This window comes from Nonomuraea sp. NPDC051941, assembly GCF_044593615.1.
This window is the reverse complement of the sequence record NZ_JBIUCF010000040.1, coordinates 55,540-110,105: the sequence shown is the minus strand read 5'-3', so window position 1 is coordinate 110,105 and position 54,566 is coordinate 55,540. Positions and strand designations below refer to the sequence as shown.

Below are 54,566 nucleotides of genomic sequence, written 5' to 3'. Positions count from 1 at the left end.
TAGAGCTCCTCGTAGCGGCCCTCGGCGGCGAGCAGGTCGGCGTGCGTGCCCCGCTCGACCACGAGCCCGTCCTCGATCACGAGGATGAGGTCGGCGGCGCGGATCGTGGAGAGCCGGTGGGCGATCACCACGGCGGTCCTGCCTTCGAGGGCCTCCCCGAGCGCCGCCTGCACGGCCGCCTCGGAGGTGGAGTCGAGCGCCGCCGTGGCCTCGTCCAGGATGACCACCCGGGGCCTGGCCAGCAGCAGCCGGGCGATCGTCAGCCGCTGGCGCTCGCCGCCCGACAGGCGGTAACCGCGCTCCCCCACGACCGTGTCGAGCCCGTCGGGCAGCGACTCGATCAGGGTGGCCAGCCTGGCCCTGGTGAGGGCGTCCCAGATGTCGTCCTCGCTCGCCTCGGGCCTGGCCAGCAGCAGGTTCGCCCTGATCGTGTCGTGGAAGAGGTGGCCGTCCTGGGTGACCATGCCGAGCGTGTCGCGGAGCGAGTCGGCGGTCAGGTCGCGCACGTCCACGCCGCCGAGCCGTACGGCGCCGGAGTCGACGTCGTACAGCCTGGGCAGGAGCTGGGCGATCGTGGACTTGCCTGCGCCGGACGAGCCGACCAGCGCCACCATCTGGCCGGGCTCGGCCCGGAACGAGACGCCGTGCAGCACCTCGACGCCGCCGCGCGAGTCGAGCGTGGCGACCTCCTCCAGCGAGGCGAGCGAGACCTTGTCGGCCGAGGGGTAGGCGAAGCGGACGTCGTCGAACTCGACGGAGACCGGGCCCTCCGGGACCTCGCGGGCGTCCGGCTTCTCCTTGATGAGCGGTTCGAGGTCGAGCACCTCGAAGACGCGCTCGAAGCTGACGACCGCGCTCATGACGTCCACGCGGGCGCTGGCGAGCGCGGTCAGGGGCGCGTACAGGCGGGTGAGCAGCATGGCCATCGACACGAGCGCGCCGGGCGCGAGCTGGTCGCGCAGGGCGTAGAAGCCGCCGAGGCCGTACACGAGCGCCAGGGCCAGCGCCGAGACCAGCGTCAGCGCGGTGACGAAGGCCGACTGGGTCATGGCGGAGCGCACGCCGATGTCGCGCACCCGCCTGGCCCGGTGGGCGAACTCGGCCGATTCGTGCGCGGGCCGGCCGAACAGCTTGACCAGCGTCGCGCCGGGCGCCGAGAAGCGCTCGGTCATCTGCGTGCCCATGGCCGCGTTGTGGTCGGCCGCCTCGCGCCGCAGCCTGGCGATCCGGGAGCCCATCCGCCGGGCGGGCAGCACGAAGACCGGGAGCAGCAGGAGCGCGAGCAGCGTGATCTGCCAGGAGATGCCGATCATGGCGATGAGCGTCAGCACGAGCGTCACGACGTTGCCCGCCACGCCGGACAGGGTGTCGGTGAACGCCCGCTGCGCCCCGATCACGTCGTTGTTCAGGCGGCTGACCAGCGCGCCGGTGCGCGTCCTCATGAAGAACGCGACGGGCATCTTCTGCACGTGGTCGAAGACGGCCGTACGCAGGTCGAGGATCAGGTCCTCGCCCAGGCCCGCCGACAACCACCGGTTGAGCAGCCCGAGCCCCGCCTCCGCGAGGGCCAGGCCCGCGATCGCGAGCGCCACCACCACGACCACGTCGAGCGGCTCGCTGTTGAAGATGGCGTCCACCACCCGGCCCGCGAGCAGCGGGGACCCCACCGCCAAGCCCGCCATCACCACGCTGAGCACGAGGAACAGCGTCAACTTCCGCCGGTGCGGGCGCGCGAACCCGCCGATACGCCGGAGCGTCGCCCTGGAGACAGGGCGACGCTCCTTCTGGTTGTTCATCGAATACAGCTGGTGCCAGGCGGTCATCTCCATGCTCATGGCATGGAACGGTATTGCCTCAAGTTAAGTTGAGGTCAAGCGCCGATCTTCTTGCCCTGGCCGTGCCAGACCACCGCGACCGACGGACGCGGCTGGTCGCCGTCGGGCCAGTGGCTGCTGGGGTTGTCGGGGTTCGCGCCGTCGGTCTCGCCGGGGTGCTGCACCGCGACGAAGACGCTGCGCTGGTCGGCGGTCACCAGCGGGCCGCAGGTCTCCGCGCCGAACGGGACGGTGAGGAACTGGCGCAGGTGGCCGCGCTCCTTGCCGCGCACGGGCATCACGAACATGCCGTCGTTGCTGCCGAGCTGGTTGCCGTCCGTGGAGATCCACAGGTTGCCGTCACGGTCGAACGCCACGTTGTCCGGGCACGAGATCGGCGAGACCTTGGTCTTGTCGTAGCCGGCGAAGTAGGTGTTGGGGTCGTTCGGGTCGCCGCAGACCAGCGGGAGCGACCACGCGAACGTCTTCTCGCCCGCGTCGTCGCGCCGCTCGACGATCTCCAGGACGTGGCCGTGCTTGTTCGAGGGGCGCGGGTTGGCCTCGTCCACCTGGGCCGCGGTGCGGTTGGTGTTGTTGGTGAGCGCCACGTAAACGGCGCCGGTGACCGGGTTGCGCTCCATGTCCTCCGGGCGGTCCATCTTGGTCGCGCCCACCTTGTCGGCGGCCAGGCGGGTGTAGACCAGGACCTCGACGGCGGTCATGCCATCCACGTACGACTTGTCGCCCGAGACCAGCGGGATCCACTCGCCCGAGCCGTCGAACTCGCCGTCGGAGGGCAGCTTGCCGCTCCCGTCGATCTCGGAGGCGGGGCTGTCGCCGGTGAACTTGGCCACGTACAGGGTGCCCTCGTCCAGCAGCGTCCGGTTGTGCCGGTCGAAGCCGGGGATGTAGCGGTTCTTGGAGACGAACTTGTAGATGTACTCGGAGCGCGAGTCGTCACCCATGTACACGACCAGGCGGCCGTCGCGGGCCAGCGTGGTGTTGGCGGCCTCGTGCTTGAAGCGCCCGAGCGCGGTCCGCTTGATCGGCGTGGAGTCGGGGTCGAACGGGTCGATCTCCACGATCCAGCCGAACCGGTTGGCCTCCTGCGGGTGCTTGGCCAGGTCGAAGCGCTCCTCCACCCGGTCCAACCGGCGGTTGCCCGACGGGGTGCCGGTGGTGATGGTGTAGCGGGTGATGTACGGCTTCTGCGCCTCGGGCACCTTGTCGCCGTTGACGAAGTACTGGTCGAAGTTCTCCTCGGCGGTCAGCACGGTGCCCCAGGGGGTGGTGCCGCCCGAGCAGTTGTTCAGCATGCCGACGGGGGTGCGGCCCGCAGGGTCGGCGGCCGTCTTGAGCAGGTCGCTGCCGGCCGCGGGGCCGGAGAACTTCATCTTGGTCTGGGCGGTGATGCGGCGGTTGTAGCGGCGGCGGCCCTTGGTGACCAGCTTCCACTCGCCCGCGCCGGCCCGCTCGATCTCCACGACCGAGCCGCCGTGCGCGGCCAGCGCGATCTTGATCTGCTCCTCGGTCGCGGCGGCGCCGCCGGTGTAACCGCGGAACATCAGGGCCTCGTTGGTGTACTCGTGGTTCACCCACAGCAGGGCGCGGTCACGGCCCATCGGCAGGAGCGTGACGTAGTCGCAGTTGTAGCCGAACTGCTTGGCCTGCGCGTCGGCGCTCTGGTTGTCGAAGTCGAAAGCGGGGGCGTCGGGCAGCACGGGGTCGCCCCAGCGCACGACCACGGACGAGCGGTAGCCATCGGGGATGGTCAGCTTGTCGTCCTTGTTCGGCGCGACCGGGGTGAACCGGAGGTCGCCGGAATTCCCGCCCCGGGCGAGCTCAGCGGCCTGCGCCTCGGGGTCGTCGGCCATGGCCGGCACGGCCCCCGCGATCCCCGCGCCCGCCACGAGGGCGCCGAGCGCGCCGGCGCGCAGCACGCCGCGGCGCGACAGCGCCTCCTTGACCACATCGCCGAAATAAGCGTTGCCACTGGTGTTCGCCACGTCATGCGCGCACGCGTTCCCGCAGCGGAACTGACACGTCATCGCGGAGCGACCGCCCTTGTGCGGGGTGGAAATCAGCGGCAGCAGCCGCCCGCCCGCGTTCCGGTTCGCCACAGATCCTCCATATTTGTGCGCGGTTGTACGGCGGGGAGGTTACGGCCGCTGTCAAAACCGGAGGTGAACGATGACCTCCGTCTCGATGAACGCTGCCAGGGAGACAATGGTGAGGTGCCACCACGCAAACTGGATCAAGAGAAGCTGAGAGCGGCGCTCGACGCCCAGCTCGTCGCCCTCGACGAGCCCGCCTACGACGGTCCCGCGTCGTCGTTGCCCGACGCGCTCGTGGCCGCCGTGCTGGCCGCCTACGACCGGGGGCTCGAGCCCGAGCGCGCCGCGGCCAGGCAGGCGGTGCGCTACCTGCTCGACCGGCTGGCGACCGCCGCGCCGGGCAGGACCGTGGAGGTACGCGTGCCGCCGTACGCCGCCGTCCAGGCCGTCGAGGGCCCCCGCCACACCCGGGGCACGCCGCCGAACGTGGTCGAGATGGACGGCCGCACCTGGATGGAGCTGGCCCTGGGCCGTCTCACCTGGGCGGAGGCGATGGCGAAGAACCTGGTGTCCGCCAGCGGGTCGCGGGCGGACCTGTCAGAGCACCTGCCGCTCCAGCCTTCCTAGCCGCGGGTGCCGCCCATCCAGGGAAACTTGTCCTGGACGCACTTGTCCACGAGCGGGCTGGGCAGGTGCGCGCACTCCTGCACCACGTGCCAGAACCAGATCGCCACGATCGCGAAGAGCACCAGCGAGAGCCCGCTGATCACGATGCCGGCGATCGCGCGGCCCTTGCCGGCGCGCTTGGCGAGCGCCACGCAGCCGAAGACGATCGACAGGATGGCGGTGATCAGGCCCGTGAAGCAGACGAAGACCAGAAAGGGGCTGGCCACGCCCAGCACCAGCGACGCCGTGGCCAGGCCGCTGCCGGGCTGGGCCTGCTGGTAGGGGACGCCGTAGGGCGGCGGGCCGTAGCCGGGCGGGCCGCCGTACGGGCTGGACGGCGTCGTGCCGGGGACGGTCGGCTCCTGTCCCGGTGGCGGGGCGGCGTACCCGCCCGGGGTGCCGCCGCCGGGCGGCCCCCGGTCCGGCGGCGGGGGCGGGTAGGGCCGCTGGTCGTCCTGTTCGTAGCGGGACGGCGCCGGCCTGGCCGACGGTTCCCCCTGGGCGGCTCCCCAGCCCGGGTAGGTCGGGGTGGCCCCGGGGATCTGGTACGCCTGGGTCGCCTCGGCGTCGCCCTCCGCCGGCGGCAGGACCTGGGTCGCCTCGGCGTCGCCTCCCGTGGGCGGCGGGGTCTCGGGTGAGGTGGGCAGGTCGGGATGGGTCGGCTCACCACCCGGCCTGGGCTCGTGCGTGGGCGGCACGTCGGGCGGGGGCACCACAGGCGGCACGGGGGCGATCGGCTCCTCGCCCTCCTGAGCGGGCTCCCGCCGTTCCTCCTCCGGCTCGCCGTCGCGCCACCACTCGGGCGCGTGCCGGCCGGGCTCTTCCTCTTCCGGACGGCCTTCGCGCGGGCCCTGGCCCGGGCGGGGCTCGTTCGGGTCCTCAGGTGTGGTCATGCGTCTCCCCGACGGCTCAATTGCCGGACACTTCACCCTTTCGCGGAGGGGGTCGGCTAAACCACGCGACACGGTAAAAGGCTTCCGATACTTGGGTCACCATGCGCCAAAACCGCAGGCGGCGGGCAAGATGGGTGCATGCTGGAGGAGACCCTGACGTACGCGCTGATCAAGGTCATGAAGGCGCACCGCAACCAGTTGGCCGCCGAGCTGGGCCCGCTCGGGCTGCACGCCGGGCAGGAGTTGCTGCTCAACCAGCTGTGGCGGCAGGACGGCCTCTGCCAGGGCGAGCTCATCACCAGGCTCGGCGTCGAGCCGCCCACCGTCACGAAGACCCTCCAGCGCCTGGAGCGCGCCGGGCTCGTCCGCCGCGCGCCCGACCCCGGCCGGGCGCGGGTGACCCGCGTCTACCTCACGGACGCGGGCAAGGCGCTGCAGCAGCCGGTGGAGGACATCTGGAACCGGCTGGACGAGGAGCTCCTGCGCGGCTTCGACGCCGAGGAGCGCACCCTGCTGGCCCGGCTCGTACGCGCCATCACCCATTAGTCGTTTCACTCCCAGCGAAATCCCCTTGCGACCAGGGCACCTTCTCCAGTTAGCTGGCTAATTAGTCGGCTAACTAGAAGGGATCATCTCCATGCACGTACTGATCACGGGTGGCTCGTCGGGCATCGGCGCCGCCACCGCGCTCGCGTACGCCAAGGCAGGGGCGCGCGTCACGATCACCTACAACACGGGCGCGGACCGGGCGGCCGGGGTCGTCAAGCGGATCGAGGAGGAGGGCGGCCAGGCCGCGGCCGTACACCTGGACCTGGAGGACCACGCGACCATCGCGCCCGCGGTCGCCCAGGCCGGCGAGGTGGACGCCCTGGTGGCCAACGCCGTCCGCTGGGGCACCATCATGCCCAACAGCGTGCCTTTCGAGGGCCTGCCCGCGGCCGAGTGGTCGGCGGTCATGCACGCCAACGTGGTGGCCAACGCCCTGCTCGTGCAGGCCGTGCTGCCGGGGATGCGGCACAGGGGGTTCGGGCGGATCGTGTTCGTCTCGTCGGGCGCGGGCGAGGAGGGGCTGCCGGGGCCGGGCGCGTACGGCACCGCCAAGATGGCCCTGCACGGCATGGCCCGCGCGCTGGCCTGGGACGCCGGCAAGGACGGCATCCTGGTGAACGTGGCCGTCGCCGGGCTCACGCTGACCGAGCGGGAGCGCCCGGTGTCGCAGGAGGCGCTGGACGCCATCGCGGCCCGCACGCCCACCCGCAGGCTGTCCACCGCGGACGACCTGGCCGCGCTGATCCTCTTCCTCGGATCCGCGGCGAACCGAAACCTCACCGGAGAGATCATCCGGGACGGTTCAAATGCGGGCAGATCCAGCCACGTCGCCTGATATCGCCCCCGAGTGTGCGAGCACCGAAGCGGCCGACCTAAACTGAGGCATGTGCTGAAGGGCGACGGCCGGCTCGGCCATGACCTGGACCTCGATGACCGCGCGCCTAAAGACGCCTGTGGCGTCTTCGGCGTCTGGGCTCCAGGCGAGGAAGTTTCCAAACTCACCTACTACGGGCTGTACGCGTTGCAGCACCGCGGGCAGGAGTCCGCGGGCATCGCGGTCAGCGAGGGTAGCCGCATTCTCATCTACAAGGACATGGGCCTGGTCGCCCAGGTCTTCGACGAGTCGGTGCTCAGCACCCTGCGCGGGCACCTGGCCATCGGCCACTGCCGCTACTCCACCACCGGATCGAGCGTGTGGGAGAACGCGCAGCCCACGCTGAGCTCCACCGACGTCGGCGGCCTCGCGCTCGCCCACAACGGCAACCTGATCAACACCCCGGAGCTGGCCCAGCGCCTGGCTCCGGGGTCCACCCGCGCGACGACCGACACCGAGGTCCTGACCACGCTGCTCGCGCAGGACCGCACGCGTTCCATCGAGGACTCGGCGGCGGAGCTGCTCCCGCAGGTCAAGGGCGCCTACTCGCTGGTGTTCATGGACGAGAAGACGCTCTACGCGGCCCGCGACCCGCAGGGCATCCGCCCGCTGGTCCTGGGGCGGCTGGAGCGCGGCTGGGTGGTGGCCTCCGAGACGGCCGCGCTCGACATCGTGGGCGCCACGTTCGTCCGCGAGATCGAGCCGGGCGAGCTGCTGACCATCGACGAGAACGGCGTCAGGTCGCGCCGCTTCGCGCTGGCCGAGCCCAAGGGCTGCCTCTTCGAGTACGTCTATCTCGCCCGCCCCGACACCACCATCGCCGGGCGCGGCGTCCAGGTCACCAGGGTCGAGGTGGGCCGCGTGCTGGCCCGCGAGCACCCCGTGGAGGCCGACCTGGTCATCCCCACGCCCGAGTCCGGCACCCCGGCGGCCGTCGGCTACGCCGAGGAGAGCGGGATCCCCTACGGGCAGGGCCTGGTCAAGAACTCCTACGTGGGCCGCACGTTCATCCAGCCCTCGCAGACCATCCGCCAGCTCGGCATCCGGCTGAAGCTCAACCCGCTGCGCGAGGTGGTCGCGGGCAAGCGGCTGGTGGTCGTGGACGACTCGATCGTGCGCGGCAACACCCAGCGGGCCATCGTCAAGATGCTGCGCGAGGCCGGGGCCAAGGAGGTGCACGTACGCATCTCCTCGCCGCCCGTGGCCTGGCCGTGCTTCTACGGCATCGACTTCGCCACCAGGGCCGAGCTGATCGCGGGATCGCTGTCGGTCGAGGAGATCCGCGCCTCGCTCGGGGCCGACTCGCTCGGCTACATCTCCCTGGAGGGCCTGACCAAGGCCACCACCATCCCCGCCGACCGCCTGTGCAGGGCCTGCTTCGACGGCTCCTACCCGATCCCCATCGACCAGGACAACGTGGGCAAGTTCGTGTTGGAGAGCAAAGCGTGAGCAGTTATGAGGCCGCGGGCGTCGACATCGCGGCGGGCGAGCGTGCCGTCGACCTGATGAAGAGCAAGGTGGCCCGCTCGCGGCGGCCCGAGGTGGTCGACGACGCCAGCGGGTTCGCCGGGCTGTTCGACGCCTCGGCCCTCCTGCGTTACGAGCGGCCGCTGCTCGCCACCTCCACCGACGGCGTGGGCACCAAGGTCATGATCGCCCAGCGGTACGGCAAGCACGACACCATCGGCATCGACCTGGTCGGCATGGTCCTCGACGACCTGGTGGTGTGCGGGGCCGAGCCGCTGTTCATGACCGACTACATCGCCTGCGGGAAGGTGGTGCCCGAGCGCGTCGCCGAGATCGTCGGCGGCGTGGCCGAGGGCTGCCGCCTGGCCGGGGCCGCGCTGGTGGGCGGCGAGACGGCCGAGCACCCCGGGGCCATGGGGCCGGACGAGTACGACCTGGCGGGCGCCGGGACGGGCGTCGTCGAGGCCTCCGCCATGCTGGGGTCCTCCCGGGTCGTGGCGGGTGACGTGGTGCTGGGGCTGGCCTCCTCCGGGATCCACTCCAACGGCTACTCCCTGGTACGCCACGTGCTCCGCGAGGCCTCCCTGTCGCTCGACGCCGTCCTGCCCGAGCTGGGGCGGCCGCTGGGCGAGGAGCTGCTGGAGCCGACCCGGATCTACTCCCTCGACTGCCTGGAGCTGGCCCGGACCGTCGACGTGCACGCCTACGCGCACATCACCGGCGGCGGCGTCGAGGGCAACCTGTCACGGTCGCTGCCGGGCCATCTCGACGCCGTGCTGGACCGGGCCTCCTGGACGCCGCCCGCCGTTTTCGGGGTGCTCGCCGGGCACGGGCAGATCGCCCAGAAGGACATGGACCGCACGTTCAACCTCGGGGTCGGGATGGCGGCCATCGTGGCCGCCGACTCGGCGGACGAGGCCGTCAGGGTGCTGGGGGCACGCGGGCTGGACGCCTGGGTGCTCGGGGAAGTGGTGCCGGGCGAGGGCCGCGCCCGCTACCGGTAGCCGTTCCTCAGATCCCCAGCTTGGCGGCGATGCCGTCGAGGACGTACTCGAGGCCGGTCTCGAACCGCCAGAGCACGTCGTCCTTGCGGGTGGCCGTCATCAGATAGCCCTCGAAGGTGGGATAGCGCCCGGTCTGGATGTGCCAGGTCATCTGCGGGGCGAGCTCACTGCGCAGCTCGCCCCCGTCGGCCCAGCCCTGCTGGTCCATGAAGCTCTGCACGGCGATCTCGTACGCCATGGCGCCGTTGGCGTAGGCGTCCACGGCGCGGAACACGCTCATCGTCGTGTCGGGGTCGAGGCCCGATCCGGCCAGGGCCGACAGGGAGCGCTCGGTGACGGCCATGCGGCGCGGGGTGAGCGCGAGCATGGCCTGCGGGGACAGCTGAGCCAGCCACGGGTGCCGCAGCGTCATCTCGCGTGTGCCGTACCCCAGGGCGCGCATCGTCTCCCGCCAGCCGAGTCCCTCGGGCAGCCGCAGCTCCTCGTAGACGTGGTCGACCATCAGTTCCAGCAGTTCGTCCTTGCCTGACACGTACCGGTAGGGCGCCATGGGCGCGACGCCCAGCTCGGTGGCCAGGCGGCGCATGGTGACCGCGTCCAGGCCTTCGGCGTCGGCGATCCCCACCGCGGCCGTGGCGATGCGCTGCGGCGAGAGGGTCTGCCGCGGGGCGGGGGCCGGACGTTCCAGGCGCGCCCAGAGCGGTTCGCGCGGTTTGTCTTTCTCGACGGCCATGTGGGCTCCTCTTCCGTGTCCGATACAGCGTATCCGAAGTAGACAACGTACATCCTCGTGTGTACGTTGTATCTCACTGAATACGACGTACACAGACACGGAGCCCCAATGAACGACAGCCCGCTCAAGATTGCGGTCATCCTCGGCAGCACCCGCGACGGCCGCCTCGGCACGGTCGTGAGCAACTGGATCGTCGGCCTGCTCGACCAGCGCGGCGACATGGAAGCCGACCTCATCGACCTGGTCGAGACGCCGCTGCCGACCGTCTTCCCGGTCCTCGGCGAGCCACCGGCCTCCCAGGAGGCCAGAGACCTGCTGGCCGCGGTGTCACCGCGGATGGCGGCGGCCGACGCCTTCGTGATCGTCACGCCGGAGTACAACCACAGCTTCCCGGCCGCGCTGAAGAACGCCATCGACTGGCACGGCCCCGAGTGGCACGCCAAGCCGGTCGCCTTCGTCTCCTACGGCGCCTTCTCCGCCGGTTTGCGCGCGGTCGAACAGCTGCGCCTGGTCCTGGCCGAGCTGCACGCGGTCACCATCCGCGACGGGGTTGGCTTCCAGCGCGTCTGGGAGCAGTTCGACGGCGAGGGCAGGACGGTCGACCCGGCCGTCGAGCCCGCCGCCAAGGTGATGCTGGATCGGCTCGCCTGGTGGGCGCAGGCCCTGCGCGAGGCCAAGGCCGTCCGGCCGTACGCGGCGTGACGCGCCATGACCCGATCCCTTTACGTCGGCGTGTTCGGCCTGCTGCTCGGCATGTTCCTGGCCATGCTGGACGGCCTGATCGTGGGCACCGCGCTGCCCACGATCGCGGGCGACCTCGGCGGGCTGGACCGCCTCCCTTGGGTCGTGACCGCCTACCTGCTCGCCGCCGCGGCCACCACCCCGATCTGGGGCAAGGTCGGCGACCTGTTCGGCCGCAAGGCGACCTTCATCAGCGCGATCGCACTCTTCCTGGCCGGGTCGGGCCTGGCCGGACTGTCGCAGGACATGGGCCAGCTCATCGCCTTCCGCGCCGTGCAGGGGCTCGGCGCGGGCGGGCTCATGGTCGGGGCGCTGGCCATCATCGGCGTGCTCGTACCGCCCCGCGAGAGCGGCCGGCTGCAGTCGATGATCGGCGTCATCATGCCGATCGCGTACGTCGGCGGGCCGCTCCTCGGCGGCCTGCTCACCGACTACCTGAGCTGGCGCTGGACCTTCTACGTCAACCTGCCCGTCGGCGCCGTGGCGCTGCTGATCATCTCCACCCGGATCCACCTCCCGCCTGCCGAACGCGTCAAGCCCCGCATCGACTACGGCGGCGCGGCCCTGCTCACCACCGCCATCGTGGCCCTGACCCTGCTGGCCGGCTGGGCGGGCACCGCGTACGCCTGGACCTCACCCCAGGTCCTCGGTCTGGGCGCGCTCTCCGTGCTCGCGCTGGCCGGATTCGTCGCCGTCGAGCGCCGGGCCGCCGAACCGGTCATCCCGCCCCGGCTGTTCGCCGACCGCGGCTTCACCCTGGCGCAGGTCCTCAGCTTCCTCGTCGGCGCCGCCATGGTCAGCGTGACCAACTACCTGCCCCAGTACATGCAGTTCGTCCAGGGCGCCTCGCCCGCGGCGGCCGGCATGCTGCTGCTGCCGCTGATGTTCGGCATGCTCGCCGCGCAACTGCTCACCGGCCGGCTCATCAGCCGCGACGGCCGCTACCGCCGCTATCCGATCCTCGGCGGCGCGCTCATGACCGCAGGTGCCCTGGCCCTGCTCCTGCTCGACGCCTCCACCCCCGCACCGGCCGCCTCGGCGCTCACCCTCGTCATCGGGACGGGGATCGGCCTGGTGATGCAGAGCACCACGCTCATCACGATCAACGGCGCCGACCCGCGCGACATGGGCGCCGCCAGCGGCACCGTCACCCTGCTGCGCACCGTCGGCGGATCGCTGGGCATCGCCGTGCTCGGCACCCTGTACGCGGCCCGGATGCGCACCCACCTGGCCGCCCACCTCGGCCCCGGCCAGGCCGGACAACTGGAGCGGAGCGGCGAGCTGACACCCGGCTCGCTGCCCCGCCTGCCCGCCCCCGTGGCCGACGCCGTCCGCGAGGCCGTCACCAGCGGCCTGCACGCCCTCCTCATGGGCGCCGCGGCCCTCGCGGCGATCTCGTTCGCGATCGCCTGGCTCATCCGCGAGATCCCGCTCCGCACCGAAACCCCACCCCGGCCCAATTCCGAACCCGCACCCCAGCCAGACCCCGAAGCGGTCCCCCAGCCGAACCACCAACCGGCGCCCCAGCCAGACCCCGAAGCGGCGCGCCTGCCCCGGAAAGGCTGAGTCAAAATTCATCCGGAAGCGGGATCCGCGCCCGGGAAAAGGGAATCGCGCCGATAGCGGGCACTGCGATCCCAGAGGGGGCCATGAACGGATTCTATTGGGGATTCGCCACGGCGGGACTCGCGGCCATGGTCCTGACGATGGCCGGCAACTCCGGCATGCGTGCGGCCCTCCGCGCCATATTCAGGCGCCCGCTCGGCGAGCTGACCCTGATCGTGAAAGCCGGGACCACGCTCGAGTCCCCGCAGGGGGCCCGCCCGGCCACGGAGGAAGAGGTCATCCCCATAGATGGGCTGATCATCAAGGTCGATGCGGACCGGAACGGCCCACCCGCGCCGAGCCCGGCGGCGCGGTCCCGCCGCTACGCAGGAGGGCCGGAATGAGCCCGGGCGGCGGCGCGACGACCGTGGACCGGAATTTCAGACTCGTGTTCTTCGTGGTGCTCGGCTTCACGGTCCTCTTCGTGGGCGGCGCTATTTATTCGGGTTTCTTCATCGCCAATCCCACTCCGTCGCAGATATCGACGACGGAATGGCTGCAAAGAGCGGCGTGGGCGGGTCTGGGCGTGATTTTCGGCCTGCTCGGCGGCAAAACAGTTTGATCCCGGAACGGCGCCACCTGTCACCGCCGGCACGCCGGTGGCGTACCATCCCGCCATGGCATTGCAGGAGATCAGTTACCTAGAGGCATGGTCGCTCTGGTCAGCGGGCACGGACATCAAGTCCCGCATCCTATGGGGGCTGGAGATCTATAAATGGGCACGTCTGGCCAAGGTCGCGGCGCTCCTGGCAGGTTTGGCCATCCTCATCGACATTGTCGGGCCCGTGCGCTTACGGGAGTGGTTGTCCCCGCTGAAGAGGCCGGTCGAAACCACGGTCATGGCAGCGGTCGGCATCCTGTGCCTGGTCCTGCCCTTCGCCTTTCTCTGGTTTGTCGCTTCGACGCTACCCGGCCCTATTGCGTTGGGGGCCCTCATACTGCTGCCGATAGGATTGGGAATCGGCGCCTACATACTCGAAAGCTTCGTCAAGGGAAAAGGACACCCGGTTGCGGCGGTCGCCGGGCTCGTCAAGATAACCGAGCACACCGTGTTCATCCAGTTCGTAAGAACCGCGAGCCTGATCCTGCTCGTGGCGGCGTTCCACTTCGACTTCCTCGCCAGCTAGTCTCCTGGTGCGCTCCTCACAGCGCGCCCCTGTCCAGGAGCCCTGAGCAGGCGGATTGCCCCAATCGTCGTTCTGGTTCTTTCCGTTGTCGCTCAGGGTGGACACCGGGGTCCTCGCAGTGACCAGCAGACAAGGGTTATTGCGATGAAAGCCTCACAGAACTCCGCCAGGATGAGGAGCATGACCACCGACAAGGTGCTGGACAGCGCGGTGCTCGCCGTTCAATGCGACATGGAGGCGACCGGTGTCGCCGGACGACTCGGCTTCGATACCCCGGAGTGGGACGACCTGGGCTACCTGCGCGTCGAGTACAAGGGTCGATACTCCAGCCTCGGGCTGCGTGAGAACGAAGCGCATGAGCCAGTCGCCACCCTCGTGCTGATCGCCGATCTCGCCCAGGCAGTGATCGCCGAGCAGGAGGGGAAGATCTGGCCGACCTGTCCAGCGCACGCCCTTGGGCTGCATCCGAAGCAGGTGGGCGGGGCAGCGCTCTGGACATGCAAGGGCGGAGGTGGGCACGCCGTGGCTGCGATCGGAAAACTGGAGAATGGGGCCTGACACCGGGACCAGCGACGTTCACTGAGTCCTTTCGTTCTGCGTGCCTGGGCGGCCTGACCATAGCCACTATCTAAGCGTGTCTTTGAAGCAGGACATCGTTGATCTGTGTGTACCTCGCCGCGGCGCCGGAGCGGGTCAGACAGATAGCAAAAATTCGTCGTTCTACGATGTCGATTTGGGTGGTGGGCGCTCGTGTAGGGGGTGATCGGGCCGTCACTGGGGCGGTTCGCAGGAGCGGAGGAGGTATTCCGGTGCGTTCGATCACCGTCACCATGAACATCAGCCTGGATGGCGTCGTGCAGGGCCCGGGTCGTCCTGATGAGGACACCCGCGGAGACTTCACGCACGGCGGCTGGGGGGCCTGGCATCAGGATGAGGTCTTGGCCCAGGAGATGGCCAAGGGCATGAGTGGTCCCGGCGACATGCTGCTCGGCCGTCACACCTGGCAGGACTTCATCACCGCGTGGGCGCACCGCGAGGACGGCAATCCGTACACCGCCCGTATGAACGCCGTCACCAAGTACGTCGCCTCGGCCACGCTTGACGACGCGAGTGCTTGGCAGAACTCGGTGCTGCTGCGCGGCGACGCGACGCACACGGTCGCGGAGTTGAAGGCGCAGGACGGCAACGACCTGGGCATTGTCGGCAGCTCCGCACTGGTGCGCAGCCTGCATGTGGCCGATCTGATCGACCATTACACGTTGGTGGTTCACCCGCTCACCCTGGGCTCGGGTACACGGATGTTCGAGGGGCCGGCGCCGTTGACCCAGTACCGCCTCACCAGCAGTGTCACAACCACGAAGGGTGTCATCGTCGCCCACTACGATCGCCGCTGACAGTTCCTGGGCAGCTGTCTCTGGGTTCCAACCTCTCAGCGCTGAAAGCGCTATAAGCCCGTAGAAGCGGCGACGGCCACCGCTGTGATCATTCAGGTGTGATGGATCTGAAGATCATGCGGTGGCCGTGTTGGCCAGAGTAGAACGTCTCAGCGCCGCTCGTCTGCAAGCGGGATTGGATGCCGTGTTCGCGTTGGTGGCGGGACGATTTAAACGTCCCGAAGTCCGGCAGCGAGCCCGTGCCTGCGTCGAGGGCATGCTGTCCGGGCTGGAGCGTAAGAACGGCTGGCGCTGGCCGAGTACGCCGGGGAGAGCACGCCTGATGGGATGCAACGACTGTTCAACGCCGCCAAATGGGACGTCGACGGCGTGCGCGACGACATTCGCGGCTACCTGATGGAGCACCTGAGCGAGACCGACGGCGTGCCGGTCAGTGATGACACCGAGGACTCTGGCACCCGGCTACGTAGCGGCCAGCTCACATAGCCGGGGCGTCTACGATGCCCGTTTCGCCCCTGCCCGAGGCGCTGCAACATCGCGTAGGAATTCCACCCATATCGCAGTTGCACGCGCGTGCGCCTTGGCTCGTGCCTGCTCCATGGAGGTCCTGTCATTCACCTCGAATGTCTCACTGCCCATCGGGAGACCGTCACGCCCGGGGAGCCGATGATGCAGCGTCAGCTTGTAGCGCTCATGGATGATCGAGAACAGCAGTCGAGCGCCGACCCAGCCTTTCTCACAAGTCAGGGAGCCCGGGGACGGCCTCCATTGGATCTCGGGCGCTCCGGTCTTCCGCTCTTTCCTGACCTCAGGCCGAGCGCTCATTGCGTCGCCTCCTGTGCGCCCAGCTTCTCGACCAGCTCACCAGCGGTGGTCATGGCGTCTCCGAAAGGAACCCAGGAATCAATGCGGCGGCTTTCGCGGGGTAGCCCGGGGGGATCACGTAACGCTCGTCCGGCTTTATCTCGTTGTTCTCGCCGACTTGCGCGATATCTACGATGTACGCCTTCGACCGTGCGGCTATACGGATCGTGGCGACTCGCCGGCCTTGAGGGCCGAACACCAGGAGCTCTGGCGCATACCGGTCCAAGTTCCATCCCGAGGAACGGTGAAGACCTCCGGATTGCAGCGTGAGCTTGAACCATTCGACCGCACGGGCGTGCATGCCGCGCTTGACCAGTAAACCCCGCAACTTGGCCAGGATCTTGTGATGCTCGGCCGCCGTCCTGTCGGAGACGCGCTCACGCGTCAGGTCGACACCAGTCGTTCCGGTCATCCGATCCAGCAGTTTGTGAGTTTGCATGTCACCAACCCTGATCGCTCTGGACGACGGTTCGCGTCGCAACATGAATCGTGTTGCCCTGTTATGCGCTACTGAGCCGACGTCGTCTGTGCCCCGAGGGGTATTCCAAGAATGCTATTGACCAGCTACCTTCGGGACTGGAGACCGACAACATATGCGAACAACTCTGTTGTGGCGACTGTTGTTGCTCAGCACAACCTCTGTTATCCCCGTTGAAGGAGCTTTCGCGATGCCAGCAAAGCCGGATACACCTCCCGCAATATCCCCAGAGGTTGCTTTCGGCCGCGAGCTGCGCAAACTACGCGAAGCTGAAGGGTGGTCTCTCGATGCCTTTGGGGCAAGGGCCGGCTATTCGGGCACCATGATCGGCTACTTCGAGCGGGCGAAACGCTCCGTACCCGAAACATTTGCCATAAGGGCCGAGGAGATACTAGGGCTCAACGGCGAACTGGTGGCTCTCTGGAAGGAGATCAACCCGAAGGCCGCACCGAAATGGTTCCGGCAGTGGCCGAAGATCGAGTCACAGGCCCTGTTGATACGGACGTGGGAACCTCTTGTGATGCCGGGCTTGCTCCAGACAGAGGAGTACGCGCGGGCTTTGCTCCACGCCGAGCCGGGAGCGTCAGACGAGCAGGTCGAGGAAATGGTGCGTGCGCGGATGACGCGCCAGACCATCTTCGGGCGAGCCGATCCGCCGATGTATGTGGCCGTCATTGACGAGGGGGTCTTGCACCGGCCGACAGGCGGTAAGGCCGTGATGCGAGCGCAGCTCGAACATCTGATGGCCTTGATGGACCACCCGAAGATCACCATACAGGTTGTCCCCCTGGAGGTCGGCGCGACTCCAGGGCTGTTGGGCGGCTTCGCCATCGCCCAACCTCTCTCAGGGCCGGACACGGCTTACCTGGAGTCAGCATCGAACGGGCAGGTAACCGATCGCGTGGACGAGGTGAGGGCCATTAACGTGAGGTTTGACGCGATCCGTGCATGGGCTCATCCCGTGCATGTCACCAGAGACGTGGTCCGCGAGTTGATAGAGAGGTATGGGCAATGAGTGACGAGCTGGCGGACGAGTTGGCCCGCGCCGCATGGCGCAAGGCCACGAAGTCCGGCTCGAACGGCGGCAACTGCATCGAGGTTGCGCCCCTGCCCGGGGGGCGCGTGGGCCTCCGAGACACGGAGAGGCCGGACCTGCCGGCCTACGTCGTTAGCGGCTCCGTCTGGGCGGCCTTCATTGACGGTGCAAAAAAAGGCGAATTCGACTTCTAACACCACACAAGCCCCTGATATACGTCAGGGTCTTTGCTATTTCCGCGTTCCTGTTCACCCTGTTTGTTGCGGCACAAACAAGCGCCACCCATGACCTCGCCTGCCGGATGAACCTCATGTCAATGGCGGCGACGATCCCCTACCCAGAGGCTCAAATGACCTGCACAAAATCCGCCCCTACGGCCGTGTGCATGAGCCGAAGGACCCCACTGCCGCCTGCGAGCCCACCAATTTACGTGGAGGAATGGTTCGCGTGAACCTGGGTGCCAAGCTCCGTCATGAACTGGCCGCCGCTGTCGACTCTCCGAGCTGGCGTGCGGCGCTTGAAGCGGTGCCACGCGAACTCTTCGTGGGCGATGCCGTCTACCGCCACCAGACAGGACAAGGCCGGGTGTCCGTGCGTCGCTCCGAGATGAGCCCGGAGGACTGGCTCGCTCTGATCTACACCGATGAGACGTGGGTGACCCAGGTCAATGGCGTCATGGCCGATGATGCAACCGGGCCCATGGGCATCTTGCTGCCCACATCGTCGTCAACGCTCCCGAGCTTGGTCATCCGGATGCTCGAAGCTGCCGAGATCGGCCAAGGCGAAAAGGTGTTGGAGATCGGGACCGGAACGGGCTACTCCACAGCTTTGCTGTGCCATCGGTTGGGCGACCGCGCCGTCACATCGATCGAGTTCGACCCCGTTGTAGCCGAGCGCGCGAAAGTCGCGCTGAACGTGGCCGGGTACCTGCCGACGCTCGTGCGGGGTGACGGACTGATCGGGTACGAGGCGAACGCTCCTTACGACAGGCTGATCGCCACCTGTGCGGTGCGTACGATCCCGCCCCCGTGGGTGCGGCAGATGCGTCCAGGCGGGACGATCACGGCCCCCATGCTGGGTTGGACGGGCGGAGTAGCGTTCGCGCATCTCCACGTCGCTGACGACGGCACCGCGAGCGGACGTTTTCTCAAGGACGACGTGTACTTCATGATGGCGCGGCCCCACCTGCCGCCACCCCGGCCGACCATGACGATGGGTACCGGCGAGGTGAGCGAGAGCAGGATCGACCCGAGCATTCTCACGGACGACACCGCCCTGTGGGTCGCCCAACTCGCTGTCCCTCAGGCGCAACACGGATGGGCCGAAGACATCCTGACACTGCTCGATGTGGAGACCGGGGCACAGGCCGATGTACGACCCTCAGCTGAGGGTGGCTGGGCAGTCCACCAAGACGGGCCACTCAAGCTATGGGATGCCGTTGAAGACGCCATTCTGACGTGGCAAGAAGCCGGTCGGCCGCACCAATCCGGCTTCGGGCTCACCGTGACACCCGAGGCGCAATGGGTGTGGCTGGGCGAGCCTGACGGGCCTTCCTGCGTTGCTCACCTAGCACCACGAGTGGCCGTTTGAACGCGGCCCACAGCCGGGGGAGCACGAGGGGGCCGGCAGGCCACCTCGCCGGGGATCGGGGCGAAGCCCCGATCCCCCATCAGCACGCCCGAGCGTCAGCGAGGACCGCGCCTTTGGGGGATCGAAAGGGGGCGCGCCCCCTTGGGAGGCAGGGCCCGGACCATCGCCCGGCGCGAAGCGCCCCCCAAAGTGAGGACCATGCTGTCACATGTTGATCATGTGGCCGGCGAGGCCGTGGATGGCTTCCTTGACCGCTTCGCCGAGCGTCGGGTGGGCGTGGACGTTGCGGGCGACCTCGTGCACGGTCAGGTCCCACTGCTGGGCCAGGGTCAGCTCCGGCAGCAGTTCGGTGACCTCGGGCCCGATCAGGTGGGCGCCGAGCAGCTCGCCGTGCGTGTTGTCGCTGATGATCTTGACGAAGCCGGCCGAGTCGCCCAGGCCGTGCGCCTTGCCGTTGGCCGTGAAGGGGAACTTCGCCACCTTCACGTCGTAGCCCAGGTCGCGCGCCTGCGCCTCGGTGTAGCCGAAGCTGGCCACCTGCGGCTGGCAGTACGTGGCCCGCGGGATCATCACGTAGTCGAGCTCCATGGTCTCCGCGTCGGCGATCGTCTCGGCGGCGATGATGCCCATGGACTCCGCGGCGTGCGCCAGCATCAGCTTGGCGGTGACGTCGCCGATGGCGAAGATGTGCGGCACGTTCGTACGGCAGCGCCCGTCGACCGCGATGGCGCCCCGGTCGGTCAGCGCCACGCCCGTCTTCTCCAGGCCGTAGCCCTCGACGCGCGGCTGGAACCCGATGGCCTGCAGCACCTTGTCGGCCTCGAGCACCCGGGTCTCGCCGCCGCGGGTGACGGTGACCTTGACGGAGGCGCCGGTGTCCTCGATGGCGTCCACGCGGGTCGAGGTCAGCACCTCGATGCCAAGCCGCTTGTAGCGCTTGGCCAGCTCGGCCGACACCTCCTCGTCCTCCAGCGGCACGACCCGGTCGAGGAACTCCACGATCGTCACCTTGACGCCGTAGTTGTGCAGCACGTACGCGAACTCCACCCCGATGGCGCCGGCGCCCGCGATGATGATGCTCTCCGGCAGCTCCTCGGTGAGGATCTGCTCCTCGTACGTCACCACACGCTCGGAAAGCCGCGTGCCCGGGATCAGCCGGGTGGTCGCGCCCGCCGCGATGATGCAGTGGGAGAACGTGATCGTCTCGCCGTTCACCTGGATCGTGTTCGCGTCCAGGAACGTGCCGCGGCCGTCGTACTCCGTGATGGCGTTCTTCTTCATCAGGTAGTGAACGCCCTTGACCCGACCGTCGGCCACCTTGCGGCTGCGCTGGAAGGCCGCCCCGTAGTCGAAGGTGACCGAGCCGCTGATGCCGAACGTCTTGGCCTCGTTGTTGAAGATGTGGGCCAGTTCGGCGTTGCGCAGCAGCGCCTTGGACGGGATGCAGCCCACGTTCAGGCAGACGCCACCCCAGTACTTCTCCTCGACGACCGCAGCGCGCAGTCCGAGCTGGGCGGCGCGGACGGCGGCCGTATACCCTCCGGGACCCGCGCCGAGAACGACGACGTCATAGTGAGTGCTCATGAGTCGGACCATACCGTCAGCTAGACCTCGACCTTGTACGAGAGGGTGAGCTCGTCGGCGGGCACCCCGCGGATCCCCCAGTTCACCCTGGGCATCTCGATGATCGTGATCTCAACGTCCTCGGGCTCGTAGCCGGATTTGTCGTAGATCTCCCTGATCAGCGCCCGCTTGGCGTCGTCGCTGCGCCCGGTGAAGCAGATCACCTCGATGATGAGGTAATTGTCACTGCGCCCAGGGCAGACGAAGTCGTCCTCCTCCAGCAGCAGGAACCGGTGGAACCGCTTCTCCGGCGGCACGCCCCACGCGCTCACCAGGCACGACTGCACCAGATCTGAGATCTCCCGCTGCCGTCCGGCCCACACATCCCTGCGCCCGTACACCTTCACCTGTGCCATATCGGCAATATAGAGGGCGTGATCCGCGTACTCCTGGCCGACGACGAGGCCATGATCCGGGCCGGGGTCAAGGCCATCCTCGCCTCCGACCCGTCGCTGGAGGTGGTGGCCGAGGCCGGGGACGGCAGGCAGGCCGTCGACCTGGCCATCAGCCACCGCCCCGACGTGGCGCTGCTCGACATCCGCATGCCCAGGCTCGACGGCCTGGGGGCGGCGAGCGAGATGCGCCGGGTCGCGCCGGGCACGGCCGTGGTGATGCTGACCACATTCGGGGAGGACGACTACATCGCCAAGGCGCTCGACATCGGGGCGAGCGGGTTCCTGCTCAAGTCGGGCGATCCGCGCGAGCTGATCGCCGGGATCCACGCGGTGGCCGACGGGGCCGCGTACCTGTCGCCCAGGGTCGCCCAGCGGGTGATCGCACACTTCGCGGGCGGAAAGATGACCAAGGGGGCACAGGCCCGCGACCGCGTCGGCCCGCTCACCGACCGGGAGCGCGAGGTGCTCGCCCTGGTCGGCGCGGGCATGTCCAACGCCGAGATCGCCCGCGAGCTGCACATCGTCGAGGGCACGGTGAAGGCGTACGTGAGCGCCATCCTCACCAGACTCGGCGTGCGCAACCGCGTGCAGGCCGCAATCATCGCCCACGAGGCCGGATTGGTAGCCTGACCCGTGATGTATCGCCTCGTGTTCACGCAGGTCTTGCGGCGTTTCGACGCCGAGGCCGTGCACCATCAGACCGTGAGCGCCCTCGCGCTCCTCGCAAAGCTGCCCGTGGTCAAGCGGCTGCTCTACCGCACGCTCGCGCCCCGCGACCCGGCCCTGCGGGTGACCGCGTTCGGCGTGCACTTCCCTGGTCCGCTGGGCCTGGCCGCCGGGTTCGACAAGGACGCCGCGTGCGCCGAGGGCATCGCCGCGCTCGGCTTCGGCCACGTCGAGGTCGGCACGATCACCGCGCACGCCCAGCCGGGCAACCCGCGCCCGCGCCTGTTCAGGCTGGCGGGAGAGCACGCGGTGATCAACCGGATGGGCTTCAACAACGCCGGGGCGGCCGCCGCCGCCCGCAGGCTGCGCCGCGCCCGCGGCGTCCCCGTCGTGGTCGGGGTGAACATCGGCAAGACCAAGGTGGTGCCCGAGTCGGAGGCCGTGGCCGACTACGTGGCCAGTGCCAAGGAGCTCGCGCCGCTGGCCGACTACCTGGTGGTCAACGTCAGCTCGCCCAACACCCCGGGGCTGCGCAACCTCCAGGCGGTCTCGCTGCTGCGGCCGCTGCTCACGGCGGTCAAGGAGGTCGCGGACGGCACGCCCCGTCCCACTCCCCTGCTGGTGAAGATCGCGCCCGACCTCGCGGACGAGGACGTGGACGCGGTCGCCGACCTGGCGCTCGAGCTGGGCCTGGACGGCATCATCGCCACCAACACCACGATCAGGCACGACGGCGAGACCGGCGGGCTGTCGGGCCGCCCGCTCAAGGGCCGCTCGCTGGAGGTGCTCAGGCGCCTGCGCGCCAGGGTCGGCGACCGGCTCACGCTGGTGTCGGTCGGCGGGGTGGAAGACGTGGACGACGTCTGGGAGCGCCTGCTCGCCGGGGCCACCCTGGTCCAGGGCTACACGGGCTGGATCTACGGCGGCCCGTTCTGGGCCTCGCGCATCCACAGGCAGCTCTCCAGGCGGGTACGCCGCCACGGCCTCAAGTCCATCACGGACGCCATCGGCCGTACCGCCTGAATCCCTTATCGTGGGGCGAATGATCGAAGAGGTACCACTAGCGGACGGCATCACCCTGCGCCCGGCCGCCGAACAGGACGTCGAGGCCCTGGTACGCGCCTACGACCGCAACCGCGACCACCTCAAGCGGTGGGAGCCCCGCAGGCCTGACGAGTTCTTCACCGCGGACGGACAGGCCAAGCGGCTCAAGGGCCTGCTCGAAGATCAGGCGCAGGGCCGGGCGATGGCCTGGGTGCTCGCGGACGGCGAGGAGATCGTGGGCCGCGCGACGCTCAGCGGCATCGTCCGCGGCCCCTGGCTGAGCGCCGACCTCGGCTACTGGGTGGACGGCGGCTACGTCGGGCGCGGCCTGGCCACCGGCACCGTGCGGGAGGTGTGCCGGATGGCCGACGAGGAGCTGCGGCTGCACCGGATCGCGGCCAGCACCCTGCTCGACAACGCGGCCTCGCAGAACGTGCTGCTCAAGACCGGGTTCGAGCCGTACGGCACCGCCGAGCGCTACCTCGAGATCGACGGCAGGTGGCAGACCAACCGCCTCTTCCAGAGGATCCTCAACGACCGCCCGGCCTTCTCCTTCTGAGTCACACGCTGGGGCGGGTCGACTCCGCGTCGTGCGTCATGCCTTCGATGTGGGCCATCGCCTCCTGGACGCGCAACACGCCCGGCCGGTGCGGGCGCCGCCGCTGCCACGGGTGCGGCCCCGCCGGCGGGCGGTACTCCACCCCGAGCGCGTCCAGCCGCCCCAGGTGCTCCTCCAGCCGTCCCTCGAAGCCGTCGGCGGGGCCGGCCCACGCGATCTCCGCCAGCGCGCACGCCCGCGGCCACAGGCGGTAGTCGACCGTGCGGGCGTCGGGCACGCGCTCGGTCCAGAGCTGCGCCTGGGCCCCCAGGACCCGGGCGCGCTCCTCCTCCGTCCACGAGGCCGGCGCGGGGTCGAAGGCGGCCACGTCCGAGACTGTGGTGGCGTCGCCGATGGCCATGGGCTCCTCCGCCGAAGAAGCCTCCGCGTAGTCGAAGTACAGCGGGAACACCGGGGTCGCCACCACGTCGTGCCCGGCCGCGGCGGCCCGGCGGCCCACCCCCATGCCCCGCCACGGCATGACCACGGTGTCCTCCCGCAGCCCGCCGCTGACGAACGCCTCGTCCCACACCACGGCCCGCGCACCCCGCTCGGCCAGCGCGTCCGCGAGCCGCCGCAGGAACCACGCCTGCAGGTCGTTGGAGGTGGCCAGCCCGAGCGAGTCGCGGTACGCGGTGATCTCGGCGGACCCGCCCCAATGGTCCAGCACGACCTCGTCACCGCCGATGTGCACGTAGGGAGTCTCGCCCAGCGCCCCGATCAGCTCGTCGAAGATCGTGGTCAGGAACTCGACGGTCGGCGGCAGCGGCGACAGGATCGCCGAGGAGATGCCCCACCGGTCGAGCACGTCGTACCGCTCTCCGGTGGCCCCGAGCGACGGGTACGCCGCCAGGATCGCCGACGCGTGCCCGGGCACGTCGATCTCGGGGACGACCGTGACGCACCGGGCGCGGGCGTAGGCGCCGATCTCGGCCAGGTCGTCGAGCGTGTAGTAGCCCCCGTGCGGCAGGTCGTCGTACGTGTCCGGCTCCCGCCAGTAGTTGGACGCCGTACGCGGCCGGTGCGAGGAGACCTCGTGCAGCAGCGGGTACGCCCTGCTCTCCACCCGCCACCCCTGGTCGTCCACCAGGTGCAGGTGGAGGCGGTTGAGCTTGTGCGTCGCCATCAGGTCGAGCAGGCGGAAGATCTCCCGCTTGGGGAAGAAGTGCCGCGCCACGTCCAGGTGCAGCCCGCGCCAGGCGAAGCGCGGCGCGTCCTCGATCCGCACCCCTGGAACGGGCCACGAGGCCCCGGTGGAGAACCGGTAGGAGGCGGCGGGCAGCAACTGATGCAGCGACTGCGCCGCGTAGAAGGCCCCGGCCCGTCCGCCGGCCACGATCTCCACGCCCCGCGAACCCACCGTCAGCCGGTACGCCTCCTCGCCGAGCGCCGGATCCCGCCGGACGTCGATCTCACCGGCGTCGCCGGGCCGCAGGTCGAGCCGCGGAAGCGCGAGGCGTACGGCGTCCACCAGGTCGCCGGACACGGTCGCGCCCGAGGTCAGCTCGAAGGAACCGGAAAGATCGCTGAGCAGCTCTGGGCGAGGAATCATGTTTCGAGATAGTGCTGCAATCCGTTCGCCAGCGCCAGCGCGATCTTCTGCCGGAAGCCGGGATCCTGGAACTTGGCCGCCTCGGCGGCGTTGCGCATGTTGCCGCACTCGATGAAGATCTTCGGCACGGTCGACAGGTTGAGGCCGCCGAGATCGTTGCGGTAGTCGAGCGCGTTGCGGCCGATGTAGGTGGAGTACGGCAGGCCCGTGCCCTTGGCGAACGCGTTGCGCACGTCGATGCCGAGCCTGCTGGAGGCGCCCACGACCTTGTCCACGGGGCCGTTGATCTTCTTCGGCATGATGACGTGGAAGCCGTGGTTGGCGGGGGCCGCACCGTCGCCGTGGATGGAGATCGCCGCGTCGGCGCGGGCCTTGTTGCCGATGGCGGCCCGCTGGGTGATGCACGGGCCCACACCGTCGTTGCTCGTCCTGGTCAGCTTGACCGTGGCCCCACGGGATTCGAGGATCTTGACGAGCCGCTTGGAGACGTCGAAGGAGAAGGCGGCCTCGGTGTAGCCGCTGTTGGTCTGGGTGCCCGTCGTGTCGCAGGGCTTCCACTTGGTCAGCACGTTGACCTTGCGGTTGACGGCCGCGGGGTCGCGGTAGTTGCCGCCGTTGTGGCCCGGGTCGATCACGACGACCTTGCCCTCCAGGGCCTTGGCGTCGGGCGGGGACTGCTTGGCGGAAGTCCGCTTGGCGGGAGTCTGCTCGGAGGGAGTCTGCTCGGAGGGAGTCTGCTCGGCGGCGGTCTGCTCCGCGCTGGTCGCGGGAGCGGCCTGACCTGCCGCGGCGCCACCGGTGCCGGTGCCGCCACACGCGGAGGCGATCAGGCCGCAAACAACGAGAGCTGAGGCTGGCAGAGCACGCATGGCATCCAACTTACGGCAAGCCCGGAGCTCAAGCCCTTCTTATGCCAACTACGGCGAGCGGCGGGGAATGCTACATCCTGGCCGGGCCCCTAGCCCCTCACCAGACACGCTCGCCGATCTCCTGGCGCTCCAGCAGGGCGGCCAGCTCCCGCGCGTCCTCGGCGTCGAGCCCGAGGACGACGCGGGGCCGGCCCCACGGGTGGTCGAGGGAGTGGGCGACGTAACTGGCGACCGACTCGGCGGCGCCGTCGACGCCCCGCCCCCTCCCCGCCCGCCAGTGGCCCCAGGCGCGCTCGAGCTCGGCCGCCGCGCGCTGGGCGCAAGACACTAGTTCCGGATCACGCATGACTGTTCCCCCGGATCAGATCGTGGCCGGATCGAATCCGGCCACAAATAGCATGACCCTGACGAGTAAACAGCCGCGCGGCCACGTCTCCGCGCGGCTTGACCCAGCCTTGATCCTCTTTTAAGCGGGACCCGTGCTGCGTCGCACGATCAGCTCGGGGCGGATCTCGCGCAGGCGCGAGACCTTCGCGGGGTCCCCGATCCGGTCGCTCAGCAGCGCCGCCGCCGACCTTCCCATGGTGCGGCGGGGCTGGTCGACCGAGGTGAGCGAGATGTGGTGGGAGGCCGACAGGTGCGTGTTGTCGTAGCCGACCACCGAGAGGTCTTGCGGGACTCGCAGGCCCAGGTCGCTGGCGGCCGAGAGCACGCCGAGCGCGACCACGTCATTGGCGGCGAAGATCGCCGTGGGCCTGGGGTCGCGGGTGAGCAGCGCCGTTGCCGCCTCCCTGCCACCCTCCTCGGTCGAGTCCGCGGCCTCGACCATGATGTACGGCGCCAGCGAGTGCCTGCGCATGGCCACGAGGTAGCCCTCGCAGCGCGACGAGCGCCGGCCCTCGATGTGCGCGATGCGCTTGTGGCCGAGTTCGACCAGGTGGTCGATGGCCAGGCGAGCGCCGAGCTGGTCGTCGTCGACCACGATGTCGACTCCGTCGAGCTCGATGTCACGTTCCCCTACGACGACGGTCGGGGTGTAGGCGGTGGCCTCGATCAGCGTCTCGCTGGTCGGCGCGATGCCCAGGAGGACCAGCCCGTCCACCCTGAGCTCGAGGAAGGCCTCGACGGCCTCGTCCTCGAACGCCGGGTCCCACTGGCTGTTCCCTATGAGCATGCGCAGGCCGTCGCCGTGCAGGCTCTCCTGCAGACCGTCGAGGAACTCCGCGTAGAACGGATTGTGCAGGTCGGCGACGAGCGCGCCCACCAGATGCGTACGGCCTTCGACCAGGCTTCGCGCGACCGCGTTCGGCCGGTAGCCGAGTTCGCGGGCGGCCTGCAGCACGGCCTGGCGCCGGTGCTCGCTCACGTGCGGGGATCCGCGCAGCACGAGAGAGACCAGCGATTTCGAGACGCCGGCTCGTTCGGCGACGTTGCGGATGGTCGGTCTGGGCCGAGGCAGTGTGTCTACCTCTCTGAGCTCGGTAATGGTTGAAGTGTTGACGGGCGGTCCTGACATGTGTCTCCCCCGCGATGCGGATATGGGCACCTGTCTGACCAAACGATCGAGTTCGCGGCAGGGTACGGCCTTCTCACTGTTTGACTCAGGGAATCGTTGCGGGTTGACCCGGGGAACGGTCGGCACGGCGTCGGCTACTGTGCAGGTGTGACACCCGGGAAGTCAGCCGAGACGGCACGGCCGGCGCGGCGCAGGCTCAGTGTCGACCGGCGTCGCGAGGAGCTGATGGCGGCCGCGCTCGAGCTGTTCAGCACCCGCGACGCGGAAGACGTCTCGATCGACGACGTGGCCTCGGCGGCGGGCGCTTCGCGGGCCCTGGTCTACCACTACTTTGGTGGCAAGCAGGAGCTCTACGTGGCCGCGCTGAGGAGCGCGGCGGAGCAGCTGGAGTCCCGGCTTCGCCCCCATGAGGGCGGCAGGCCGCTGGAAGAGCTGGCCTCCGGGCTCAGGCGCTATTTCGACTTCGTCGAGGAGCACGCGGCCGGGTTCGCCGCGTTGCTGCGCGGGGGGCCCGCCAACCGGGCGGGCGAGATCGGCGAGATCGTCGACGGCGTACGCCAGCGTCTCTTCCGCCTCATCCTGAAGCAGATGCGGGTCGATGAGGCCAGCCCGGTGCTGCGCACGACCCTGCGCTCGTGGATCGCCTCCGTGGAGACGGCCGGCCTCGACTGGCTCGAGCACCGTGACATAGAGCGACCGACGCTGGAAAAGATGCTCGTCGATCACATGGTCGCGCTGCTCGGCGTGGCCGCCGCCTACGACGGCGCCGTGGCCATGCTGTTGGAACGACTCAAATAGAGAGATGGAGAGAAGGATGGCGCCGGGCGGGCGGCGCCAACTCTCCCATGCGACGTTGTGTCGCCACGACGGTGGACCAGGCCGTCGGCCTGGCTCACCCTCAACCCCCCTGAGGATCCGTGACGACCCTCACTTACTCCGAGCGCTGCTGCGGAATCCCCGCGAGCAGTGCCCGGACCTCGGTCTCCCGGTAACGCCGATGACCGCCGAGGGTTCGAATCGACGTCAACTTACCCGCCTTGGCCCACCGCGTAACGGTCTTGGGGTCGACCCTGAACATGGTCGCGACCTCAGCGGGCGTGAGCAGTGGCTCGGCCTCGGGTGTACGAGCTGACATTTGTGCGGCCTCTCCTCCGTGTGGACCGGCTTAGCGATCCTGTGACTGCCTTTGCGCGTGTCACGGATGTCCCCCTATGGCACAGAGCGTGCGGCTTTTCTGAGCCATATGCGGCATCACCCGATGTGACCATACCGCCACGCAGAGCGATTGGCGAGCCCTTCTTTGACCCAACTGCCCGCCCCCGCGGCGATGTCACGCTCGGTGATTCTAGCGACACGGTTCGTGGTATCGCAGTGAAAACGGCAAACTACTCAGTTCGCAGAAGAGAGCAGCCGGGAGACGTGACCTACTCATGCAGGTCAGACGGTCGTATTGAGCCTCAGTTGGCAGATTCCAGCTGTTGCATTGACTTCCACCGGAGGATCACCCTCTGGTACATGGCGTAGGCAAGTTCTTCTTGACCCGTGTCCAGGCCCGTCAGGGCGCCCGCCAGCTCGGCCACCGACTGGTCCGCCTGCAACGCGTCGTCGTCCATGAGGTGGACGAGGCCGCCGTAGTCGAGCTCCACCAGCGAGTGCGGGTGGAACTCCTCCAGCCACCTGGCGACGTCCTCCACGTCGAAGTTGGCCGCCACGTCGCCCAGGTGCCTGCGCAGCACGTTGAGCGCCCTGGCCGCCCGCCTCCTGGCCTGCGCCATGGAGGTGACGTAGATGAGGTTGCGTCCGGTAGCGGTCGTCACGTCCTGTCCCGGGTTGGCGGAGCCGAGCACCAGCCAGCGCTCGTTCCCATCAAACGGCACGAACCACGATGGCGGCACATGCCACGCCGTGGTGCGAATGTGCGTACGCAACGCGGACGAACCGGCCTGCCGCTTGTACCGGTCGAAGTCGTCCGCCACCTGGTCCGCGATCGCCTTGGGCACCAGATGGTCCATCAGCTTCACAGGAGTGGTGCCACGCAGCCTTGAGAACGCCAGCCACGAGCGCAAACGGCTTTGCCAGGGACAGACATAGAGACGGTCCTCGACACGCCGCAGATAGGCGTTGGGGCTCTCCTGGGCGGGAACTGGTTGAGGGGGCATACCGAGAAGGCGCATGACCGACTCGCCGTGCTCCGCATTGAGCGCGTTCGCGCGGCGCGGGCGGTCCCGTGAGTCGGCGTAGTCGGCCCACACCTTGCGCTCGGGTTCGGCGAACGCGGTCAGTGGCTCATAGACGCGGAGGTAGGCGGCATAGGGCAGCACGGAGGCATCGTGTCATGAAGCGAACCTGCGTGCACCGTTGTGGCTTACTACGCTGTGAGGTGATCTCCGTCGCAAAGGTGCGGCGGACCGGACAGGGAGTCACTACCGTGACCGACGTCTTCGGTTCGTCCCAAAAGGACGTCCACGAGCAGGTCGTGTTCTGCGCCGACGAGCAGAGCGGCCTGCGTGCCATCATCGCCATCCACAACACGGCCCTGGGCCCGGGGCTGGGAGGCACCCGCTTCTATCCGTACGAGAGCGAGAGCGCGGCCCTGGCCGACGTGCTCAACCTCGCCAAGGGCATGTCCTACAAGAACGCGCTGGCCGGGCTCGACCTGGGCGGCGGCAAGGCCGTCATCATCGGCGACCCGGCCCACGACAAGAACGAGGCGCTGCTGCGCGCGTACGGGAGGTTCGTGCAGTCGCTCGGCGGGCGCTACATCACGGCCTGCGACGTGGGCACCTACAGCGAGGACATGGACCTCATCGCCCGCGAGTCACGCTTCGTGACCGGCCGCTCGCCGGCCTACGGCGGGGCGGGGGATTCGTCCATCCTCACGGCGTTCGGCGTGTTCCAGGGCATGCGGGCCTCGGCCGAGCGCGTGTACGGCACTCCGTCGCTGCACGGCAGGCGCGTCGGCGTCGAAGGGGTCGGCAAGGTGGGCCACCGCCTGGTCGAGCTCCTGCGCGAGGACGGCGCCGAGGTCGTGATCTGCGACGTCGCCCCCAAGGCCGTCGAGCGGGTGCGCCTGCGCCATCCGGAGGTCGACGTGGTGGCCGACGCGGCCGAGCTGAGCGGATCCGACATCGACGTGTTCGCGCCGTGCGCGCTCGGCGGCGCCCTCGACGACGCGACGGTCGCCAGGCTCCGGGCGAAGATCGTCTGCGGCGGGGCCAACAACCAACTCGCCCACCCCGGGGTCGAGAAGCAACTCGCCGAGCGCGGCATCCTCTACGCGCCCGACTATGTCGTCAATTCGGGAGGCGTGATCCAGGTCGCGGACGAGATCGAGGGCTTCGACATGGAACGAGCCAGATCGAAGGCCACCCAGATCTACGACACGACCCTGAAGATCTTCCAAATCGCTGCCGATGAGGGCGTTCCGCCCGCGGTCGCAGCGGATAGGCTAGCCGAGCGCAGAATGTCGGAAGTCGGGCGTATTAGGGGCATTTGGCTGGGCCGCTGACGGCCCACGCCCATACGACGTACCGAGCTGGGCACAAAACAGGTACGGTAATAGGCGAACGATAGGCTGACGCCCAAAGAGACGCGGCGTCAGTGTGTGGTGCGTTAGCGACGAGGGGGTCGGGGACGACCCCACACGAGGGGGTCGAGCCAATGGGGCGCGGCCGAGCAAAGGCCAAGCAGGTCAAGGTTGCTCGCCAGCTGAAGTACAACAGCGGTGGCACGGATCTTGACCGTCTTCGCGATGAACTCGGGGTCGGAGACTCCAGCAGCAATGACGACGCCGACGACCTCAACGATGAGCTGGCGGATCGCTATGCCGATTACGCCGATGACTATGGCGCCGGAGACGACGAAGACGACCGTCCTCCCGGCCGTCGATAGCCGTTCCTGGTTGACGTGACGAGGACCGGCGCCCGCGCCGGATTCTCGTTCACGCTCGTCGGGCCCCACGGGTAACCGTGGGGCTTTCGTCACGTGGTCGTCTTTTCCAGGAAGTCCGCGATGACCGGTGCGATCTCCGGGAGCTTCTCCTCCAGCGCGAAGTGCCCGGTGTCGAAGACGTGCACCTCCGCCTCGGGCACGTCCCGCCGGTACGCGTGGGCGCCCGGCTCCAGGAAGATCGCGTCTCCCCGCCCCCAGAGCACCAGCGTCGGCGGGCGGTGCAGGCGTAGCCATGCCTGCCAGGCCGGGTAGCGCGCGAGGTTCCCGGCGTAGTCGCGGGCGAGGGCCAGCTGCGCTTCCTTGCGTCCCGGCAGGTCCAGGAAGTGCTGGTCGAGCGTCCATCCGTCGGGCGCCACGAGCGCCGGGTCCGCCGTGCCGTCCTCGTACTGGCCGCGGGTGAACGGCAGCGTGAACAGCTCTCCGGACGGCGCCTTGACGGCCTGGCGCGCCACCTCGGACAGCCCTTCGTCGTACGCGTTGGCGTTCTGCACGATGAGCCCGGCGATCCACTCGGGATGCCGCTCGGCCACCCGGAACCCGACGGGCCCGCCGAAGTCGAACGCGTACAGCACGAACGGCCCGAGCCCGATCGCCCGCACGAACCCCTCGACGACGTCGGCCAGCCGGTCGAAGGAGTACTCGAAACCGTCGGGGACCCGCGTGTGCCCGAATCCGGGATAGTCGGGTGCGATCACCCGATAGCGGCCGCCCAGGGCGTCCATGAGCCGCCGGTACTGGTGCGACGCGGACGGGAACCCGTGCAGCAACAGCAGCGGGACCCCGCCTTCCGGCCCCGCCTCCCGGTAGAAGACCTCGACCCCCTCGACGTCCACGAACCCGTGCCTGATGTGTGGAATCCGCATCTCACATGCCTCTTTCTCGCGAAGACACATTAGTTATAGACCGATGGGCGCTAATGGGTCAAATCATGGATGTAGCATTAGCGGCATGGAGTTGCTGACGGGTGAGCCCCTGGCCCTGGACCTGGTCAACACACGGTCCCGCGACCACGACGCCCTGGACCGGGCCGCCGACTTCGGCGACTGGCTGGCCAGGCAGTCGGACCGCCTCACCCCGCCCGGCGGGCCCTTCCCGGCCGCCGACCTGGCCGCCGTCCGCCGGCTGCGCGGCCATGTGGAGGCGGCCCTGGACGCCGCCCGCCAGGCCGTCCCCGCGCCGCCCGACTCGATCGCGGCGATCAACGAGGCCCTGCGGCTCTCCCCGCCGTACCCTCGGCTGGAGGCCCGGGGAGTCGTCTTCACGAGCGTCGCGCGGCGGGACGGCACGGACGTGAGCCGCCTGCTCACGCAGCTCGCCGAGGCGGCCGTGGAGCTGCTGACGGACCCCGACGTGGGCAAGGTCCGCTCCTGCGAGGCGCCCGACTGCCGGATGCTCTTCCTCCCGGCCCACCCCCGCCGCCGCTGGTGCTCACCGACGCTCTGCGGCAACCGGATCCGCGTCGCCCGCTACTACCAGCGGCACAAGCCGGATCACTCCCAGACGTAGAGCGCGGCGCCCAGGAGGACCACGGTGAGCGCGCAGGCCCAGCCGCGCACGGTGTTGAAGCGGGTCCAGCGAGGCAGGTAGTCGGCCCAGTCGACCTCGCCCGCGTCGATCGCGTTGTTCAGCGGGACGTTGACCGCTCCCGTCACCATGATCGAGCCGGCGAAGGCGACGACGGCGCCCGCGACGGCCAGGATGCCCGGCAGGCTGCCGGGTCCGGCCACGAACAGCAGGATCCCGGCGACCAGCGCGAGGATCGGCGCCAGCATGAAGGTGGACAGGAACGCCGGATTGAGGATCTTCTGGTTGATGCTCCGCATGACGGCTGCCGCCTGCTCCTTGTCGACGGCGTCGAGGCCCGGCATCACCGACGTCGAGAAGGCGAAGTAGACCCCTGCCATGAGGCCGTTGAGCACGAGCGCGAGGATCACCGCGACGGCCGCGAGTACGTCCATGCGGCAATGATCCCGCGCGGGCGGGATCTTTTCCACGGGGTTGTCGCCCGCGGTTGCTAGCCTGCCGGGCATGCTGGAGATCGGTGACGTCGTGGCCGTGCCCCTGCCGCTCGGCGGTTTCGGCGCGTGCCAGGTGACGGCGGCGGGCGGCGAGCTGACGGTGTGCGTGTTCGACTGGCATTCCGACGCGGCGCCCGCGCTCGACGACCTGCGCGCGGCCCGCCCGCTGATCATCGACCACCACAGCTGGGAGGGCGTCCCCCAGATCCTGTCCGTCGACGCGGCCGCCCCGCTGCCCGCCGGTTTCGTCCGGCTCGGGTCGCTGCCGGTGAGCGCCGGCATGCCGCGCTCGACCAGCGCGTACGGCGGATGGCCCGCCCTGGGCGTGCAGGTCGTCCTGCAGCGGCACTGGGACCTGCGGGTGCCCGACGAGGTCAAGGCCGCCTACAAGGGCGCCGCTCCCGGGCAGATCGAGGCCGACTTCGGCGGCCGGCGGATCCGCAGGCCGGCCATGGTGTCCGGGCTCGACCTGCGGGAGCTCCACGGCGAGGTGCGCTGGGCCGGGCTGGACGCGCTGCCCCGGGTGACCTCGCTGACCTGGGCCGGGCCCGATCGGGGCCTCGCCGCCGCCCTCTCGTCCCGGCCGATCATCACCAGCCTGCACTGGGCCGATCCGCCCGGCGAGGTCGATCTGGGCGGGACGCATCTCAACGATCTGACGTTCGCCGGAGCCTCGCCGCGCCGGCTCGTCCTGCCGCCCACCCTGACCCGCCTGCGCCTGGACGCGGCGCCGCCCGAGCTCGTCACTGCGGCCGCCGGCGGGCGGTGGATCCGCGTGACGACCCGCTCCGGCGTCCCCGCCGGGCTGAGCGGCGTGCGCGAGGTGGCGATGGAGGTGGCGGGCGACCTGCGGCTCGCGGCGCTGGACGGGCTCGCCGAGCTGGAGTCGCTGCGGATCCAGTGGCTCCGCTCGTACGGCGGGCTCGTCGGCGCGACCGCGTTCCCCAAGCTGCACACGCTGGAGCTGATCGACGCGTACGGGGTCGACGCGTCGATGCTGCCCCCGCCCGGCAGCGCCCTGCGGCACGTCAGCGTCGCCTCGCTCAGGAGCAGCCAGAGCGGGCCGATCAAGCAGCGCTACCGGGGATCGGAGGTGCAGGTCCGGCTACGCGGCGCCAAGTCGGACAAGTGGCTGGCCGCCAACATCGACAATCCGCTGCGCAACTGGGTCGACGACGACCGACGGGCGGGAGCGGCGGCGTGCCGGGCCTACACGACGGCCTCCGAGTCCATCGGGCGGCTGAGCGCCGACGATCCGGGCGGGGTGGCCGACGCCAGGCAGACGCTGCGGGAGTTCGTGGAGAGGCTCAACGACCTCGACGGACGGCACGGGATGATCGACACGTTGCGGCGGGAGGAGGCGGGCGACGCCTTCATGGCGCTGGCGGCGCGGGCGGGCGTGCCCTCGGGCGAGGCCGGCTCATGGTTCGACGAGTGGCGTGATTTCTGAGGCCAGCGTCTGGCCCGCCTCGACCGCCTCGCGCAGGCTCCTGGCCAGCGTGTCCGCCTGCTCGGTCAGGTCGCGCAGGCCCTCGGCGTCGCCGGTCTGCGCCAGCAGGTCCCGATATCTGTCATTGCTGCGCTGCAGCTCCTGGGCGCGCAGGGCCGAGTCGGCCGCCTTGACGCGGCCGGCGTACACCTCCAGCTCCCACACCCGCTCGGTGACCGCCGCCACGGAGCGGCGCAGGGCCTCCTGCTGGGGTTCGAGCACGGCGGCCAGCTCGGGCGTCATCAGCTCCACCCGCGCCTCGGCCTGCTCGGCCCGCAGCTCCGTCTGCGTACGCAGGAGGCGGGCGACGTGCCACAGCCGCTCGGGGAGCACGACGTCGTTGGCGACGGTGTCGAGGAGCCCCAGGCGGTTCACCCGGGAGTCGGTCACCTCCAGGATCGCCTGCCTGGCCCGGGCCAGCAGGGTGAGAGCCTCGGAGTCCAGCTCGGCGGGGTGGACGTGACGCTCGCCGCCCCTCCGCTCCGGCTCGGGCCGGGAGACGCCGATGTAGAGCACCATGACGAGGAAGACCATCAGCCCCGCCATCCCCGCCGACTCGTGGTCGGTCCTGAGGGCCGCGGCGCCGAACAGCGCGCCGCTCAGCCCCGTGACCCCCGCGGCGACGCCGAGCAGGCGCCTCATCCACGGCGGCGGCGCGGGCTCCCGGCGGCCGAGCAACAGCGTCCGGACACCGCGGATCCGCCGCCGTTCCCGCCGGGAGGCGGCGGGATCCACGATCGGTTCGTTCATACGCGACGCCTCCCCCACTAGGCTGCTCCCCGAGCACACCGCGTGCGGCCCCGCCGGATCCACCAGCCCCGTGTGCGAATGTGGTGCAGATGTCGTGCAGCTACGCTTTCCCCCGTGTCACGACTTCCAGAGCTTTATGTCGCCGTGGACGTGGAGGCCGACGGGCCGATCCCGGGCCCGTACAGCATGATCTCCCTGGGGATGGCCGTGGCCGGGCGGCCCGGCCTGACCTTCTACACGGAGCTGCGGCCGATCTCCGACGACTTCGTGCCCGAGGCGCTGGCCGTCTCGGGTCTTGACCGCGACCGGCTGCTGCGCGAGGCCCCCGCGCCCGAGGTGGCCATGGCGGCGGCCGCCCGCTGGGTCGACGGCCTGCGGAAGGTCGGCCGCCCGGTGTTCCTGGCCGCGCCCGCGGTGTGGGACGGGATGTTCGTGCACTGGTATTTCGTACGGTTCACCGGCAAGAGCCCGTTCGGGGTGACCGGCTCGGGTATCGACCTGCGCAGCTACTGGATGGGGCAGACCGGCTGCCAGTGGTCGGAGACGGGCAAGAGGACCATGAAGCGGCGGCTGGGCCTCGAAGGGCTGCCGCACACGCATCACGCCGAGGAGGACGCGGCGGAGCTGGCGCGGATGTTCGAGGCGGTCATTCTCACGAGATCTTCAGAATCCGCACAGGAAGCTCTGAGGGATCCCGGAGAGCGTTGAGGGGACCGGAGATTCCCCCCTCGCTCGTATCGGACGGTGGTCCCGCATGGCCTCGACCTCGACCTCGGTGAAGCCCGCTGCCCGCTCGACGGGCCGCGCGGTGGTGCGTCTCGGCCTTCTGGGGCTGGTCGCGATCGGCATCATGGGCGCCGCCCTCGAGCTCGCCTTCGAACGCCACTGGCAGAGCCCGGTGCAGCTGATCCCGTGGGTGGCACTGGCGCTGCTGGGGTTCGCGCTCGTGCTGCTCGCCCTGCGCGACACTCCCCGGGCGGTCACCGTCGTACGGGTGGTCGCGCTGGTCGTGCTGCTCGCGTCCGCGTACGGCGTCTTCATGCACGTGTCCGTCAACCACGGCGCGGGCGCGGCCGATCCCACGTGGGACACCCTCTCCCCGCTCACCCAATGGTGGTACGCGCTCACCAAGTCGGTCGGCCAGGCGCCGCCGCTCGCCCCCGGCATGCTCGCCCAGAGCGCGCTGCTGCTCTCGCTGGCCACGCTGACGTCCAAGACCGATCGTCCGTGAACGGCGGCTGAACGTTCCCGCATCGGAACCTTTCCCCCACCTTTCGCGTCACACCCAGACAAAGCGCGTGTGACTCGTGAGGCTGGTGAGGTTCGAGTGGCGTTAGGTCGTACATTCATAGCGGCGGTCGCGGTGGCGGCCACCGTGTTCAGTGCTGACGGGGCGGCGGCGAAGACGGAGCCCGCGCCCCAGGCGGAGCCCCGGCCGCCCGTTCCGGCGGTGGCCGTGTCCGCGCCCGTGTCCGCGCCCGTGTCCACGCCCGCCGCCGCCGTCGCGGCGGAGCCCGAGTGCGTCCGCATCAAGGGCGCGGAGGCCTGCGTCGGGCCGGACGGGAGCGACCGTCCGGGCATCACGATCGAGGACACGGCGAACGACGAGCTCCACGCCACCGTGGAGTACTACCTCAACGGTTACCTGGGCACCAAGTACGTCATCCACAACCTGGGGCGTAAGGGCGAGGTCCGGGGTAACCGAGAGATCGGGAAGATCGTGACGTTCCGGGCGGCGGTTTACGAGGGCAACCACCGGGTGCGGTTCGGGCGATGGAAGACTGTCCGCAACATCACGAAATATCCGATCAAGCGGGAGACGCGGGTCACGACGGCCGCCGCGCGGTCCCGGTCCAAGGTGTGCACCTCCACGAAGGGGGCCTCCACCCTGTGCTTCAACGAGCGGAACACCGTCGTGTTCGCCTGTGACACGAGCGCCGACCAGTACCAGGCCCGCGCCGAGTACTTCATCGCCGGCGACCCGACCGCTCGTTTCGAGATCCACCAGCTGGCCGGGGTGAACACCTGCGGCAAGGCCGAGCACGGGGATCTCGCCGTCAGCATGTACCGCGCCTCGCTCTTCGACCACAACCGGCGGGTCGCCACCAGGCTGTACAAGTACAACTAGACGAAGGGCCTGATGATCTCCCGTACGGCCTCGGCGGACTCCCTCGGGTTGTCGTCGTGGGCGAGGCTGCTCAGCAGCTCGCGCAGGTGGAACACCCGCATACGGTCCTGCCAGCCGTCGGCCAGGTGCGCCGCGTCCGCGTACGCCTCGAAGAAGCGGTCCGAGGCGGCCGGGCGCGGCGAGCACCAGAGCATGCTGAGGTCGGCCTCGGCCCAGCTGTAGGAGACGGCCGGGTCGATCAGCGCCGGGCCGCCCGCGCGGCCGGACAGGATGTTCTCGCGCCACAGGTCGCCGTGCGTCAGCACCGGCGGCCGTGGCGGGAGCAGGTCGGGCAGGGCGGCACACAGGCGTTCGAGCGCCCGCCGCTCCTCGCGGCCGAACGCCGCCGCCACCAGCGGCTCCGGCAGCCAGCGCAGGATCCTGCGCTCGGCGAAGAACGCGTGGCCGTCGGCGTCCCAGCTGTTGTCCTGGCGCAGCCGCCCCAGCCAGCCGTCCCGGTGCCAGCCGAACCTGTCGGCCGCGGTCGTGGTGTGGAGGGTGGCCAGGGTGCGGGCCAGGTCCTCCCAGAAGCGCTCGTCGCCGTCGCGGCGCGGTGGCAGGGGTTCGAGCACGAGCAGGCCGGGAGTGGCCGCCAGCACCTCGGGCGTGGTGACTCCGCCCAGCTCGCGCAGTGCCCGCAGCCCCTCGGCCTCCACCTCGAACAGGCCGGGCACGGGGGTGCGCAGGGTCTTCGCGAACACGCGCGAGCCGTCGCGCAGGGTCGCCAGGCCGGCCAGCGCCACCACTCCCCCGCCGGCCGCCTCCGCGGACACGGCGTCGAACCCGGCCTCCCGCAGCCGTACGAGCAAGAGATCCACGATCGGCCCCCATGAAAGTTTCAACGGTGTTTGACGGGCGAGGCGGCACACCTCATGATCATGATGCCTCCTGGTCAGGAGGAGGCGTCGAGTGAATTCCGCTATCCATGGCGAGGAACGCCGATGCCCACACCGCTGTTACGAGCCGCGTCCGCCCTCCTGCTGACGCTGACCGCCCTCAACGCCCCCGCGGCCCACGCCGACGACGTCACCCCGGTAGCGGTGACCGTCAACGCGCGTGCCGCTCTCGCCACCGTCCCCGGAACCGGCATCGGCTCCAACCATGCGATCTGGGACACCAATCTCGGGACCGACGACACCGCCGACCGGCTCAAGGACGCCGGCGTGAAGATGCTGCGCTATCCCGGCGGGTCGTACTCCGACATCTACCACTGGGCCACCCACACCGCCCCCGGCGGCTACGTGGCGCCCAACACCGACTTCGACACGTTCATGCGCGGCGTCCGCCGTACCGGGGCGCAGGCCATGGTGACCGCCAACTACGGCACCGGCACCGCCGAGGAGGCCGCGGCCTGGGTCCGCCAGGCCAACGTCACCAAGGGCTACGGCATCAAGTACTGGGAGATCGGCAACGAGAACTACGGCAACGGCCACTACGGCTCCGCCTGGGAGGCCGACGACCACGCCGACAAGAGCCCGGCCGAGTACGCCCGCAACGTCGTGGCCTACGCGGACGCGATGAAGGCGGTCGACCCGACCATCAAGATCGGCGCGGTGCTGACCACGGCCGCCAACTGGCCCGACGCCATCACCGGCGACGGCGACAGCGGCACCTGGAACAAGGTCGTCCTCGCGAACGCCGGATCGAAGATCGACTTCGTGATCCTGCACTGGTACCCCGGCGCCCTCGACAGGGCCGGCCACGTGACCGACATGATCCAGCTCACCCGCCAGCAGATCGCCAAGTACGTGGGGCCCGGCTCGGAGCGGATCGGCATCGCGATGACCGAGTTCAACACCGGGTCCAGCAGCAACGGCACCAACACCCAGCCCGGCGCGCTGGCCGCCGCCGACGCGTACGCGACGCTGCTGGCGAACGGGGTGTTCACGGTCGACTGGTGGAACGTCCACAACGGGATCGGCACCGTCACCCAGGTCGAGGGGCACACCGACTACGGCGACTTCGGCCTGCTGTCGAGCGGCACCTGCACCTCCGACAACAGCGTCTGCGAGCCCGCGCTCAACACGCCCTTCGCCCCCTATTACGCGCTCCAGATGGTGAGCAAGTTCGCCCGGCCGGGCGACCAGTTCGTCCGCGCCGCGACCGACCAGGCCAAGGTCGTCGCGCACGCCGCCCGCCGGCCCAACGGGGATCTGGCGGTCATGCTGATCAACACCTCGAACGACACGTCGTACCCCGTCGCGATCGACTACTCCGGCTACACCCCGGCGGCCGGCGCGCCCACCGTACTGACCCACACCAACGGCGCCACCGCCATCACCACCTCGACCGGCGGGACCGCGGCCGGCCAGACGCTGCCGCCGCTCTCCCTGACCACCCTCGTCCTGCACCCCGCGTCCCCGCAGACCGGCCTCCCCGGCGCCCCCGGCCAGCCGGCGGCCACGCAGGTGACGGACACGACCGCCACGATCTCCTGGCCCGGCGCCGCCCCCGGCTCGCGCCCCATCGCCAAGTACGAGCTCTACCGCCAGCACGGAGCCGTCAGCGAGCAGCTCGGCGAGACCTCCGGCACCTCGTTCACCGTGAACAACCTCAAGCCGGGCACCCGCTACACGATCAACGTGATCGCCCGTGACAGCGGCGGCGGCCTGTCGTGGGCCTCCCCGCCGCTGACGTTCACGACCGGCACTCCCGCCACCAGCTCCTGCTCGGTACGGCTGACCGTCACGACCGACTGGGCCAGCGGCTACGTCGGCGCCATCGACATCACCAACAACGGCGCCCCGGTCAGCGGCTGGACCCTGAACTTCGGCTGGCCCAGGTCATGGCAGAGCCTGGGCAGCGGCTGGGGCGGCGTCTGGACGCAGACCGGGCCGGACGTGAAGGTCGTCAACGAGGCGGGCAACGGCGCCCTCGCCACGGGGGCCACCGCCACGGTCGGCTTCGTCGGCAACTACTCCGGCCCGAACGTCCTGCCCGCCGTCTTCACCCTCAACGGGTCCGTCTGCACGACCCGGTGACAGCGCGATCCGGGGCCGCTTCGGCGGCCCCGGATCTCAGGAGGTCACGGGGCGCCAGGTGGAGAGGATGAACACCACCAGGAGGGTGGTCATGAGGGCATCGCCGACGTGCAGGACGTACAGCCCCACCGGGTACGACTCGTGCAGGACGGAACCAGCGATCATCATGGCCTGGAACCCGAGCCACACCAGGAGTCCGAACCCCACGGCCTCGCGCCGCGTGCGGATCCGGAACCGGCTCAACAGCACGGCCATGACCAGCACCTCGATGAGGTTCCTCCCAAGCTGCCCCGCGAGCTCCCAGGGCTGCGGCGCGGCGGTGGCCACGCCGCGCAGCGACGCCCACACCCCGCCGAAAACCATGTAGTAGACGGAGCTCGCGACGAGCGTCGCGACCGCCGCGGCCCCTACGGCCCAGTAGTTGATTCTGTTCATGCCGGTCATTGTGGGCAGCCGCGCAGGAGGCGGACAAAGGCTATCTCCGCATGCCAGCGATGAGTCTGGCTCATCGATGGGGTGAGCGGTCCGTCGTTGTTCCGGCGCGGGCATCGGCGAACGATGAAGAGCATGAGACTCTCAGATCCCCCTTGCCGCCCCGGCCGTCTCTGGTTGACCAACGCCCAGCTGTTCGACGGGACCGGCGGCCCCGTCCGGCCGGCCGCCGGGATCCTCGTCGGGGACGGCGTGGTCAGGCTGGTCGGGCGGGCCGGCGACGGTGTGCCCGACGGGGCGGAGGTCGTCGACGTGGCGGGCCGTACCGTCCTGCCCGGCTTGATCGACGCCCACGCGCACGTGTTCGCAACGCCGCCCGCGCCCGCCGAGGGGGCCGAGCCGCTGTGGCCGGACGTGACCGCGCACTTCCTGGCCGCGCGGTTGCGGGAGACGTTGCGGATGGGGTTCACGACGCTGCGCGACGTCGGCTCGTACGGCGACGCGGTCGTCACGGCTCGCCAGGCGATGCGGTACGGGGCCTTCCGCGGGCCGCGGCTGCTGACCTGCGGCCGGATCGTGTCGGCCACCGCGCCCGGCGGCCGGTTCTTCGACGGGATGTACCGGGAGGCGGACGGGCCGGACGAGGTGCGCAAGGCCGTGCGCGAGCAGGTGCGGCGGGGCGCCGACTTCATCAAGATCATGTCCACCGGGGCGCGCTCGGTCGAGCTGGAGGACCCGCGGCCCGCGCAGGTGACCGAGGAGGAGATGGCCGCGCTGGTGGACGAGGCGCACCGGCTCGGGTACCGGGTGGCGGCGCACGCGGAGGGCCTGCCCGGCACGGAGTTGTCGATCAGGCACGGCGTGGACACCGTCGAGCACGGCATGTACCTCCACCGGCGGCCTGACCTGCTGGACATGATGGCCGCGGCCGGGCAGATCCTCGTGCCTACGCTGTCGTGCTACTACGGCGTCGCGGGCCTCTCCGAGCATTTCTCCGGGGACGGCTCTCATGGAGCGTGGACGCCGCCGTTGGTGGAGCTCGCCGAGCACAACCTGGTCGAAGCCGGCCGTACGCTCGCCGCGGCCCGCGCGGCCGGCGTGCCGATCGCGCTCGGCCACGACTGGCAGCCGTTCTCCGACGCCGCCGTCGAGGTCGTACGCATGGTCCGGCACGGCATGAGCCCCGCCGAGACGCTGGTCGCGGCGACCGCCACGGCGGCCCGGGCCCTCGGGCTGGACGAGCGCCTGGGCACCGTCGAACCCGGCAAGCTCGCCGACCTGGTCGTGGTGGACGGCGACCCGCTGGCCGAGCCCGCGGTGCTGCGTGACCGTACGCGGATCTGGCTGGTGTTTCAGCTCGGCGAGCCCGTGGCCGGCCAGGCGCTGGAGGCCCCGCTGAGCCGCCCGGCCACCTCGGCAAACGCGCGGACCGCCGCCGTCTCCCGCTCGGCCGCCCACACCAGCGCGCTCTCCAACGACGGCAGCCCGCGCAGCGGGATCACCGACACCCCGGGATGGGTGTAGTAGTCGGACAGCGAGGCCACCGTCGGATGGACGATCTCGCCGCGGGCCACCAGCGACAGCACCTCGATCATCCGGCCCTCCCGGTGGCGGCGGCCGATCGGGCGCCCCGCCGGGGTCAGCGGCGGGTAGAGCGCCTCCAGCGTCTCGGCCGGGACCATTCCCTCGGCGTCGATCACGTGGTGGTCGCCGAGGTCCTCGGCGGTGGCGTGGCCGCGTTCGGCCAGCGGATGCCCGGCCCGCACCACCAGCGCGCGATCGTCGCGCATGAGGACGGGGCCGACGACCAGGTCCGGGCGGCGGATCGGCAGCCAGTGGGCGACGACGTCCAGCTCGGCACGGCGCAGCCGGCCCAGCGCCTCGCCGGGGAACGCCTCGTACACCACGACCTCGCAGCCCGGATGGGCCGTGGTGAACGCCCGTACGATCTCCGAGAACGCCGGGCCGCCCGCGGCGAAGTTGAGCAGGCTGACCCGCAGCACGCCGGTGATCCCCGACGCGATCTCCCGGGCCTCGGCCAGGGCCAGGTGGATCTGCTCGAACCCCGGCCGCAGCCGGTCGCGCAGCCGCTCGCCCAGCGGGGTCAGCCGCACGCGGCGGGAGGAGCGCTCGAACAGCCGGCCGCCCACGCGCGTCTCCATGGCGCGGATGGTCTGGCTCACGCGCGACTGGGACAGGTACATCCGCTCGGCGGCCCGGCCGAAATGCAGCTCCTCGGCCAGCGTCAGAAAGATCTCGATCTCCCGGAGCTCCACCGGCTCCCTCCGTCCTCCCGGGGAGGACCAGACTAGGGAGTGACCGGCATCTTCGCCTAGCGCGCCTGTTGAGAGAGCGCGTTCTCGTCAATTCCGGCATTTATAAAGGGCTCCTCCCTGGACGGGAGAAGCCCTTTACCCTAGGAGCGGGTCCACGTCTGGTTGGCGCTGCCCGCGCAGTCCCAGATCTGCAGCCGGGTGCCGTTGGCCGAGCTGGCGCCGGTCGCGTCGAGGCATCTGCCGGACTGGGGGTTGACGATCCGGCCGGTGCCGGAGTCGTAGGTCCAGCGCTGGGCGCCGGTGCCGTTGCAGTCGTACAGCTGCACCTTCGCGCCGTTGGCCGTGGCGCCGTCGGTGATGTCCATGCACTTGCCGAGCGCGCGTACCGAGCCGTCGGCGTTCCACGTCCAGCTCTGGGCGGCCGTGTTGTTGCAGTCATACAGCTGGACGGCGGTGCCGTTGGCGGTGGCGGCGCCGGCCACGTCGACGCACTTGCCGCCGATACCGGTGATCCGGCCGCCGGAGCCGCTGGCGGGCGGGGCGTAGACGCGGACGTAGTCGACGGACATCGTCTGCGGGAAGGTCGTGGTGCCGTCGGGGTAGCCGGGCCAGTAGCCGCCGACCGCCACGTTCATGATCATGAAGAACGGGTGGTCGAAGACCCATCGGTTGCCGCCGAGGTCGGCCGGCGTCCGGCGCTGGTACTCGACGCCGTCGACGTACCAGATGATCAGGTTCGGGGACCAGTCGACGGCGAAGGTGTGGAACGCGTCGGCGAAGACGCCGCCGATCGAGTACGGCGCGCCGATGCCTCCGGAGCCGGAGTAACCGGGGCCGTGGATGGTGCCGTGGACGGTGCTGGGCTCGCGGCCGATGTTCTCCATGATGTCGATCTCGCCGCTGCCGGGCCAGCCGACCTGCCCGATGTTGTCGCCGAGCATCCAGAAGGCCGGCCAGATGCCCTGGCCGCGGGGCAGTTTCATGCGCGCCTCGAACCGCCCGTACGCCCTGGTGAAGGTGGCGGCGGTGAGCAGGCGGGCGGAGGTGTACTGGCAGGTGCCGTAGTGGCACTGGTAGTTGGCCGGGTTCTCGCGGCGGGCGGTGATCACGAGGTTGCCGGCGCCGTCCATGGCGGCGTTGCGGGTGCTGTCGGTGTAGTACTGCTGCTCGTTGTTGCCCCAGCCGCTGCCGCCGATGTCGAAGCGCCACTTCGACTGGTCGACGGCACTGCCCGCGGCTCCGTTGAACTCGTCGGACCAGACCAGCGGCCCGGGGGCGGGGGCGGCGCCGGCAGTGCCCACCAGAGGGGCGAGCAGCGCGACGAGAACGGCGCCGACGGTGAATAACACTCTGAAATGGGGGGTGCGGACCATACTGATTACCTCATCCGATCCACGGCTGTCGCTTTACGGAAACAATCCGGCAACATCACGCCCATTGTCAAGAGAGCGCTCTCTCACGAACGGACTTCTGGTCAGCCGTTCTCGAGGGTGAGCAGGCCGCGGCGGAAGGCGACGGCCACGGCGGCCGCGCGGTCGTTGACGCCGAGCTTCGTGTAGATGTGCAGCACGTGGCTCTTCACCGTGGCCTCGCTGATGAACAGGCGCGTGGCGACCTCGCGGTTGGTCGCGCCGTCGGCGATGAGCTGGAGGACCTCCAGCTCCCGGGCGCTCAGCGGGTCGGCGGGCGCGCGAACCTGGCCGAGGAGCCGGGTGGCGACCGACGGGGAGAGCACGGCCTCGCCCCGCGCCGCCGTACGGACCGCGCGGACGAGCTCGTCGCGGCCGGTGTCCTTGAGGAGGTAGCCGGTGGCTCCGGCCTCGATGGCGGGCAGGACGTCCCGGTCGGTGTCGTAGGTGGTGAGTACGAGGACGCGGGCCGCGATGCCCAGCCTGGCGAGCTCCTTGATGGCCGAGACGCCGTCCATCCTGGGCATGCGGAGGTCCATGAGGATCACGTCGGGGTCGAGCGCCCGCGCGAGCTCGACGGCCTGCGCGCCGTCCCCGGCCTCGCCGAGCACCTCGAAGTCGGGGTCGCCGGCGAACATGCCACGGATGCCGTCACGGACGATGGGATGATCGTCGGCGATCAGCAGCCGGATCACGGTCTCACCCACGGGCCACCGCCGGGACGCTCGCGGAGATCGCCGTGCCGAAGCCGGGCTCGGACTCGATCTCCAGCGTGCCCGCCACCCGGCTGACCCGCTTCCGCATCGAGGTCAGGCCGAAGCCGCCGCCGTCGCCGACCCGCTCGGGGTCGAACCCGGCGCCGTCGTCACGCACGTCCAGGGTGACCACATCCTCCATGTACGACAGGGTCAGCCCGACCCGGGACGCGCCGGCGTGCTTGGCCGCGTTGGCGAGGGCCTCCTGCGCGGTGCGGAGCAGCGTCTCCTCGACCTCCGGATGCATGGGACGGACCGTACCAGTGATGGTCAGATCCGCACGTACCCCATTGAGCTCCCCCCACTGGGCGACGACCTCCGCCAGCGCGTCGGGCAACGGCGCCGCCTCCAGTTGCCCCGGCCCCACCGCGTGCATGGAGCGCCGGGCCTCGGCCAGGCTCTCCCGCGCCAGCCGGATCGCGTTGTCCACGTGTCGCCGCCACTCCTCGGTCCGGTGCGCCGCCTGGAGTTGGGTGATGATGCCGGTGAGGCCCTGGGCGAGCGTGTCGTGGATCTCCGCCGCCATGCGCTGCCGTTCGTCGAAAACGCCTGCCTCGCGGGCTTGGACCAGCAACTGGGCGTGCAGTCCGGCGTTCTCCTTCATGGTCGCTTCGAGCTGCGCCACCATCCGCTTGCGCTCGGCGCTCCGCTCGGCGGTGATCTCGCCGACGAAGCTGAACAGGCCGACCAGGGCCACGATGGCGGCGGTGAAGAACAGGAAGGCGAGGATCCCGGTCGGCGTGGGGTCGGGCAGGCCGCCGTTGTAGGTCGCGACGCTGATCGCCGCCGTGGCGGTCACCCCGACAAACCGCCATTTCCCCTTCAGGTACTGCCACGAGTGGAGATATCCGGCGAAACCAAAGAAGCTCGCGAACCACAGCCCCTGCGTACAGAGCGCTCCGATCAGCACCACCAGCCCGGCCACGTACGCCACGCCGCGGGGCACCAGCCAGATCCAGACGGCCGCGAGCGCGGCCAGGGCGAGCATGACCCACGGCCTGCCGCCCGTCTCGCCGGTCAGCAGGGAGAGCACTGTGGAGGTCCCTAGCAGAACGTACGGAGCGGCCGCCATCTGGCGCTCCAGCAGCCGCTCCCATCGGTCGAGCCGCCCGGTCATACCTCACTACTCCCAGCGGAAGAACTTGGCCGCGGCCATGCTGATGACCACAGCGTACGCGGCCATCACGGCGAGCAGCAGCGGGCTGGGAGCGCCGCCTTCCCAGACGTCCCGCAGGCTCTGCCGGAACGCGCCCAGAGGGGTGAACTCCCCGATGCGGGCCACGAAAGCGGGCATCTGCTCCGCGGGCTGCATGAGTCCGGCGAGGTAGGCCATCGGGAAGTACAGCAGGACCCCGATCCCGTTGGCGCTTCGGCCGTTCTTGGCCAGGGCCGCGATGAGCAGGCCGATGGCGAACATGGCCGCCGTACCGAGCAGGAAGACCAGCACACCGGGCAGCACCTGGGCGGGCAGGTGGGCTTTCAGCACGGTGCCGGCGACCGTCACCAGCAGGGCGCATGCGGTCAGCGCGAGGACGAGCTGCAGGAGCAACTGGACCACCAGCATGTTCACCGGGCGTACCGGTGTGATGGAGAGCCTGCGCAGGATGCCGCGCTCGCGGTAGGTGGCCATGGTGGTGGGCAGCATGTACAGGCCCACGAGCCCCACGGCGATCGCCAGCGCCATCGGCAGGAGCACGGTGTCGCCCGGGCCGATCGAGCTTCCGAAGACGACCATGATGAACAGCGGGATGAGCAGCGAGAACATCGCTCCGGGTTCGCGGGTCAGCAGCTTCAGTTCGACTATGGCGAGCTTGGTCATGATCTTCCTCCGTCAGTGGATGAGACGTTCGGTCGTCGGCGGGTCCACCAACCAGGACCTTCAGCGGCCTGGGGGCGGACATCAGGGAGACGGACGTCAGGGACCGTCGAACGAACGGCCGGTCAGCGCGACGAACGCATCGTCAAGGGTGCGCTTGTCGATGCGCAGATCGCTGACCAGGACGTGATGACGGGCGAGCTGCGCGGTGACCGCCGTGGCGAAGTCTCCCCTGCCCGTGACGACCACCCGATCCCCCGTCCTGTTCACGCCGGTCACCCCGGGCAGCCCACCCAGCTCGACCATGTCCCCCGCCATCAGCGTGAACCGCATCTGGTGCTCGGCGTCGATCCCGTCGACCAGCCCGGCCGGGGTGTCGAGCGCGACCACCCGCCCGCGGTCGAAGACGGCCACACGGTCGCAGAGCTCCTCCACCTCGTCCATGAAGTGGCTGACCAGCACCACCGTCACGCCACTCGCCCGGACCCGCTTGATCAGCTCCCAGGTGGTACGGCGAGCCTGCGGGTCGAGCCCCGTGGTCAGCTCGTCGAGGAACGCCACCCGCGGATTGCCCACCAGAGCCAGCGCGATGAACAACCGCTGCTTCTGCCCACCCGACAACTTCCCGAACCGGCCGTTGCGCTTGTCCGCCAGCCCCCACTCCTCCAGCAGCTCCCGCCAGTCGCGCGGTTCGGCGTAGAAGGAGGCGTACAGGTCGAGCGCCTCCCACACCTTGATGTTCTCGGGGAGCTGCGTGTCCTGGAGCTGCACCCCGATCTGCTCACGCACCCCGGGCCCGTCCTTGACCGGGTCGAGCCCGAGCACCTTGATCGACCCGCTGTCGGCCCGCCTCAGCCCCTCCACACACTCCACGGTGGTGGTCTTCCCGGTGCCGTTCGGACCGAGGATGCCGAAGATCTCGCCCTCCTCCACGGAGAACGACACCCCATCCAGAACCGTCAGGTCCGCGTACTTCTTGCGGAGGTCTGTGACTTCGATGACTGCCATGGCTCAAGCATCGTTTTCCCGCCCCCGGACCGAATCGATCTGCCGGCCATGCTCTCCGGTGAATGCTGCTGACCCGAAAATCCACCGAACGGTTGATGCGCCCTGCCACAACCGGGCCACTTGGCATCTTCTGCTCATCGCGTACGCGTCAGTTTCCCCGAAGACCTCGATCCACTCGAACCCCCAAGTCGACGACCACGCACCACGCCACCCTCACTCGTACCGGCAAGCGCTGGACCGCCACCGTCGACAACCTCCCGGGCGGCCACATCCTCCGGGTCCAGGGCGCGACCTGGAGAGAAACCGCGGACCACGCGAGCAGGCCGAGCGCGACGCCCTCCGCAATGCCGCCCGCACAGCGTGCTCGGCCTATCCCATCAGCACATCTCCCAGATCGTCCTCCGCACCACCTCATAGCCGGACCGCCGCGGCTGCCCAGCCGACCGTCATGGCCTTCCCCAGCGCCCATTCGGGCCCCTTGACCAGTCGAAAGGACTTTCACCCTCTCTTTCCATTTCTTCGCCACGTCGACAGGCTTGACGGAACAGCCACGAATCCAGAACAGCTTCCCCTTGGATATCCGCCTGCTTTGCAGTGCAGGCCATTTAAGACGCAGCATGAGGTGATCGCTCTTTACCGGCCGAGTCTATGATCTTCGCATGTCACTCAGATCCGCCATTCCGCTTCTGCTGGTCCTCGGTCTCGTCGCCGGCTGTGGGGTGGCCCAGGGCACCGGCACGGCCGGCGTCGAGTCCTCGAAACCGAAGGTCGCGGCGTCGGAGAACATCCAGGGACGTTGGTGGACGTGGGCGGCTTCCGAAGAGGAGAGTACGAACCCTGTGACGGACACAACCGGGGAGTTTTGCGACCGAAACCAGCCCGATGACGTGTGGTTTCTCGCTGGGACCTTCGGCGGCACCGTCAATCGGACGTGCAGAGTTCCTGCGGGACGGCCAGTGGTCTTCCCGCTGGTGAATCAGATTTGCACCGAGCAGCAATGCAAAAGGTTCATGGCCACGGCGACAGGCAAGGCGACTCTTGACGGCAAGGCGGTCACGCCAGAACGGATGGAAGACGACAACGTCACCGTGACACGTGTAGCGGGCAATCCCATGAGCGGCGAGGAGGGAACCGCCACCTTCTACGCTTGTGGCGTCTGGGTGCGCCTCCCATCGCTGAAGCCCGGCCGTCACAACCTGACTATCCGTGGCTCCTCCGGCAGCTTCCGCACAGGCGTCGACTACACGCTCATCGTCCAGCCCGACCAGCAAGCATGAGACATCTGCCGACCTTCCCTAGCGCATTCGAACACTTCATTGCGGACCGGGATTCGCGACGAGCCTGGCCCTAAAGGACGAGTGGACATGATCTCTGCCGCCCCTTCCGAACGTCTCCCCACCGCACCAGACCTGATCAAGGTGTGGTTCCAGTTCGTGCCCCGGCAAGGCTGGCTTCCCTACGACGCCGAAGGGCTCTGGGCCATGCGCCTGAGCGGGGACACCGCCCGTGTGGTCAACGCCCCGTTCCTGCAGGACGGGGTCGCCGAGGGCGACGTAGTGCGCTTCGTCACCGACGACGAGGGGCTTCACCGGGCCTGCGAGCGGGTGGAAGCGTCGGGCAACTGCACGATCCGAGTCCTGCCGGTGCCCGACGGACCGCTGGGACGCAGCGCACAGGCTGTGCACGAGCGGCTGGCCCCGTTCGGCCTGGGCGGGGAATCCTTCAGCTCAGAGCTTCCTCTGATCGCCGTCACCGTGCCCGCTGACGCAGACCTTGGACAGATCAAGGCGCTGCTGACACGCGGCCGAGCAGACGGCTGGTGGCACTTTGAGGAGTCCTGCATCACCGACGCCTGGCGAAGCGCCTAACGGTCGATTTACTCCCGGGCACTGTCGAACGGGTCCACGTTCCACAGCGCAGGCAGGTCGCTCCCGCAGAAGACGCAGACGAAGTCGTCCTCTCGCACGATGTTGCGCTCCCGACAGGCGAGGCAGCGCCGGAACACCACCTCGTTCGTGAAACCGGACGGACATCTCAGACCGGCCCGATCGAGAGCCTGAGAGACCGCCGGCCATGAACTCGTGTCCGGGCAGTACCCGGTCGACTGGTTACTGACCTCGCCGACCACCCAGCGTCCGTCCTCACGGCTGAACCCGATCTCTCCGGCGCTCAGTACCGGGCTGCCGGCGGCACACGCGACATGCTCGCTGCGGCGTGGCGCCAGCCGCAATGTGCCGTCCGTGTCGACCACGAAGGTGAACGGCTCGGCCAGTTCCGCCGCCGACCTCTCCGCGACCCACCTGTCGAAGTCAGCCCCCGAACGGATGGAACAGCCTTCGCTACCAGGCCGGACCGCAGCCTTCACGTCGGCCGGTCCCACATACCGATAGATCCGACCCCCACCGTCCACGCGAACCAACTTAGGACAGTGCCGCCACAGTCCAGAAGGTGATCAGGACGAAAGCGAGGTAGGCGCGTAATCGCTGAGCAGGAACGCCCCCCAGGATCTCAACCGTCACAGGCTTGCCGCTCTCCGTCGGCTCGACTCACGAAGACGCCCTCGGCATCAAGGCAGCCCCCGAGCACCTGACCGCCCCCGCCGATCAAGAGGAACTTCGGCTGTCGAATCCATGGGCTTCGACCTTACCCACACATATATGACGATTGCTGCCAGTAGGACCAAAAAACCTCGAACAGCCATCCTGCATTCCAAAACGTATCGGTCGTCACCACGACATATGGCGGGGCATGGTACCGCTCGAACGCCACAGCACCATCGCTGCCTGAGCGAAGGGACATGCATAAGGAAAAAGACTTCGACCGCCGTTTGCGGCTCCAGCGCACGGAAACCAACCCCCCGAAAATAGTCCACCTGGCGCTCTCTACCGACAATCACCCGCTTCGGAGAAACGCCCATATTTCGGGACTTTGATACGTTCCGGGGGGATAATATGTCCAAATTTCCTAATATCGCCTGGGTTCTTGCGGTCGGTGCCGCGCTGACTGGTGGGGTCATGCCCGCGGGCGCTCCTGCCATCGCCGCATCCGCCGTCACGAGCCGAGCACCTCAGAACCAGAATCCGGATCCGCTGGCCACCGTGCCGGCGCCGCGGGGCGACCGGATCGCCGCGGCGATGCGGGAGTACGTCCGGGACCTGGCCCAGAAGGAGCAGTTCACCGGCTCGGTGCTGGTAATACGGCGTGGGCAGGTGCTGCTGCGTACCGCTGCCGGCGCGGCCGACGAGGAGAGGCACATCCCCAACCGGCCCGACACCGTCTACCGCATCGCCTCGGTCACCAAGCAGTTCACCTCGATGCTCATGCTGAAGCTGCGCGACCGCGGGTTGCTCGGCCTGGACGACCCGATCTGCCCGCATCTCATCCCGGCATACATCGAGACCTGCCCGCAGGCCTGGCGGCCCGTCACGATCCGCCAGATCCTCACGCACACGTCCGGCATCGTCAACATCCAGGATCTGCCGGGCTTCTATGCCGAGCTCTCACAACCGACCACGACCCGGGCGCTCATCCAGCGATTCGTACACAGGCCGTTGGACTTCAAGCCCGGCACCAACTGGAAGTACAGCAACGGCGGCTACGTCCTGGCCGGGGCGATCATCCAGGCGGTGACGCACCAGCCGTACGGCACCGTCCTGCATGAAGAGATCACCGGCCCGCTCCACCTCCGGCACACCGGCTACAGCCGGGGCAATCCGCCCGCCGGGTACGCGAAGGGCTACTTCACGGTCGGATCACCGGCCCCGCCCACCAACGGCTCCCAGGCGTTCTCCGCGACCGGCATCTACTCCACCGTGGACGACATCGCCCGCTGGGACCGGTCGTTCGGCGCGGATCTGGTCGCGCCGCCCGCCACCGTCAAGCAGGCGTTCACGCCACAGTTCCCGTGTCCCCCGAACGGCTGTCTCACCCTGCCGTCGACCGCGTACGCCTTCGGCTGGGCCGTCGACCGGCTCCACGGGCACCGGCTCCGATACCACCACGGACTTCTCCAGGGCTACGCGGCGATGAACATGTACCTGCCCGATGACGACATCGAGGTAGTCGTGCTCAGCAACGTGCAGGACACCGACACGTACGGCATCGGCCGCCACCTCGCCACGATGGCCCTCGAGTCTGCGAACGCGGGGCGATCCTCGCGATGACGGGGTGCCCGTAACGGCGAAGCCCGGCGATGGCGTGGGGTGCCGTCATGGCCTGAGCAAGGAACCTTGGAAACGAGCTGAGGCGCCGCCCTCCGAGGGTGACGCCTCAGTCGTTCAGCTCTGTGCCCGGTTGACGGCTGCCGGTTTCGGGCGGTGGCTCAGCTCCGCAGCCCCAGCGCCATACCGCCCCGTGCAAACTGGGCAAAGCCCTCGGACAGCCAACCGCTTCCCGGCTGGGCAGCACGCCGTCACTGTGCGTGCTTCCATTTGGTCCGATCCCGGAGAACACGAACGTAGTCGAATCCCTGAGCTTCCAGCTGCCCCACGACCCACTGAGCAGCACGATCGTCCGGATCAAGTTCCCGCAGGTGGAATCGGAGGCTCTCGATCGCCTTCCGCTCACGGATCTTGCGCCTCTTGGGGAACAAATCCTGCGGAAGGTTGTGACACACGTCCGCGATCATGCGCATGTGCTCCAGATGTCCCAGAGCCGTGTCCGTCTCCCCGGCAGCCAACGCGCGCTTCACGAGGTGGCTGTCGGCTCGAATCTCCATGAACCCCATGGCCATCAAGATCCTTACGGCCTCCTGCGCCGAACCACGTTCCAATCCGGCGGGCCGGTCACGCGCTGTCCGCATGTCTTCCATGAACGTGAAGCAGGAGCAGTGGCCTGCACGTTCTTCAACGCAGCGCGGGTGCTCGCAGCTGTGGTCGTGCCGGTGATCACGGGACCACCGATGAAAGTCCCGCCCAATGCCCTTCGCACGTCGCGCTGTCCGATACTCCTCCCACCGTGACAGCGTCTTGGGAAGCTGCTGGAACCGCGTCATGGGCACAGCCCTGTGAAGTCCGCTCTTGATGAGCGCACCGTCGTTCATCCTGAGCACCACGGCCGCAGAGACACAGCCTTCGACGGGCACATCCCACGGCCTACGTGGCCAAGGGATCACATAGTGCGTTCCTCCCGGAGCAAGGTGAGCGGCCAGAAGCTCGGTGGCCTGCGGCTTGGCGGAACCTGAGGTCTCTCGCAACAACTCGATCATCGTGGCTGTGTCGACGGCACGAACGGTCCGAAGCGCTCTGGGCAACACCGTGCCGTAATCAGGATCTTTCGCCACAGGCCAGGGAAGTAACCACACGAATATCAGCCTGCCAGCGGAGGTGGCGACATTGCCGCCGCAAACACGAAAACGCCCGGAGCGTTTCTCGCTTCGGGGCATCTTGGCTGTTCAATGCTGGTGGTCAGGGGCAGGGTCGAACTGCCGACCTTCCGCTTTTCAGGCAAGCCGAGCACCCGTTCCCGCCGGGCTCATGACGCCGCTGACCAGGCCCCGACCATCCGCAAGCGTCCGTCAACGTCCCTGATCGTCTGCCGCGGTTGTCACTCAGTCACTCCACCAAAGAGGGTGAGCATTCACCACCTGACGTTCCGGAGCCGGTCGTACCGTTGCACACCTCTGAACGATCACACAGCGCGATCAACAGAACCCGAAACGCACAGGCCGTGAATGCTTACTCATGGTGACCATCTTGCCGTGTCACCGCGACACCCTCGCCTCTATTTCAGCGTTTCGTAAATCCCCTTCGCCGTCACAGACGGCACCGGCTGACCGGACGCCGCCTCAGCGTCGAAATCAAACCTGCTCAGGTCCGCAGTTCCCGTTTCCGCCTGGTAGGACAGCAGATAACACTTGCCATACAGCTCGAACGGAGCGAGCGTCGTCCACCCCGTCGCCCAGTTCTGCTGCCACACATTGCTGTACGAGCCGTCCTGGTCGAATTTGTCAAGACTCGCTTCGCCCGACCCGTTCTTGTACGACAGGAGGTAATACTCGCCGTACGCCTTGAAGGGGACGATTGTCGTCCACCCCGTCGTCCACCCCTGCTGCCATACCCCGCTGTACGAGCCGTCCTTGTGGAATTTACTGAGATCCGCGTTTCCCGACCCGTTCTTGTACGACAGGAGGTACGGCTCGCCGTATAGCTCGAACGGAGTGAGTGTCGTCCACCCCGCCGTCCACCCCTGCTGCCATACTCCACTGTACGAGCCGTCCCTGCCGAACTTGTCAAGACTCGCTTCGCCCGACCCGTTCTTGTACGACAGGAGATAATACTCGCCGTACGCCTTGAAGGGGACGATTGTCGTCCACCCCGCCGTCCACCCCTGCTGCCATACCCCGCTGTACGAGCCGTCCTTGT

General features: G+C 69.1%; 58 protein-coding genes, 1 tRNA gene and 1 pseudogene (2 of these 60 only partly in view). 32 read left to right on the top strand and 28 right to left on the bottom strand.

The window, feature by feature from the left end; genetic code table 11:
• Together ACIHFD_RS47595 and ACIHFD_RS47590 are read right to left on the bottom strand one after the other, a co-directional pair.
• Positions 1–1,835, bottom strand: partial view of an ABC transporter ATP-binding protein gene (locus tag ACIHFD_RS47595; protein WP_397372525.1) — the 5' portion only. Its footprint begins 40 nt before the window's first position; 1,835 of the gene's 1,875 nt are visible here — the first part of the coding sequence; the start codon lies at positions 1,833–1,835; its stop codon lies beyond the left edge, outside the window.
• 35 nt (positions 1,836–1,870) lie between these two features.
• Positions 1,871–3,934 carry a PhoX family protein gene (locus ACIHFD_RS47590; protein WP_397372524.1) on the bottom strand — a complete coding sequence of 688 codons (2,064 nt, stop codon included), beginning with the start codon at positions 3,932–3,934 and terminating at the stop codon, positions 1,871–1,873.
• A gap of 114 nt (positions 3,935–4,048) precedes the next feature.
• Between ACIHFD_RS47590 and ACIHFD_RS47585 the strand changes: the two genes are divergently transcribed.
• On the top strand, positions 4,049–4,495 hold the full coding sequence (locus tag ACIHFD_RS47585) for a sterol carrier family protein (protein ID WP_350737399.1): 447 nt from the start codon (positions 4,049–4,051) through the stop codon (positions 4,493–4,495).
• Here the strand turns inward: ACIHFD_RS47585 and ACIHFD_RS47580 are convergent.
• Positions 4,492–5,427, bottom strand: a complete 936-nt coding sequence (locus ACIHFD_RS47580) for a DUF4190 domain-containing protein (protein WP_397372523.1) — start codon at positions 5,425–5,427, stop codon at positions 4,492–4,494. The two genes, ACIHFD_RS47585 and ACIHFD_RS47580, sit on opposite strands and share 4 nt — an antisense overlap.
• A gap of 138 nt (positions 5,428–5,565) precedes the next feature.
• On the opposite strand from ACIHFD_RS47580, the gene ACIHFD_RS47575 reads away from it, so the two are divergent.
• The 4 genes from ACIHFD_RS47575 to purM all read left to right on the top strand — a co-directional run bounded on the left by ACIHFD_RS47575 (position 5,566) and on the right by purM (position 9,321).
• A complete protein-coding gene (locus tag ACIHFD_RS47575) occupies positions 5,566–5,973 on the top strand; it encodes a MarR family winged helix-turn-helix transcriptional regulator (RefSeq protein WP_397372522.1) in 408 nt (135 codons plus the stop codon).
• 91 nt (positions 5,974–6,064) lie between these two features.
• Positions 6,065–6,811 carry an SDR family NAD(P)-dependent oxidoreductase gene (locus ACIHFD_RS47570; protein ID WP_397372521.1) on the top strand — a complete coding sequence of 249 codons (747 nt, stop codon included), beginning with the start codon at positions 6,065–6,067 and terminating at the stop codon, positions 6,809–6,811.
• Between the two features lie 51 nt (positions 6,812–6,862).
• Positions 6,863–8,299, top strand: coding sequence for an amidophosphoribosyltransferase (purF, locus tag ACIHFD_RS47565; RefSeq protein WP_397372520.1), 1,437 nt, complete (start codon positions 6,863–6,865; stop codon positions 8,297–8,299).
• Positions 8,296–9,321, top strand: coding sequence for a phosphoribosylformylglycinamidine cyclo-ligase (gene purM / locus ACIHFD_RS47560; protein WP_397372519.1), 1,026 nt, complete (start codon positions 8,296–8,298; stop codon positions 9,319–9,321). The genes purF and purM overlap by 4 nt, the downstream gene beginning before the upstream one ends.
• Positions 9,322–9,328: 7 nt before the next feature.
• Here the strand turns inward: purM and ACIHFD_RS47555 are convergent, their stop codons facing one another.
• Complete coding sequence (locus ACIHFD_RS47555) at positions 9,329–10,054, bottom strand: TetR/AcrR family transcriptional regulator C-terminal domain-containing protein (RefSeq protein WP_397372518.1); 726 nt, start codon at positions 10,052–10,054, stop codon at positions 9,329–9,331.
• 108 nt (positions 10,055–10,162) lie between these two features.
• On the opposite strand from ACIHFD_RS47555, the gene ACIHFD_RS47550 reads away from it, so the two are divergent.
• From ACIHFD_RS47550 to ACIHFD_RS47515, 8 genes are all read left to right on the top strand, one after another.
• The gene (locus tag ACIHFD_RS47550) at positions 10,163–10,756 is read left to right on the top strand and encodes an NAD(P)H-dependent oxidoreductase (RefSeq protein WP_355207718.1); all 594 of its coding nucleotides are present in this window, start codon (positions 10,163–10,165) and stop codon (positions 10,754–10,756) included.
• Positions 10,757–10,762: 6 nt separating this feature from the next.
• Positions 10,763–12,361 (top strand): DHA2 family efflux MFS transporter permease subunit, encoded by a 1,599-nt coding sequence (locus tag ACIHFD_RS47545; RefSeq protein ID WP_397372517.1) that lies wholly within the window; start codon positions 10,763–10,765, stop codon positions 12,359–12,361.
• An 83-nt stretch (positions 12,362–12,444) separates the two neighbouring features.
• Positions 12,445–12,744: a hypothetical protein gene (locus ACIHFD_RS47540; protein ID WP_397372516.1), complete on the top strand. Its 300-nt coding sequence runs from the start codon at positions 12,445–12,447 to the stop codon at positions 12,742–12,744.
• Positions 12,741–12,962, top strand: coding sequence for a hypothetical protein (locus ACIHFD_RS47535; protein ID WP_397372515.1), 222 nt, complete (start codon positions 12,741–12,743; stop codon positions 12,960–12,962). The genes ACIHFD_RS47540 and ACIHFD_RS47535 overlap by 4 nt, the downstream gene beginning before the upstream one ends.
• A gap of 55 nt (positions 12,963–13,017) precedes the next feature.
• Positions 13,018–13,527, top strand: a complete 510-nt coding sequence (locus ACIHFD_RS47530; RefSeq protein WP_397372514.1) for a hypothetical protein — start codon at positions 13,018–13,020, stop codon at positions 13,525–13,527.
• Between the two features lie 180 nt (positions 13,528–13,707).
• Positions 13,708–14,085, top strand: a complete 378-nt coding sequence (locus ACIHFD_RS47525; protein WP_397372513.1) for a hypothetical protein — start codon at positions 13,708–13,710, stop codon at positions 14,083–14,085.
• A 251-nt stretch (positions 14,086–14,336) separates the two neighbouring features.
• Entirely contained in the window at positions 14,337–14,921 is a 585-nt protein-coding gene (locus ACIHFD_RS47520) for a dihydrofolate reductase family protein (protein ID WP_397372512.1), read from the top strand.
• 327 nt (positions 14,922–15,248) lie between these two features.
• Positions 15,249–15,407: a hypothetical protein gene (locus tag ACIHFD_RS47515; protein ID WP_397372511.1), complete on the top strand. Its 159-nt coding sequence runs from the start codon at positions 15,249–15,251 to the stop codon at positions 15,405–15,407.
• A gap of 388 nt (positions 15,408–15,795) precedes the next feature.
• Here ACIHFD_RS47515 and ACIHFD_RS47510 read toward each other — a convergent pair whose 3' ends face one another.
• Positions 15,796–16,224, bottom strand: a complete 429-nt coding sequence (locus tag ACIHFD_RS47510) for a hypothetical protein (protein WP_397372510.1) — start codon at positions 16,222–16,224, stop codon at positions 15,796–15,798.
• A 229-nt stretch (positions 16,225–16,453) separates the two neighbouring features.
• Between ACIHFD_RS47510 and ACIHFD_RS47505 the strand changes: the two genes are divergently transcribed.
• The 3 genes from ACIHFD_RS47505 to tgmC all read left to right on the top strand — a co-directional run bounded on the left by ACIHFD_RS47505 (position 16,454) and on the right by tgmC (position 18,889).
• Positions 16,454–17,278 (top strand): helix-turn-helix domain-containing protein, encoded by an 825-nt coding sequence (locus tag ACIHFD_RS47505; protein ID WP_397372509.1) that lies wholly within the window; start codon positions 16,454–16,456, stop codon positions 17,276–17,278.
• The gene (locus ACIHFD_RS47500; protein WP_397372508.1) at positions 17,275–17,493 is read left to right on the top strand and encodes a DUF397 domain-containing protein; all 219 of its coding nucleotides are present in this window, start codon (positions 17,275–17,277) and stop codon (positions 17,491–17,493) included. The genes ACIHFD_RS47505 and ACIHFD_RS47500 overlap by 4 nt, the downstream gene beginning before the upstream one ends.
• Before the next feature lie 253 nt (positions 17,494–17,746).
• Positions 17,747–18,889: an ATP-grasp peptide maturase system methyltransferase gene (gene tgmC, locus ACIHFD_RS47495; RefSeq protein ID WP_397372507.1), complete on the top strand. Its 1,143-nt coding sequence runs from the start codon at positions 17,747–17,749 to the stop codon at positions 18,887–18,889.
• Positions 18,890–19,093: 204 nt separating this feature from the next.
• Here the strand turns inward: tgmC and lpdA are convergent, their stop codons facing one another.
• Together lpdA and ACIHFD_RS47485 are read right to left on the bottom strand one after the other, a co-directional pair.
• Positions 19,094–20,473: a dihydrolipoyl dehydrogenase gene (lpdA, locus tag ACIHFD_RS47490; RefSeq protein ID WP_355207656.1), complete on the bottom strand. Its 1,380-nt coding sequence runs from the start codon at positions 20,471–20,473 to the stop codon at positions 19,094–19,096.
• Positions 20,474–20,493: 20 nt separating this feature from the next.
• Positions 20,494–20,868 carry a tautomerase family protein gene (locus ACIHFD_RS47485; RefSeq protein ID WP_350737447.1) on the bottom strand — a complete coding sequence of 125 codons (375 nt, stop codon included), beginning with the start codon at positions 20,866–20,868 and terminating at the stop codon, positions 20,494–20,496.
• Between the two features lie 18 nt (positions 20,869–20,886).
• Between ACIHFD_RS47485 and ACIHFD_RS47480 the strand changes: the two genes are divergently transcribed.
• From ACIHFD_RS47480 to ACIHFD_RS47470, 3 genes are read left to right on the top strand one after another with little or no spacing between them, the layout of a single operon-like run.
• Positions 20,887–21,537, top strand: a complete 651-nt coding sequence (locus ACIHFD_RS47480; RefSeq protein WP_350737450.1) for a response regulator transcription factor — start codon at positions 20,887–20,889, stop codon at positions 21,535–21,537.
• Positions 21,538–21,543: 6 nt separating this feature from the next.
• Positions 21,544–22,596: a quinone-dependent dihydroorotate dehydrogenase gene (locus ACIHFD_RS47475; protein ID WP_397372506.1), complete on the top strand. Its 1,053-nt coding sequence runs from the start codon at positions 21,544–21,546 to the stop codon at positions 22,594–22,596.
• Positions 22,597–22,615: 19 nt separating this feature from the next.
• On the top strand, positions 22,616–23,176 hold the full coding sequence (locus ACIHFD_RS47470; protein ID WP_397372505.1) for a GNAT family N-acetyltransferase: 561 nt from the start codon (positions 22,616–22,618) through the stop codon (positions 23,174–23,176).
• A 1-nt stretch (position 23,177) separates the two neighbouring features.
• Here ACIHFD_RS47470 and ACIHFD_RS47465 read toward each other — a convergent pair whose 3' ends face one another.
• From ACIHFD_RS47465 to ACIHFD_RS47450, 4 genes are all read right to left on the bottom strand, one after another.
• Positions 23,178–24,767: a beta-N-acetylhexosaminidase gene (locus ACIHFD_RS47465; protein WP_397372504.1), complete on the bottom strand. Its 1,590-nt coding sequence runs from the start codon at positions 24,765–24,767 to the stop codon at positions 23,178–23,180.
• Entirely contained in the window at positions 24,764–25,636 is an 873-nt protein-coding gene (locus tag ACIHFD_RS47460; RefSeq protein ID WP_397372503.1) for an N-acetylmuramoyl-L-alanine amidase, read from the bottom strand. Before ACIHFD_RS47460 ends, ACIHFD_RS47465 begins: the two co-directional genes overlap by 4 nt.
• A gap of 97 nt (positions 25,637–25,733) precedes the next feature.
• Entirely contained in the window at positions 25,734–25,982 is a 249-nt protein-coding gene (locus ACIHFD_RS47455; RefSeq protein WP_185069048.1) for a hypothetical protein, read from the bottom strand.
• 120 nt (positions 25,983–26,102) lie between these two features.
• Positions 26,103–27,152 carry a LacI family DNA-binding transcriptional regulator gene (locus ACIHFD_RS47450; RefSeq protein ID WP_350737465.1) on the bottom strand — a complete coding sequence of 350 codons (1,050 nt, stop codon included), beginning with the start codon at positions 27,150–27,152 and terminating at the stop codon, positions 26,103–26,105.
• A 147-nt stretch (positions 27,153–27,299) separates the two neighbouring features.
• On the opposite strand from ACIHFD_RS47450, the gene ACIHFD_RS47445 reads away from it, so the two are divergent.
• On the top strand, positions 27,300–27,950 hold the full coding sequence (locus ACIHFD_RS47445; RefSeq protein ID WP_397372502.1) for a TetR/AcrR family transcriptional regulator: 651 nt from the start codon (positions 27,300–27,302) through the stop codon (positions 27,948–27,950).
• 133 nt (positions 27,951–28,083) lie between these two features.
• Here ACIHFD_RS47445 and bldC read toward each other — a convergent pair whose 3' ends face one another.
• Both bldC and ACIHFD_RS47435 read right to left on the bottom strand, forming a co-directional pair.
• A complete protein-coding gene (gene bldC / locus ACIHFD_RS47440; RefSeq protein WP_013133571.1) occupies positions 28,084–28,287 on the bottom strand; it encodes a developmental transcriptional regulator BldC in 204 nt (67 codons plus the stop codon).
• A 322-nt stretch (positions 28,288–28,609) separates the two neighbouring features.
• A complete protein-coding gene (locus tag ACIHFD_RS47435; RefSeq protein WP_350737470.1) occupies positions 28,610–29,473 on the bottom strand; it encodes a hypothetical protein in 864 nt (287 codons plus the stop codon).
• A 107-nt stretch (positions 29,474–29,580) separates the two neighbouring features.
• Between ACIHFD_RS47435 and ACIHFD_RS47430 the strand changes: the two genes are divergently transcribed.
• Positions 29,581–30,660, top strand: a complete 1,080-nt coding sequence (locus ACIHFD_RS47430) for a Glu/Leu/Phe/Val dehydrogenase (protein ID WP_350737472.1) — start codon at positions 29,581–29,583, stop codon at positions 30,658–30,660.
• Positions 30,661–30,812: 152 nt separating this feature from the next.
• A complete protein-coding gene (locus ACIHFD_RS47425) occupies positions 30,813–31,043 on the top strand; it encodes a DUF3073 domain-containing protein (protein WP_350737475.1) in 231 nt (76 codons plus the stop codon).
• An 89-nt stretch (positions 31,044–31,132) separates the two neighbouring features.
• Here ACIHFD_RS47425 and ACIHFD_RS47420 read toward each other — a convergent pair whose 3' ends face one another.
• Complete coding sequence (locus ACIHFD_RS47420; RefSeq protein WP_397372501.1) at positions 31,133–31,966, bottom strand: alpha/beta fold hydrolase; 834 nt, start codon at positions 31,964–31,966, stop codon at positions 31,133–31,135.
• An 85-nt stretch (positions 31,967–32,051) separates the two neighbouring features.
• Here ACIHFD_RS47420 and ACIHFD_RS47415 point away from each other — a divergent pair, with 85 nt between their 5' ends.
• On the top strand, positions 32,052–32,609 hold the full coding sequence (locus ACIHFD_RS47415; protein WP_397372500.1) for a CGNR zinc finger domain-containing protein: 558 nt from the start codon (positions 32,052–32,054) through the stop codon (positions 32,607–32,609).
• Here ACIHFD_RS47415 and ACIHFD_RS47410 read toward each other — a convergent pair.
• Positions 32,594–33,061: a DUF1772 domain-containing protein gene (locus tag ACIHFD_RS47410; RefSeq protein ID WP_397372499.1), complete on the bottom strand. Its 468-nt coding sequence runs from the start codon at positions 33,059–33,061 to the stop codon at positions 32,594–32,596. The genes ACIHFD_RS47415 and ACIHFD_RS47410 overlap by 16 nt on opposite strands.
• A 70-nt stretch (positions 33,062–33,131) precedes the next feature.
• Between ACIHFD_RS47410 and ACIHFD_RS47405 the strand changes: the two genes are divergently transcribed.
• Entirely contained in the window at positions 33,132–34,571 is a 1,440-nt protein-coding gene (locus ACIHFD_RS47405; protein WP_397372498.1) for a hypothetical protein, read from the top strand.
• On the opposite strand, the gene ACIHFD_RS47400 is transcribed toward ACIHFD_RS47405, so the two are convergent.
• Positions 34,542–35,360, bottom strand: a complete 819-nt coding sequence (locus ACIHFD_RS47400) for a hypothetical protein (RefSeq protein WP_397372497.1) — start codon at positions 35,358–35,360, stop codon at positions 34,542–34,544. The two genes, ACIHFD_RS47405 and ACIHFD_RS47400, sit on opposite strands and share 30 nt — an antisense overlap.
• A 114-nt stretch (positions 35,361–35,474) precedes the next feature.
• Between ACIHFD_RS47400 and ACIHFD_RS47395 the strand changes: the two genes are divergently transcribed.
• The 3 genes from ACIHFD_RS47395 to ACIHFD_RS47385 all read left to right on the top strand — a co-directional run bounded on the left by ACIHFD_RS47395 (position 35,475) and on the right by ACIHFD_RS47385 (position 37,488).
• Positions 35,475–36,068, top strand: coding sequence for an exonuclease (locus ACIHFD_RS47395; RefSeq protein WP_350737493.1), 594 nt, complete (start codon positions 35,475–35,477; stop codon positions 36,066–36,068).
• Positions 36,069–36,114: 46 nt separating this feature from the next.
• Positions 36,115–36,591 (top strand): hypothetical protein, encoded by a 477-nt coding sequence (locus ACIHFD_RS47390; RefSeq protein WP_350737496.1) that lies wholly within the window; start codon positions 36,115–36,117, stop codon positions 36,589–36,591.
• Between the two features lie 144 nt (positions 36,592–36,735).
• Complete coding sequence (locus tag ACIHFD_RS47385) at positions 36,736–37,488, top strand: hypothetical protein (protein WP_397372496.1); 753 nt, start codon at positions 36,736–36,738, stop codon at positions 37,486–37,488.
• Here the strand turns inward: ACIHFD_RS47385 and ACIHFD_RS47380 are convergent.
• Positions 37,485–38,345, bottom strand: coding sequence for a fructosamine kinase family protein (locus tag ACIHFD_RS47380; protein ID WP_397372495.1), 861 nt, complete (start codon positions 38,343–38,345; stop codon positions 37,485–37,487). The two genes, ACIHFD_RS47385 and ACIHFD_RS47380, sit on opposite strands and share 4 nt — an antisense overlap.
• A 123-nt stretch (positions 38,346–38,468) precedes the next feature.
• On the opposite strand from ACIHFD_RS47380, the gene ACIHFD_RS47375 reads away from it, so the two are divergent.
• A complete protein-coding gene (locus tag ACIHFD_RS47375; RefSeq protein WP_397372494.1) occupies positions 38,469–40,508 on the top strand; it encodes a cellulose binding domain-containing protein in 2,040 nt (679 codons plus the stop codon).
• Positions 40,509–40,544: 36 nt separating this feature from the next.
• Here ACIHFD_RS47375 and ACIHFD_RS47370 read toward each other — a convergent pair whose 3' ends face one another.
• The gene (locus tag ACIHFD_RS47370) at positions 40,545–40,943 is read right to left on the bottom strand and encodes a DUF1761 domain-containing protein (RefSeq protein WP_397372493.1); all 399 of its coding nucleotides are present in this window, start codon (positions 40,941–40,943) and stop codon (positions 40,545–40,547) included.
• Between the two features lie 123 nt (positions 40,944–41,066).
• Between ACIHFD_RS47370 and ACIHFD_RS47365 the strand changes: the two are divergent.
• A pseudogene (locus ACIHFD_RS47365) lies at positions 41,067–42,281 on the top strand (amidohydrolase family protein); the annotation flags it as partial.
• An 11-nt stretch (positions 42,282–42,292) separates the two neighbouring features.
• Here the strand turns inward: ACIHFD_RS47365 and ACIHFD_RS47360 are convergent.
• The 6 genes from ACIHFD_RS47360 to ACIHFD_RS47335 all read right to left on the bottom strand — a co-directional run bounded on the left by ACIHFD_RS47360 (position 42,293) and on the right by ACIHFD_RS47335 (position 48,204).
• Complete coding sequence (locus ACIHFD_RS47360; protein ID WP_397372492.1) at positions 42,293–43,216, bottom strand: LysR family transcriptional regulator; 924 nt, start codon at positions 43,214–43,216, stop codon at positions 42,293–42,295.
• Between the two features lie 140 nt (positions 43,217–43,356).
• Positions 43,357–44,565, bottom strand: coding sequence for an RICIN domain-containing protein (locus tag ACIHFD_RS47355; RefSeq protein WP_397372491.1), 1,209 nt, complete (start codon positions 44,563–44,565; stop codon positions 43,357–43,359).
• A gap of 125 nt (positions 44,566–44,690) precedes the next feature.
• Positions 44,691–45,332 carry a response regulator gene (locus tag ACIHFD_RS47350; protein ID WP_397372490.1) on the bottom strand — a complete coding sequence of 214 codons (642 nt, stop codon included), beginning with the start codon at positions 45,330–45,332 and terminating at the stop codon, positions 44,691–44,693.
• Positions 45,325–46,497, bottom strand: coding sequence for a sensor histidine kinase (locus ACIHFD_RS47345; RefSeq protein ID WP_397372489.1), 1,173 nt, complete (start codon positions 46,495–46,497; stop codon positions 45,325–45,327). The genes ACIHFD_RS47350 and ACIHFD_RS47345 overlap by 8 nt, the downstream gene beginning before the upstream one ends.
• Before the next feature lie 6 nt (positions 46,498–46,503).
• Positions 46,504–47,199: an ABC transporter permease gene (locus ACIHFD_RS47340; protein WP_363983906.1), complete on the bottom strand. Its 696-nt coding sequence runs from the start codon at positions 47,197–47,199 to the stop codon at positions 46,504–46,506.
• A gap of 96 nt (positions 47,200–47,295) precedes the next feature.
• Positions 47,296–48,204, bottom strand: a complete 909-nt coding sequence (locus ACIHFD_RS47335; protein ID WP_364261200.1) for an ABC transporter ATP-binding protein — start codon at positions 48,202–48,204, stop codon at positions 47,296–47,298.
• Between the two features lie 659 nt (positions 48,205–48,863).
• Here ACIHFD_RS47335 and ACIHFD_RS47330 point away from each other — a divergent pair.
• Both ACIHFD_RS47330 and ACIHFD_RS47325 read left to right on the top strand, forming a co-directional pair.
• Positions 48,864–49,481 carry a signal protein gene (locus ACIHFD_RS47330; protein WP_397372487.1) on the top strand — a complete coding sequence of 206 codons (618 nt, stop codon included), beginning with the start codon at positions 48,864–48,866 and terminating at the stop codon, positions 49,479–49,481.
• Between the two features lie 87 nt (positions 49,482–49,568).
• On the top strand, positions 49,569–50,072 hold the full coding sequence (locus ACIHFD_RS47325) for a DUF4265 domain-containing protein (protein WP_397372486.1): 504 nt from the start codon (positions 49,569–49,571) through the stop codon (positions 50,070–50,072).
• Positions 50,073–50,080: 8 nt separating this feature from the next.
• Here ACIHFD_RS47325 and ACIHFD_RS47320 read toward each other — a convergent pair whose 3' ends face one another.
• Positions 50,081–50,569 (bottom strand): hypothetical protein, encoded by a 489-nt coding sequence (locus ACIHFD_RS47320; RefSeq protein ID WP_397372485.1) that lies wholly within the window; start codon positions 50,567–50,569, stop codon positions 50,081–50,083.
• Positions 50,570–51,302: 733 nt separating this feature from the next.
• On the opposite strand from ACIHFD_RS47320, the gene ACIHFD_RS47315 reads away from it, so the two are divergent.
• The gene (locus ACIHFD_RS47315) at positions 51,303–52,367 is read left to right on the top strand and encodes a serine hydrolase domain-containing protein (protein WP_397372484.1); all 1,065 of its coding nucleotides are present in this window, start codon (positions 51,303–51,305) and stop codon (positions 52,365–52,367) included.
• Between the two features lie 248 nt (positions 52,368–52,615).
• On the opposite strand, the gene ACIHFD_RS47310 is transcribed toward ACIHFD_RS47315, so the two are convergent.
• The 3 genes from ACIHFD_RS47310 to ACIHFD_RS47300 all read right to left on the bottom strand — a co-directional run.
• A complete protein-coding gene (locus tag ACIHFD_RS47310; RefSeq protein ID WP_397372483.1) occupies positions 52,616–53,410 on the bottom strand; it encodes a hypothetical protein in 795 nt (264 codons plus the stop codon).
• A 193-nt stretch (positions 53,411–53,603) separates the two neighbouring features.
• A tRNA-Phe gene (locus ACIHFD_RS47305) sits at positions 53,604–53,677 on the bottom strand.
• Between the two features lie 248 nt (positions 53,678–53,925).
• Positions 53,926–54,566, bottom strand: the 3' portion of a protein-coding gene (locus ACIHFD_RS47300; protein ID WP_397372482.1) for a hypothetical protein. It continues 316 nt past the right edge of the window; 641 of the gene's 957 nt are visible here — the last part of the coding sequence; its start codon lies off the right edge, out of view; the stop codon is at positions 53,926–53,928.

Bases quoted from the DNA above. Each gene is read 5' to 3' on its own strand.
- ACIHFD_RS47415 (WP_397372500.1), top strand. From the start codon at position 32,052: ATGGAGTTGCTGACGGGTGAGCCCCTGGCCCTGGACCTGGTCAACACA.
- ACIHFD_RS47450 (WP_350737465.1), bottom strand. From the start codon at position 27,152: ATGTCAGGACCGCCCGTCAACACTTCAACCATTACCGAGCTCAGAGAG.
- ACIHFD_RS47410 (WP_397372499.1), bottom strand. From the start codon at position 33,061: ATGGACGTACTCGCGGCCGTCGCGGTGATCCTCGCGCTCGTGCTCAAC.
- ACIHFD_RS47545 (WP_397372517.1), top strand. From the start codon at position 10,763: ATGACCCGATCCCTTTACGTCGGCGTGTTCGGCCTGCTGCTCGGCATG.
- ACIHFD_RS47540 (WP_397372516.1), top strand. From the start codon at position 12,445: ATGAACGGATTCTATTGGGGATTCGCCACGGCGGGACTCGCGGCCATG.
- ACIHFD_RS47555 (WP_397372518.1), bottom strand. From the start codon at position 10,054: ATGGCCGTCGAGAAAGACAAACCGCGCGAACCGCTCTGGGCGCGCCTG.
- ACIHFD_RS47335 (WP_364261200.1), bottom strand. From the start codon at position 48,204: ATGGCAGTCATCGAAGTCACAGACCTCCGCAAGAAGTACGCGGACCTG.
- ACIHFD_RS47515 (WP_397372511.1), top strand. From the start codon at position 15,249: ATGCAACGACTGTTCAACGCCGCCAAATGGGACGTCGACGGCGTGCGC.
- ACIHFD_RS47575 (WP_397372522.1), top strand. From the start codon at position 5,566: ATGCTGGAGGAGACCCTGACGTACGCGCTGATCAAGGTCATGAAGGCG.
- ACIHFD_RS47580 (WP_397372523.1), bottom strand. From the start codon at position 5,427: ATGACCACACCTGAGGACCCGAACGAGCCCCGCCCGGGCCAGGGCCCG.
- ACIHFD_RS47510 (WP_397372510.1), bottom strand. From the start codon at position 16,224: ATGCAAACTCACAAACTGCTGGATCGGATGACCGGAACGACTGGTGTC.
- ACIHFD_RS47530 (WP_397372514.1), top strand. From the start codon at position 13,018: ATGGCATTGCAGGAGATCAGTTACCTAGAGGCATGGTCGCTCTGGTCA.
- ACIHFD_RS47550 (WP_355207718.1), top strand. From the start codon at position 10,163: ATGAACGACAGCCCGCTCAAGATTGCGGTCATCCTCGGCAGCACCCGC.
- ACIHFD_RS47420 (WP_397372501.1), bottom strand. From the start codon at position 31,966: ATGCGGATTCCACACATCAGGCACGGGTTCGTGGACGTCGAGGGGGTC.
- ACIHFD_RS47470 (WP_397372505.1), top strand. From the start codon at position 22,616: ATGATCGAAGAGGTACCACTAGCGGACGGCATCACCCTGCGCCCGGCC.
- ACIHFD_RS47425 (WP_350737475.1), top strand. From the start codon at position 30,813: ATGGGGCGCGGCCGAGCAAAGGCCAAGCAGGTCAAGGTTGCTCGCCAG.
- ACIHFD_RS47485 (WP_350737447.1), bottom strand. From the start codon at position 20,868: ATGGCACAGGTGAAGGTGTACGGGCGCAGGGATGTGTGGGCCGGACGG.
- ACIHFD_RS47570 (WP_397372521.1), top strand. From the start codon at position 6,065: ATGCACGTACTGATCACGGGTGGCTCGTCGGGCATCGGCGCCGCCACC.
- ACIHFD_RS47505 (WP_397372509.1), top strand. From the start codon at position 16,454: ATGCCAGCAAAGCCGGATACACCTCCCGCAATATCCCCAGAGGTTGCT.
- ACIHFD_RS47310 (WP_397372483.1), bottom strand. From the start codon at position 53,410: ATGATCGAGTTGTTGCGAGAGACCTCAGGTTCCGCCAAGCCGCAGGCC.
- ACIHFD_RS47370 (WP_397372493.1), bottom strand. From the start codon at position 40,943: ATGAACAGAATCAACTACTGGGCCGTAGGGGCCGCGGCGGTCGCGACG.
- ACIHFD_RS47465 (WP_397372504.1), bottom strand. From the start codon at position 24,767: ATGATTCCTCGCCCAGAGCTGCTCAGCGATCTTTCCGGTTCCTTCGAG.
- ACIHFD_RS47345 (WP_397372489.1), bottom strand. From the start codon at position 46,497: ATGACCGGGCGGCTCGACCGATGGGAGCGGCTGCTGGAGCGCCAGATG.
- ACIHFD_RS47390 (WP_350737496.1), top strand. From the start codon at position 36,115: ATGGCCTCGACCTCGACCTCGGTGAAGCCCGCTGCCCGCTCGACGGGC.
- ACIHFD_RS47525 (WP_397372513.1), top strand. From the start codon at position 13,708: ATGACCACCGACAAGGTGCTGGACAGCGCGGTGCTCGCCGTTCAATGC.
- ACIHFD_RS47330 (WP_397372487.1), top strand. From the start codon at position 48,864: ATGTCACTCAGATCCGCCATTCCGCTTCTGCTGGTCCTCGGTCTCGTC.
- ACIHFD_RS47405 (WP_397372498.1), top strand. From the start codon at position 33,132: ATGCTGGAGATCGGTGACGTCGTGGCCGTGCCCCTGCCGCTCGGCGGT.
- lpdA (WP_355207656.1), bottom strand. From the start codon at position 20,473: ATGAGCACTCACTATGACGTCGTCGTTCTCGGCGCGGGTCCCGGAGGG.
- ACIHFD_RS47535 (WP_397372515.1), top strand. From the start codon at position 12,741: ATGAGCCCGGGCGGCGGCGCGACGACCGTGGACCGGAATTTCAGACTC.
- ACIHFD_RS47455 (WP_185069048.1), bottom strand. From the start codon at position 25,982: ATGCGTGATCCGGAACTAGTGTCTTGCGCCCAGCGCGCGGCGGCCGAG.
- ACIHFD_RS47375 (WP_397372494.1), top strand. From the start codon at position 38,469: ATGCCCACACCGCTGTTACGAGCCGCGTCCGCCCTCCTGCTGACGCTG.
- ACIHFD_RS47475 (WP_397372506.1), top strand. From the start codon at position 21,544: ATGTATCGCCTCGTGTTCACGCAGGTCTTGCGGCGTTTCGACGCCGAG.
- ACIHFD_RS47325 (WP_397372486.1), top strand. From the start codon at position 49,569: ATGATCTCTGCCGCCCCTTCCGAACGTCTCCCCACCGCACCAGACCTG.
- ACIHFD_RS47500 (WP_397372508.1), top strand. From the start codon at position 17,275: ATGAGTGACGAGCTGGCGGACGAGTTGGCCCGCGCCGCATGGCGCAAG.
- ACIHFD_RS47400 (WP_397372497.1), bottom strand. From the start codon at position 35,360: ATGAACGAACCGATCGTGGATCCCGCCGCCTCCCGGCGGGAACGGCGG.
- bldC (WP_013133571.1), bottom strand. From the start codon at position 28,287: ATGTCAGCTCGTACACCCGAGGCCGAGCCACTGCTCACGCCCGCTGAG.
- ACIHFD_RS47340 (WP_363983906.1), bottom strand. From the start codon at position 47,199: ATGACCAAGCTCGCCATAGTCGAACTGAAGCTGCTGACCCGCGAACCC.
- ACIHFD_RS47460 (WP_397372503.1), bottom strand. From the start codon at position 25,636: ATGCGTGCTCTGCCAGCCTCAGCTCTCGTTGTTTGCGGCCTGATCGCC.